The sequence below is a fragment of the Streptomyces sp. 8N706 genome (assembly GCF_052245415.1).
Lineage (GTDB): Bacteria > Actinomycetota > Actinomycetes > Streptomycetales > Streptomycetaceae > Streptomyces.
Genome location: NZ_JBQQBW010000022.1, coordinates 1 through 56,634 on the forward strand (window position 1 = coordinate 1; position 56,634 = coordinate 56,634).

50 protein-coding genes (1 of these 50 only partly in view) are annotated in these 56,634 nt (G+C 70.7%); 22 read left to right on the forward strand and 28 right to left on the reverse strand.

The window, feature by feature from the left end; translation table 11 throughout:
- Positions 1-388 precede the first annotated feature (388 nt).
- On the reverse strand, positions 389-1,657 hold the full coding sequence (locus ACTWQE_RS11150) for a hypothetical protein (RefSeq protein WP_443328713.1): 1,269 nt from the start codon (positions 1,655-1,657) through the stop codon (positions 389-391).
- A 135-nt stretch (positions 1,658-1,792) separates the two neighbouring features.
- Here ACTWQE_RS11150 and ACTWQE_RS11155 point away from each other — a divergent pair, with 135 nt between their 5' ends.
- Positions 1,793-4,243: a SpoIIE family protein phosphatase gene (locus tag ACTWQE_RS11155; protein ID WP_443328714.1), complete on the forward strand. Its 2,451-nt coding sequence runs from the start codon at positions 1,793-1,795 to the stop codon at positions 4,241-4,243.
- Between the two features lie 197 nt (positions 4,244-4,440).
- Here the strand turns inward: ACTWQE_RS11155 and ACTWQE_RS11160 are convergent, their stop codons facing one another.
- From ACTWQE_RS11160 to ACTWQE_RS11235, 16 genes are all read right to left on the reverse strand, one after another.
- Positions 4,441-5,181 (reverse strand): hypothetical protein, encoded by a 741-nt coding sequence (locus ACTWQE_RS11160; protein ID WP_443328715.1) that lies wholly within the window; start codon positions 5,179-5,181, stop codon positions 4,441-4,443.
- A gap of 55 nt (positions 5,182-5,236) precedes the next feature.
- Positions 5,237-5,812: a hypothetical protein gene (locus tag ACTWQE_RS11165; RefSeq protein ID WP_443328716.1), complete on the reverse strand. Its 576-nt coding sequence runs from the start codon at positions 5,810-5,812 to the stop codon at positions 5,237-5,239.
- Positions 5,785-7,059: an MCE family protein gene (locus tag ACTWQE_RS11170; protein ID WP_443328717.1), complete on the reverse strand. Its 1,275-nt coding sequence runs from the start codon at positions 7,057-7,059 to the stop codon at positions 5,785-5,787. Before ACTWQE_RS11170 ends, ACTWQE_RS11165 begins: the two co-directional genes overlap by 28 nt.
- Positions 7,056-8,336: an MCE family protein gene (locus ACTWQE_RS11175; RefSeq protein WP_443328718.1), complete on the reverse strand. Its 1,281-nt coding sequence runs from the start codon at positions 8,334-8,336 to the stop codon at positions 7,056-7,058. Before ACTWQE_RS11175 ends, ACTWQE_RS11170 begins: the two co-directional genes overlap by 4 nt.
- Positions 8,333-9,475, reverse strand: coding sequence for an MCE family protein (locus ACTWQE_RS11180; protein ID WP_443328719.1), 1,143 nt, complete (start codon positions 9,473-9,475; stop codon positions 8,333-8,335). Before ACTWQE_RS11180 ends, ACTWQE_RS11175 begins: the two co-directional genes overlap by 4 nt.
- Positions 9,472-10,476 (reverse strand): MCE family protein, encoded by a 1,005-nt coding sequence (locus ACTWQE_RS11185; RefSeq protein WP_443328720.1) that lies wholly within the window; start codon positions 10,474-10,476, stop codon positions 9,472-9,474. The genes ACTWQE_RS11180 and ACTWQE_RS11185 overlap by 4 nt, the downstream gene beginning before the upstream one ends.
- On the reverse strand, positions 10,473-11,501 hold the full coding sequence (locus ACTWQE_RS11190) for an MCE family protein (RefSeq protein WP_443328721.1): 1,029 nt from the start codon (positions 11,499-11,501) through the stop codon (positions 10,473-10,475). Before ACTWQE_RS11190 ends, ACTWQE_RS11185 begins: the two co-directional genes overlap by 4 nt.
- On the reverse strand, positions 11,498-12,766 hold the full coding sequence (locus ACTWQE_RS11195; RefSeq protein WP_443328722.1) for an MCE family protein: 1,269 nt from the start codon (positions 12,764-12,766) through the stop codon (positions 11,498-11,500). The genes ACTWQE_RS11190 and ACTWQE_RS11195 overlap by 4 nt, the downstream gene beginning before the upstream one ends.
- 2 nt (positions 12,767-12,768) lie before the next feature.
- Positions 12,769-13,596: an MlaE family ABC transporter permease gene (locus ACTWQE_RS11200; protein WP_443328723.1), complete on the reverse strand. Its 828-nt coding sequence runs from the start codon at positions 13,594-13,596 to the stop codon at positions 12,769-12,771.
- A gap of 2 nt (positions 13,597-13,598) precedes the next feature.
- Positions 13,599-14,369, reverse strand: coding sequence for an MlaE family ABC transporter permease (locus tag ACTWQE_RS11205; protein ID WP_443328724.1), 771 nt, complete (start codon positions 14,367-14,369; stop codon positions 13,599-13,601).
- Positions 14,366-15,325 (reverse strand): ABC transporter ATP-binding protein, encoded by a 960-nt coding sequence (locus ACTWQE_RS11210; protein ID WP_443328725.1) that lies wholly within the window; start codon positions 15,323-15,325, stop codon positions 14,366-14,368. Before ACTWQE_RS11210 ends, ACTWQE_RS11205 begins: the two co-directional genes overlap by 4 nt.
- 682 nt (positions 15,326-16,007) lie before the next feature.
- The gene (locus ACTWQE_RS11215; RefSeq protein WP_443328726.1) at positions 16,008-17,114 is read right to left on the reverse strand and encodes an RNA polymerase sigma factor; all 1,107 of its coding nucleotides are present in this window, start codon (positions 17,112-17,114) and stop codon (positions 16,008-16,010) included.
- A gap of 547 nt (positions 17,115-17,661) precedes the next feature.
- A complete protein-coding gene (locus ACTWQE_RS11220) occupies positions 17,662-18,429 on the reverse strand; it encodes a DUF427 domain-containing protein (protein ID WP_443328727.1) in 768 nt (255 codons plus the stop codon).
- The gene (locus ACTWQE_RS11225; RefSeq protein WP_443328728.1) at positions 18,426-18,677 is read right to left on the reverse strand and encodes a hypothetical protein; all 252 of its coding nucleotides are present in this window, start codon (positions 18,675-18,677) and stop codon (positions 18,426-18,428) included. The genes ACTWQE_RS11220 and ACTWQE_RS11225 overlap by 4 nt, the downstream gene beginning before the upstream one ends.
- A gap of 120 nt (positions 18,678-18,797) precedes the next feature.
- A complete protein-coding gene (locus ACTWQE_RS11230) occupies positions 18,798-20,021 on the reverse strand; it encodes a threonine synthase (protein ID WP_443328729.1) in 1,224 nt (407 codons plus the stop codon).
- Between the two features lie 546 nt (positions 20,022-20,567).
- On the reverse strand, positions 20,568-22,217 hold the full coding sequence (locus tag ACTWQE_RS11235; protein ID WP_443328730.1) for an FAD-dependent oxidoreductase: 1,650 nt from the start codon (positions 22,215-22,217) through the stop codon (positions 20,568-20,570).
- 150 nt (positions 22,218-22,367) lie between these two features.
- On the opposite strand from ACTWQE_RS11235, the gene ACTWQE_RS11240 reads away from it, so the two are divergent.
- From ACTWQE_RS11240 to ACTWQE_RS11290, 11 genes are all read left to right on the forward strand, one after another.
- Positions 22,368-22,493 (forward strand): hypothetical protein, encoded by a 126-nt coding sequence (locus ACTWQE_RS11240; RefSeq protein WP_443328731.1) that lies wholly within the window; start codon positions 22,368-22,370, stop codon positions 22,491-22,493.
- Between the two features lie 38 nt (positions 22,494-22,531).
- Positions 22,532-23,647, forward strand: a complete 1,116-nt coding sequence (locus tag ACTWQE_RS11245; protein ID WP_443328732.1) for a SchA/CurD-like domain-containing protein — start codon at positions 22,532-22,534, stop codon at positions 23,645-23,647.
- 72 nt (positions 23,648-23,719) lie between these two features.
- Positions 23,720-24,154 (forward strand): cupin domain-containing protein, encoded by a 435-nt coding sequence (locus ACTWQE_RS11250; protein WP_443328733.1) that lies wholly within the window; start codon positions 23,720-23,722, stop codon positions 24,152-24,154.
- Positions 24,151-25,419, forward strand: coding sequence for a beta-ketoacyl-[acyl-carrier-protein] synthase family protein (locus ACTWQE_RS11255; RefSeq protein WP_443328734.1), 1,269 nt, complete (start codon positions 24,151-24,153; stop codon positions 25,417-25,419). The genes ACTWQE_RS11250 and ACTWQE_RS11255 overlap by 4 nt, the downstream gene beginning before the upstream one ends.
- Positions 25,416-26,663: a ketosynthase chain-length factor gene (locus ACTWQE_RS11260; RefSeq protein WP_443328735.1), complete on the forward strand. Its 1,248-nt coding sequence runs from the start codon at positions 25,416-25,418 to the stop codon at positions 26,661-26,663. The genes ACTWQE_RS11255 and ACTWQE_RS11260 overlap by 4 nt, the downstream gene beginning before the upstream one ends.
- A gap of 25 nt (positions 26,664-26,688) precedes the next feature.
- Positions 26,689-26,949, forward strand: coding sequence for an acyl carrier protein (locus tag ACTWQE_RS11265; protein WP_443328736.1), 261 nt, complete (start codon positions 26,689-26,691; stop codon positions 26,947-26,949).
- 1 nt (position 26,950) lies between these two features.
- Positions 26,951-27,436 (forward strand): SRPBCC family protein, encoded by a 486-nt coding sequence (locus tag ACTWQE_RS11270; RefSeq protein ID WP_443328737.1) that lies wholly within the window; start codon positions 26,951-26,953, stop codon positions 27,434-27,436.
- 83 nt (positions 27,437-27,519) lie between these two features.
- A complete protein-coding gene (locus ACTWQE_RS11275) occupies positions 27,520-27,852 on the forward strand; it encodes a TcmI family type II polyketide cyclase (protein ID WP_443328738.1) in 333 nt (110 codons plus the stop codon).
- Between the two features lie 34 nt (positions 27,853-27,886).
- On the forward strand, positions 27,887-29,599 hold the full coding sequence (gene accD / locus ACTWQE_RS11280) for an acetyl-CoA carboxylase, carboxyltransferase subunit beta (RefSeq protein ID WP_443328739.1): 1,713 nt from the start codon (positions 27,887-27,889) through the stop codon (positions 29,597-29,599).
- A complete protein-coding gene (locus ACTWQE_RS11285; protein WP_443328740.1) occupies positions 29,596-30,159 on the forward strand; it encodes an acetyl-CoA carboxylase biotin carboxyl carrier protein in 564 nt (187 codons plus the stop codon). The genes accD and ACTWQE_RS11285 overlap by 4 nt, the downstream gene beginning before the upstream one ends.
- A 5-nt stretch (positions 30,160-30,164) precedes the next feature.
- Entirely contained in the window at positions 30,165-31,547 is a 1,383-nt protein-coding gene (locus ACTWQE_RS11290) for an acetyl-CoA carboxylase biotin carboxylase subunit (protein WP_443328741.1), read from the forward strand.
- A 13-nt stretch (positions 31,548-31,560) separates the two neighbouring features.
- On the opposite strand, the gene ACTWQE_RS11295 is transcribed toward ACTWQE_RS11290, so the two are convergent.
- The 6 genes from ACTWQE_RS11295 to ACTWQE_RS11320 form a co-directional block, all read right to left on the reverse strand.
- The gene (locus ACTWQE_RS11295) at positions 31,561-32,592 is read right to left on the reverse strand and encodes a methyltransferase (protein WP_443328742.1); all 1,032 of its coding nucleotides are present in this window, start codon (positions 32,590-32,592) and stop codon (positions 31,561-31,563) included.
- Positions 32,593-32,629: 37 nt separating this feature from the next.
- Positions 32,630-33,865 (reverse strand): right-handed parallel beta-helix repeat-containing protein, encoded by a 1,236-nt coding sequence (locus ACTWQE_RS11300; RefSeq protein ID WP_443328743.1) that lies wholly within the window; start codon positions 33,863-33,865, stop codon positions 32,630-32,632.
- Positions 33,866-33,933: 68 nt separating this feature from the next.
- Positions 33,934-34,143, reverse strand: a complete 210-nt coding sequence (locus tag ACTWQE_RS11305) for a hypothetical protein (protein ID WP_443328744.1) — start codon at positions 34,141-34,143, stop codon at positions 33,934-33,936.
- Between the two features lie 205 nt (positions 34,144-34,348).
- The gene (locus tag ACTWQE_RS11310) at positions 34,349-34,906 is read right to left on the reverse strand and encodes a DM13 domain-containing protein (RefSeq protein ID WP_443328745.1); all 558 of its coding nucleotides are present in this window, start codon (positions 34,904-34,906) and stop codon (positions 34,349-34,351) included.
- 183 nt (positions 34,907-35,089) lie between these two features.
- On the reverse strand, positions 35,090-36,094 hold the full coding sequence (locus tag ACTWQE_RS11315; protein WP_443328746.1) for an ATP-dependent DNA ligase: 1,005 nt from the start codon (positions 36,092-36,094) through the stop codon (positions 35,090-35,092).
- 130 nt (positions 36,095-36,224) lie between these two features.
- Positions 36,225-37,250 carry an ABC transporter substrate-binding protein gene (locus ACTWQE_RS11320; RefSeq protein WP_443328747.1) on the reverse strand — a complete coding sequence of 342 codons (1,026 nt, stop codon included), beginning with the start codon at positions 37,248-37,250 and terminating at the stop codon, positions 36,225-36,227.
- Positions 37,251-37,373: 123 nt separating this feature from the next.
- Between ACTWQE_RS11320 and ACTWQE_RS11325 the strand changes: the two genes are divergently transcribed.
- The 3 genes from ACTWQE_RS11325 to ACTWQE_RS11335 are packed head-to-tail and all read left to right on the forward strand — an operon-like array spanning position 37,374 to position 40,347.
- Complete coding sequence (locus ACTWQE_RS11325) at positions 37,374-38,438, forward strand: FecCD family ABC transporter permease (protein ID WP_443328748.1); 1,065 nt, start codon at positions 37,374-37,376, stop codon at positions 38,436-38,438.
- Positions 38,435-39,466, forward strand: coding sequence for a FecCD family ABC transporter permease (locus tag ACTWQE_RS11330; protein ID WP_443328749.1), 1,032 nt, complete (start codon positions 38,435-38,437; stop codon positions 39,464-39,466). Before ACTWQE_RS11325 ends, ACTWQE_RS11330 begins: the two co-directional genes overlap by 4 nt.
- Positions 39,463-40,347: an ABC transporter ATP-binding protein gene (locus ACTWQE_RS11335; RefSeq protein ID WP_443328750.1), complete on the forward strand. Its 885-nt coding sequence runs from the start codon at positions 39,463-39,465 to the stop codon at positions 40,345-40,347. The genes ACTWQE_RS11330 and ACTWQE_RS11335 overlap by 4 nt, the downstream gene beginning before the upstream one ends.
- Positions 40,348-40,387: 40 nt before the next feature.
- Here the strand turns inward: ACTWQE_RS11335 and ACTWQE_RS11340 are convergent, their stop codons facing one another.
- Positions 40,388-41,134 (reverse strand): response regulator, encoded by a 747-nt coding sequence (locus ACTWQE_RS11340; protein ID WP_443328751.1) that lies wholly within the window; start codon positions 41,132-41,134, stop codon positions 40,388-40,390.
- A gap of 390 nt (positions 41,135-41,524) precedes the next feature.
- Here ACTWQE_RS11340 and ppk2 point away from each other — a divergent pair, with 390 nt between their 5' ends.
- From ppk2 to ACTWQE_RS11355, 3 genes are all read left to right on the forward strand, one after another.
- Positions 41,525-42,328, forward strand: coding sequence for a polyphosphate kinase 2 (gene ppk2, locus ACTWQE_RS11345; RefSeq protein WP_443328781.1), 804 nt, complete (start codon positions 41,525-41,527; stop codon positions 42,326-42,328).
- Between the two features lie 138 nt (positions 42,329-42,466).
- Entirely contained in the window at positions 42,467-44,185 is a 1,719-nt protein-coding gene (locus ACTWQE_RS11350; protein ID WP_443328752.1) for a GAF domain-containing protein, read from the forward strand.
- 499 nt (positions 44,186-44,684) lie between these two features.
- Positions 44,685-47,453 (forward strand): bifunctional acetate--CoA ligase family protein/GNAT family N-acetyltransferase, encoded by a 2,769-nt coding sequence (locus tag ACTWQE_RS11355; RefSeq protein ID WP_443328753.1) that lies wholly within the window; start codon positions 44,685-44,687, stop codon positions 47,451-47,453.
- Between the two features lie 462 nt (positions 47,454-47,915).
- Here ACTWQE_RS11355 and ACTWQE_RS11360 read toward each other — a convergent pair whose 3' ends face one another.
- Positions 47,916-48,341 (reverse strand): hypothetical protein, encoded by a 426-nt coding sequence (locus ACTWQE_RS11360; RefSeq protein ID WP_443328754.1) that lies wholly within the window; start codon positions 48,339-48,341, stop codon positions 47,916-47,918.
- A 350-nt stretch (positions 48,342-48,691) separates the two neighbouring features.
- Here ACTWQE_RS11360 and ACTWQE_RS11365 point away from each other — a divergent pair, with 350 nt between their 5' ends.
- Both ACTWQE_RS11365 and ACTWQE_RS11370 read left to right on the forward strand, forming a co-directional pair.
- Positions 48,692-50,788: a transglycosylase domain-containing protein gene (locus tag ACTWQE_RS11365; RefSeq protein ID WP_443328755.1), complete on the forward strand. Its 2,097-nt coding sequence runs from the start codon at positions 48,692-48,694 to the stop codon at positions 50,786-50,788.
- Positions 50,789-50,975: 187 nt separating this feature from the next.
- Entirely contained in the window at positions 50,976-52,064 is a 1,089-nt protein-coding gene (locus tag ACTWQE_RS11370; protein ID WP_443328756.1) for an NAD-dependent epimerase/dehydratase family protein, read from the forward strand.
- Positions 52,065-52,133: 69 nt separating this feature from the next.
- On the opposite strand, the gene ACTWQE_RS11375 is transcribed toward ACTWQE_RS11370, so the two are convergent.
- Both ACTWQE_RS11375 and ACTWQE_RS11380 read right to left on the reverse strand, forming a co-directional pair.
- The gene (locus ACTWQE_RS11375) at positions 52,134-52,805 is read right to left on the reverse strand and encodes a hypothetical protein (RefSeq protein WP_443328757.1); all 672 of its coding nucleotides are present in this window, start codon (positions 52,803-52,805) and stop codon (positions 52,134-52,136) included.
- Positions 52,806-53,084: 279 nt separating this feature from the next.
- Positions 53,085-53,687 carry a TetR/AcrR family transcriptional regulator gene (locus ACTWQE_RS11380; protein ID WP_443328758.1) on the reverse strand — a complete coding sequence of 201 codons (603 nt, stop codon included), beginning with the start codon at positions 53,685-53,687 and terminating at the stop codon, positions 53,085-53,087.
- An 834-nt stretch (positions 53,688-54,521) separates the two neighbouring features.
- Between ACTWQE_RS11380 and ACTWQE_RS11385 the strand changes: the two genes are divergently transcribed.
- Together ACTWQE_RS11385 and ACTWQE_RS11390 are read left to right on the forward strand one after the other, a co-directional pair.
- Positions 54,522-55,004 carry a hypothetical protein gene (locus tag ACTWQE_RS11385; RefSeq protein ID WP_443328759.1) on the forward strand — a complete coding sequence of 161 codons (483 nt, stop codon included), beginning with the start codon at positions 54,522-54,524 and terminating at the stop codon, positions 55,002-55,004.
- A 185-nt stretch (positions 55,005-55,189) separates the two neighbouring features.
- The gene (locus tag ACTWQE_RS11390; RefSeq protein ID WP_443328760.1) at positions 55,190-55,957 is read left to right on the forward strand and encodes a class F sortase; all 768 of its coding nucleotides are present in this window, start codon (positions 55,190-55,192) and stop codon (positions 55,955-55,957) included.
- A gap of 222 nt (positions 55,958-56,179) precedes the next feature.
- Here the strand turns inward: ACTWQE_RS11390 and ACTWQE_RS11395 are convergent, their stop codons facing one another.
- Positions 56,180-56,634, reverse strand: the 3' portion of a protein-coding gene (locus ACTWQE_RS11395) for a hypothetical protein (RefSeq protein ID WP_443328761.1). It continues 40 nt past the right edge of the window; the window shows 455 of its 495 coding nt (coding positions 41-495); the start codon falls outside the window, past its right edge — the gene reads right to left on this strand; it ends in the stop codon at positions 56,180-56,182.

Genomic DNA, 56,634 nt, shown 5'->3' on the forward strand with positions numbered 1-56,634 from the left:
CGGGATCTGGACCTACTACATTAATGCGACCGAGCGGTAGTCCGGCACCGTCCTGCCCGGCGCCGCGGGCGGGCCGTCCCGGTGGGCCGTACGCCCTCCGCGGAAGCAACCCGGGCACCGGGGCTGCCGTAACGGCCGCTGCCCCTCGGCGTCCGCACCGGCGCAGTGGAGCCGCCACGTCCGCACCGGTGCCGTGGAGCCGCCACGTCCACAGTTGCCGTGGGGGCGGTGCCGTGGGGGCGCCGTGTGCGCACCGGTGCCGTGCCACGTGCGGCCGCGCACGCACGGTGGCTTACGGCGCATACGGCGGCGCGCACCCGGCAACGCCCGGCCCGCCGATGGCTTACGGCATGCGTCGTCCCCCGTCGGCTTCCGGGCCCCCTGCGGGCTACTTGGCGAATCGCGTCCAGTCCGGGGCCTGCGCCGGGTCGAGCGAGCGCAACTGGTCCAGGATCCGGGGGTCCTGGGCGTCCAGCCAGTCGGCGAGCTGACGGAACGACACACACCGCACACCGTCACGACGGCAGACGTCCTTCATCACCTCCTCGACAGCGCGCATGTATATGCCGCCGTTCCAGTTCTCGAAGTGATTTCCGATGAACATCGGTGCCCGGCTGCCGTGGTAAACCCGCTCGAAGCCATGGAGATAGGCCTCCCGGGTCTCCCGTTCCCAGACGTCGTACCGGGCGGGGTCGCCCTCGGTGCTGTCGCCGGACTGGTTGTAGAGGAAGTTGAAGTCCATGGACAGCACCTGGACCTCCTTGCCCGGATACGGGAGCAACTGCAGCGGGAAATTCCAGATTCCGTCGATCTTGGACGGCCAGATCTGGAAGTCGCCCGACGAGCTCGCGTCGTACCGCCAGCCGAACGAATCAGCCGCCGGCAGGAGGTTCTTCTGCCCCTCCAGGCACGGGGCGCGTCCTCCGACCAGTTCTTCCTCGACGTCGAAGGGCAGCGGCGGCAGATCCTTGAAACCGGTGTTCGTCTTCCAGTTCTTCACGAACGCATACGACTGCTCGATCTCGCTCTTCCACTCGGCGGCGCTCCACTCCCCGCCCCCGTCGGGTCCGCAGAAATGGCCGTTGAAGTGCGTGCCGATCTCGTTTCCGTCCCGCCATGCCCGGCCGACCTCCTCGAGGGTCGTCCTGATGTGATCGTCGGTCGCGAAGGAGATGGCGGCCTCCCCGGCGTCGTGCCGGGGCGGACGGTACAGCGTCCGCTGGGACTTCGGCAGGAGATACATACTGGTGAGGAAGAACGTCATCCGGGCGTTGCTCTCCTTCGCCACCCGGCGGAAGTGGGAGAACAGATGGTCCTCGCCCTCCAGAGCGCCGTCCCAGGAGAAGACCACGAACTGCGGCGGTTTCTGGCCGGGTTTCAGCTTCTCCACCGTGGGCTGCCCGGGCTGCGGGCCGGTGTACGAGGTCGAACCGTCACCGAGGACCTTCACCTTCCCGTCCCACGCCCTGGCCCTCTTCTCCTTCGCGCCGGCGCTCCGCCGGGTGTCCGCTCCACCGCGCCCCGCGTCGGAAGCCGTCCCGCCTGTCCGCTCGGAACCTTCCGACGGTGTGTCAGCTCCCACGCTCGCCAACACCAGCGCCAGCACGACGACGACCCCCGCCGCGGCCACGGCCGCCGGGCCGCGCGCGATCCTCACTATCACTCTTGATCCCCCCAGGGACACATGAAGACGTAACGCCAGTAAGTATCACAGTCGGATATTCGGCAGCGGTTGTGTCCATCTCCGTCCGGATCGATTCTGTTAGTAACGAACCCGGGCCGAGCTGGTGCCATGAGTGCGCGGAACGCCGCCGACAGCATCGACTACCGAGACCCGCTCGATGTCACACGGGCGGCCACGGCGGTACTGGACGCCCGCGACGTGGTGATCGGATGGAGCCCGGCCGCGGAGGAACTGCTCGGCTACCCGCCCCATGAGATCCTCGGGCGGCCGCTCGGCACGCTCCTGGTGGGCCGTCTCACCCCGGAGCCGGGGGTGAGCGAGGAGCGGGTCGGCCCCATGTGCCGCAGCGAGGCGCGCGTCGCACGTCACCACGACGGTCATGTGCTCCCGCTGTCGACCACGATCTGCGCCCTGGCCGACGACGGCGCGGGTCCGGCACAGATCCTCGTCGCCGCCGAGCTGGAGACACTGGCGCTGTGGGAGACCCACCAGGCGATGCTGAAGGGACTGGCCACCCAGTCCCCCATCGGCCTGGCCATCTACGACACCGACCTCCGCCTGCAGTGGGCCAACGCCGCGTCGGGACGAGAACTCGGCGTGCCGCTGTCCGAATACGTGGGCAGCTACGCGCACGAGCTGTATCCGGGGGGCGAGGTCCTGTCCAAGCAGCACCCGCCCACCCTGGAGCTGGTGATACGACATGTGCTCGCCACCGGCGAACCCGTACTCGACCTGCTCTTCAAGGGCCGCCCGGCCGTCGACCCGGACCACGACCACATCTGGTCCTGCTCCTACTACCGGCTACAGGACGCCCACGGCCGGCCACTGGGCGTATGCGAGGACGGCTTCGACATCACCGACCGCTACCTGGCCCAGGAGAGACTGGGCCTGATGGTGCGGGCGAGTGGCCGCATCGGCACCACGCTGGACATGACCACCACGGCCCGGGAGATCACCGAGGTCGCCGTCCCCCAGTTCGCCGACACCGCCACGGTCGACCTGGTGGAAGGCGTCCTGGAGGGTGAGGAGCCCAGCCCCGGACGGGAGCCCGAACACAGACTCGTACGGGTCGCGGAGCGCTCCGCCCCGCCCGACGCCGGAGAGCACCCCGACGCCGGAGAGGACAGCGCGGAGAGCGGGAGGCCGCAGCCCGCGGTGGCCCACAGCGTCGGCTACCCCCCGGGCTCGCCCCAGGCCCGCAGCCTCTCCTCGGGCCGCACCATCCTGGAGCCCGCCACCGGGCCCGCGTGCGACACGGACCGGCACGGCGGTCATTCCTGCCTCGTCGTGCCGATGCGTGCCCGCGGCGCCACCCTGGGCCTGGTCGCGTTCCTGCGCGGCGGGAACAAGACCCCGTACGACGACGGTGAGCTGGCGCTCGCCGACGAGCTGGTGGCCCGCACGGCGGTCTGCGTCGACAACGCCCGCCGCTACACCCGGGAGCACACAGCGGCTCTCACGCTGCAGCGCAATCTGCTGCCCGAGCGCCTGCCGTCGCAATCGGCCGTCGAGGCGGCGTACCGCTACCTGCCCAGTGACGATGTGATGGGCGTCGGCGGCGACTGGTACGACGTCATCCCCCTGTCCGGGACACGGGTCGGGCTGGTCGTCGGGGATGTCGTCGGCCAGGGCCTGCACGCCGCGGCCACGATGGGGAGCCTGCGCACGACCGCGCGTGCCCTGGCCCGGCTGGACCTCGCCCCCGACGAACTGCTCGCACGCCTGGACGACCTCTTCACCCAGTCCACCGAGGAACCGGCCGGTTCCCAGCCCTTCTCCCCCGAAGCCGGAGTGACCTGTCTCTATGCCGTCTACGACCCGGTGTCGCGGCGGTGCACCATGGCCCGCGCAGGTCATCTGCCGCCGGTGATCCTGGCCCCCGAGGGAGGGTCCTTCCTCCCCGACATACCGCCGGGCCCGCCGCTCGGGCTGGGCGGCCTGCCCTTCGAATCCCTGGAGACGGAACTGCCCGAGGGCAGCCTCATCGCTCTCTTCACCAACGGTCTGGTCCATACGCGTGGCCGGGACCTCGACATCGGGTTGGACACGCTGAGTGGCGTCCTCGCCGACCACGACGGATCACTGGACGTGCTGTGCGACCGGGCGCTCGAGGAGCTGCTGCCGAGCGGCCCGGCTGCCGACGACGCGGCCCTGCTGCTGGTACGCACCCGCGCACTGGGCGAGGACCAGGTGGCCGTCTGGGAGCTGCCGCCCGACCCGGCGGCCGTGGGACAGACGCGGGCCATGGCCACGGCGAAGCTCGGGGAGTGGGATCTGGAGGAGCTGTCCTTCACCACGGAACTGGTCGTGAGCGAGCTGGTGACCAATGCCATCCGTCATGCGAGTCCACCGGTCCACCTCCGGCTGATCCGGGACCGGACCCTGATCTGCGAGGTATCGGACGGCGGGCACACCTCGCCCAACCTCCGCCGCAGCGCCGGCGACGACGAGGGCGGCCGGGGGCTGTTCATCGTCGCGCAGATGGTCCACCGGTGGGGCACGCGCTACACCCCCTCCGGCAAGGCCATCTGGGCGGAACAGCTCCTTCCGCGCGGCTGAGAACGCCCACCGGACCCGCGGGCGGCCTCCCCGGAGGCGGGCCCAGGACAGTGACGCTCAACGGGTCGGACCACGCCGAGCGGCTGGTCGACAAGGGGCAGGCGGTCCTGGACGACGCTCGGCGTGTTGCTGCCGCGGCCGGTGCACGGATGCCGGGGCGCTGCTGTGCCGGACGGTCCGTGAACCGACTGCGGGCCCTACAGCGCGTCGAGAGCACTCACCTTCCAGCCCTTGGACGTGTCGACGAGGGTCATGCGTACCCGGTTGAGGTCGAGGCGCGGTCCCGACGTCTGGGTGCTGTTGGTGACCTGGTTCACGAACAGCAGGACGACGACCTTGTCCGGCGCGGCCGACACCACCGACGCCGCCGACTCACCCCCGCCGGGAGGCTTCGCCACCGTGGCCTTGACGACCCCGTGGTACTTCTTGGCGGTGGGCGCCACGACGGTCGCGGTCGTCTTCCGGTACTTGCCGAGGAAGGAACCGGTGAGGTGGCCGCGGGCGGCCGCGAAGTCACGGTCGAGACGTCGGTAGTCGTACGACAGGATCTCCGGCGCCGCCTTGCGGGCCCCGGCCAGCGCCTGCGTACGCGCCTGGCCGGTACGTTCGGCCTCCCGGTACTCCCAACCGAGCATCGCGGTGGCGACCAGTCCCGCCACGACGAGGACGGCCAGCACGGCGCTGAGCGGAACGGACCACTGACGTGACCGCTTCTCCCCGCCCGCCGCGGACTCGCCACGGGCGCCGTCCCCCGCGCGCCGGGACGCCTGGGTCGCGGGCTCGTCGGCGGTTCCCGTCCGCCCCGCCGGCGCCTCTCCCGGCTCGGTCGAACCGCGCGCCTTCTGGGCTCGCTTGGCCGCGGCACGGGCGGCCGCCGCTACAGTACGCTGTCGGGTCGTGCCGCTGTCGGCACGTCCTCGGAGGGACGTTTTCGCCACGGTGTTTCTCCTTACTGGCCGGGCAGCTCTGGGGTGTGCGGATCAGCCGGACACGTCATCCGACGAACTCGACATTGGACGTCAGCCACCGGTCGTCCTCAAGGACAAGGTCGAGCTGCAGGCGGTAGTTACGGGCCTGGCCCTTCGGCGCCGCGACGTTCGTCACCTTGCTGTCGGCCACGACCAGGACGCGGGCGGACTGGTCGTCGGCCCGGGCGATCCCCGCTTCGAGTACCTGGCCCTCCGAGACCGACTTGTTCTCCCCGACCAGCTTCGTGAGCTCCTTGGTCTGCGCCGCGAACTGCTTCTTGAACTCGCCCGTGGCGCCCTTCAGGACGTTGTCGCTGTCCTGGTCGTAGCGGCGGTAGTCGAGCGAGGTGAAGTTCAGCGCCGACTGCCGGGCCGCCGCGAGGATGTCCTCGTTGCGCTGCTCCTCCTGGTTGTCCTGATACGTCTGCACGCCGAGGTAGCCGGCCAGCGCCGCGAGCACCGCCGCCGAGACGGCGAGTACCACCGGCACCGCCTTGCTACGGCGGGACGAGCGCACCACCCTCATGAGCAGGCGGAGCGGCGGTCCGCCCGCCCGGGCCATGAGACGGCCGATCATGCCATCGGTCCCACGAGCAGCCATTGCCACGATTCCTTTCCGAACACACTCTGTTCTCCCCCCGTGGATCCGATCTGGATCGGCTTACCGTCCGGGCCGCCGACGACGCCGGATTGTGGATCGTACGGTGCGACGTACGACGCCTGGTCCGCTCCGCTTCCCGAACCGGCCCGCGGGACGTTCTGCGCTCCGCGAACCGAGGTCTTGCTGCCGCGGGGGGCCGTGCAGCGGGCGGAGTAGTTCGCCTGCCGCTCCCGGGTGTCCTTCGGGTCGCGCTTCTGCGTGCTGCCGTACCCCTGCCGGCACGGCGGCGGCTCGTCGGCGTTGAGCATCATCCCGAAGTGGCTGGTGCCGTCGCCCGGCAGCACCGTGAAACTGCCGGCGACGACCACGGGGAAGGTCACCAGGCTCTGCTCCACGCCCGGAAGCCGTGCCAGGGTGATCTGGCCACCGCTGATGAGGTTGCCGAGCAGGACGGGCAGCGCCTTCCGGTTGGCCTTCAGCAGCGAGTCCAGCTCGTGTGCCGCGGAGGTGCCGCCGTCCATGAGCCGGCGGATGTCGCCGTCGCTGTCCTTGATCTGCCCGCTGAGGTCGGCCAGGTCGCGGGAGAAGGACTTGATGGCCGAACCCTTGTCCGCCTGCGTCTTCAGCACCGTCCTCGAGTCCTCGATCAGCCGGATCGTCTCCGGCAGCGCCTCGGTCGCGGACTCGGTCAGCGCATTGCCCGAGTCGACCAGCCGGGACAGGTGCGGACCGGTGCCGGAGAAGGCCTTGCCCAGCTCGTCGACCGTGACGCGCAGGTCCCGCTTGTCCACGGATTTCACCAGGCGGTCGACGCTGAGGATCATCGAGGTCGTCGGCAGCGGCGTACGGGTGTGCCGACGGGCGATCGTGCTGCCGTCCTCCAGGTACGGGGCGCTCCTGGCGCGGGGCTGGAGGTCGACGTACTGCTCGCCGACCGCCGAGCGGTTCGCCACGACGGCCAGGGTGTCCGAGGGAATGCGCGGACCGTCCTCGAGCCGCAGTTCCACGGAGACGCCGCCGGTCTTGCCCAGGCTCAGGTCGCCCACCCGGCCTACGGGAACACCGCGGTAGGTGACCTCGGCGCCCGAGAAGATGCCTCCGGAGTCCGCGAAGTCGGCCCGCACCCTGTATCCGCGGTCCACGACGCGGTCGGCAAGCCCGGCGTACTCGGCACCGACGTAGGAGACACCGACAGCCGTCATGGTGGCGAAGGCGAGCAACTGTGCCTTGACCGAACGCGTGATCACGCTTGCATCCCCTTCGTCATGAGCTGGGCGAGAGCCGGATCGGCGCCGTACGGGAGACCGGAGTGTCCGCCACCGTAAGCGGCATAGCTGCTGGTGCACACCGGCGGGCACAGCCCGTTTCCGCCGGTGGGCGGCGAGGGCTCCGGCTCCTGGGGGCCCGGGCTCGGCACGTCCGGGCCGGGGAGATCCGGCACGTCGGGGGCATCCGGGGCCTTGGGAAGGTCGGGCTCGCCGGGAAGGCCGGGCAGGTTCGGTGACGGCTTGCCCGGCTTCTTGGGGTCGTCCGTCACGTTGCCGTAGATGCTGTTCAGGTCAAGATCGGTGGTGATGTGCAGGTTGGTGTAGTCGCCCTTGATGGCGTCCACGGAATTGCGGGGGAACGGGTAGGTGGTCAGCAGTTCCAGAGCGTTGGGGAGATCGTTCCGCGCCTCGTTCAACCGCCCCAGGATGGGCTGCAGCGCCCGCAGGTTGGCGACCGCGTCCTTCCCGGACTCGTCGATCACCCTGGTGCCGACCTTGCTCAGCTTGGACAGGGACTGCAGCATCCGCGTGAGGTTGCGTCGCTGGTCGGCCAGGATCTTCAGCGCCGACGGCATGGTGTCGACGGCCTGGCCGATCGTGGTCTTCTCCTGCCTCAGCGTCTTGGACAGCCTTTCGATGCCCTTCATGGCGCGGATGATCTCCGAGCGCTGGGAGTCGAGGCCGCCGATGAAGGTGTCCAGCTCGGAGAGGACGCTCTTGATCTTGTCCTCGCGGCCCTCCATGGTGTTGTTCAGCTCCTTGGTGATGGTGTGGAGCTGAGCCACTCCACCACCGTTGAGCAGCGCGGAGAGGGCGGAGAGCACCTCTTCGATCTCCGGGGTCCTGTTGCTCCGGGACACCGGAATCCGCGCGCCGTCGGTGAGCCTGCCGCTCGGCCGGACATCCGTCGGCTTGGCCAGCGAGACGTATTTCTCCCCGAGCATGCTGGTCTGACGGAGTTCGGCGATCGCGTTCCCCGGCAGTTTCACGGAGTCCTCGATGCGCAGACGTACCCGGGCGCGCCAGCCGTTCAGCTCCACCTTCTCCACGGCGCCCACCGTGACGTTGTTGACCTTGACCGCGGACTGCGGCACCAGATCGAGGACGTCCCGGAACTCGGCGGTGACGTGGTAGGCGTTCCCGTCGGAGGCTGCGCCGCCCGGCAGATCGACGTCGTACAGACCGTTGATCTCGCAGCCGGTCAGCACCGTCGACCCGGCCGCCATCCACAGCGCCGTGGTGCGCGCGGCCCTCATGCCTCGGCTCCCAGGATCCCGCCGAGCGTCTTGTCCACCGACGCCGTCCCGCTCGCGCCCTTGGACGCCCCGCCGAGGGGCCCGTCCTTCGGGAGCTCGGGCAGGTCGTCGAACAGCTTCTTCAGCTCGCGGCAATCGGTCTTCTCGTCCGACGACTTGAGCATGGAGCACAGGAGGCTTGCCGGATCCTGCGGATGCTCCCCGTTGTTCCTGGTGCCCAGCGAGCCGGACGCCGGGTCGTACGCGTTGGCGAGGTTTCCGAGCCCCGCCGGTGCGACGTCCATGAATTCCTCCAGTGCGGCACGCTGCTTGACAAGCACCCGCGTCACCTCGCTGAGGCCCTTGACATTGCTGGTGAGCGCCTTCTTGTTGCCGCGAACGAAGACGGCCACGTCCTTCAGCGCTATGGACAACTGCTTGAACGCCTCGGCGAGGTCCTTGCGTTCGCCGGAGAGCTGCCGCGACACCGTGGCCAGGCTGTCGTTGAACGAACGGACGCTGTCGTCGTTGGACGCGAGGGCGGTCGTGAACACCTGCAGGTTCCGTACGGTGCCGAACAGGTCCTTCCGGCCGTCCGAGAGGGTGGTGACCGCCGTGGAGAGGTCCTTGACCGTCTGGTGCAGCTTCCCGCCCTGTCCCTCGAGGTTGTCCGCCTGTACTCCGAGCAGCCTGGACAACGCGCCGTCCTTGTTGGCGCCGCGCGGCCCGAGCGCCTGCGACGTGGTGTGCAGACTGTCGTAGATCCGGTCCAGTTCGACCGGTGAGGCAGTGCGGCTCTCGGGGATGACGGTGCCGCTCTCCATCGTCGGGCCGCCGCGGTAGACCGGGAGCAACTGCAGGTAACGGTCGCTGACCACCGAGGAGTTGATGATCGCCGCCTTGGCCCCCGCGGGCACCTTGCGCTCGGCGTCGTACTCGAAGTCGACCCGGACCTTGCGGCCCTGCGGCGTGATCCGCTTGACCTCACCGATCGGGATGCCGAGGACACGGACCTCGGAACCGGGGTAGATGCCGACGGTGCGCGGGAAGTAGGCCGTGACCTTCACCGGGGTGGATCCCGGCCAGAACACGAAAGCCAGGCCGGCGATGAGCGCCAGCACCGGGACGATCGCCAGGCGGCGAACGAGACGCCGGCTCATCGTGACCCCCCTGGGGATGTCTGCACGGACGGCCCGCCCTTGGGAACCACGGGGGCGGCGACCATGTTCTGGATGTAGCTGTCGAACCAGCGGCCGTTGCTGAGGGTGTTGGTGAACACCCGGGCGTACGGCGCCAGCAGCTTGATACTGCGGTCGAGGCTCTTCTCATTGCGCTGCAGCATCGCGACCACGGCGCCCAGCCGGCTCAGCGCGGGGCCGATCTGCTTGCGGTTGTCCTCGACCAGGCCGGAGAGCTGTACTCCGAGCGCGGCGGCGTTGGTCAGCAGTGCGTGGATGGCCTTGCGCCGGTTGCTGATCTCCTTGAACAGTGCGTCGCCGTCGTCCATCAGTTTGATCAGCTCCTCCGACCGGTCGGAGAGGACCCCGGTGACGCCGTTGGCGTGGCCGAGCAGGTCACGCAGCGCCTGATCGCGCGACGCGACCGTGCGGGACAGCCGGGACAGCCCCTCGATGGACGCCTTGACCTCGGCGGGCGAGTCCTTGAACGTCGTGGCGATCGTGTTCATGGCGGTCGCCAGCTGCTTGGTGTCGATCCTCTCGTTGGTTTTGGTGAGGTCACTGAAGGCCTGCACCACGTCGTACGCCGAGACGGTGCGGTTCAGCGGGATCTCACTTCCGGGCTCGAGCTGGCCGGGGCCCTTCGGCTCCAGCGACAGGTATTTCGCCCCGAGGATCGTCTTGACCCGGATGGCCGCGCCGGTCCTCGTCCCGAACTCGGGTTCGCCCTTGAGCCGGAAGGTGACCTTGACGTGATCGCCGTCCAGGTCGACCTCGTCGACCTTGCCGACCTTGACCCCGGCGATACGGACCTCGTCGCCGGACTTGAGGCCGCTCGCCTCGGAGAAGGCGGCGCTGTACTGCTCACCGTTCCCGATCAACGGCAGGTCCTGGATGTTGAACGCGGCGGCGATCGTCAGCGCGATGGTCGTGACGCCGATGGCCCCGATCGTCACCGGGTTGCGCTCGCGGAAGGGAATCACCGGCCGCACCTCGCCTGCTCGACATGGAGACGGGGGGTGAGGACTTTCGCGGTCTTCGGCAGGACGACCCGACCGTCGAAGTCGCACAGGTAGAAGTTGAACCAGGATCCGTACGAGCCCGTGCCGATCAGCTTGTTGAGCTTGCCCGGCAGTCGCCTCACGACGCCCTCCACGGTCTTGTTGTTGCGCTGCAGCGTCCCGGAGAGCTCGGAGAGTTCCGCGATGTCGGTCTTCAGCGCCGGGCGGGCGTCCTCAAGCAGGCCCGAGGTGGCACCCGCCAGGTCTCCGATGCCCGTCAGCGAGTCGCCGATCGCCTTGCGGTCGGTGGACAGGCCCGAGATCACCCGCTGCAACTGCTTGAGGAGGTCGGCGAAGCGGGCGCTGCGTTTGTCCAGGGTCCCCAGCACATCGTTGAGGTTGTCGATCACCGAGCCGATCAGCTTGTCGCGGTCGGCGAGCGTGCTGGTGAGCGAGGCCGTGTGGGCCAGCAGGCTCTTGATCGTGCCGCCCTCGCCCTGGAAGGTCTTGATGATTTCGAAGGCGAGCCGGTTGACGTCCTTGGGGCTCAGCGCGGCGAACAGCGGCTTGAATCCGCCGAGCAGTGCGTTGAGATCGAGGGCGGGCTGCGTACGGGAGAGCGGGATCCGGCTGCCGGGACGCAGCCGCGTGCTGTCCCCGGCGCCCTCGGTCAGCGCGATGTAGCGCTGTCCGACCAGACTCCGGTAGCGGATGACGGCGCCGGTGCTGGAGAGCAGCGGCCGGTTGCGGTCGACGCTGAAGGTGACCTCCGCCAGCGTTCGGTCCTTGATGCTGATGTCCTCGACCTCGCCGACGCGGACACCGGCGACCCTGATGTCGTCACCGGTCTCCAGGCTCGTGACGTCACTGAACACCGCCTTGTAGGTGTCCGTGGGGGTGAACCGGATATTGACGATGGTGGCCGCGAGCAGCGTGGTCGCGATCACGGTCACCACCGCGAAGAGGGAGAACTTGACCAGTGGTGCGGCCGTGTCCATGGCCTTCATGCGAAGCTCACCGCCGTCCCGCGAGCCATCGGACCGAAGAGCAGGGTCGCCACCGAGGGCACCTCGTCGGCCGGGATGTTCATGGCAGGGGCGACGAGCGCACCCACGAGCCGCTGCTCGGACGCCGTGCCGGACACCTGGCGGCTGTGCCCGCCGGGTGCGGCCGTGCTGCCGGTGCCCTTCGTACCGTCCTTGAGCCTGTGACCCGGGTCGGGCACGGGAGGATCGGGCAGGCCGCGGCAGTTGGGTCCGGAGCGGTCGGCGTAACGCGGCTCCTCGCCGGGCTGGTAAGCGGACCTGGGCAGGGTGGCCTCCAAGGTGATGTGCATCTTCCCGCCCTCGAAGATCCCCTCGGCCCGCGGCTCCGACTTGACCAGGCCGCGCAGCAGACAGGGATATACGGGCGAGTAGCGCGCGAAGAGCGCCAGGTTCGGGCGAGAGACGTGGGCCAGGGTGATGAGCCGGTCGGCGTTGTCGCCGAAGACGTCCTCAGCGGTGTCCGCGGACCTGGTCGTCCCGGTCAGGACGGACTCCAGGGCCTGCCTCTTCTCGATCATGGTCCGGCTATTGGTGATGGAGTTGCGCAGAACCCTCACCATGTCGGGGGCGGCATCGCCGTAGACCTCGACCACATCGGCGAACCGGGAGAGATTCGCTTTGAAGGACGGCATGTGCGGATTGAAACGGCGGAGGTAGCGCTCCAGCCGGGCGAGGTTGTCGCCCATCCTGTCGCCGCGCCCTTCGAGAGCGGTCGCGAAGGCCGTCAGCGTGGCGTTGAGCTTGGCCGGCTGGACCGCGCGCAGCAGCGGGAGCAGGTCGCTGTTCAGCTTCTGGAGCTCGATGGCCGCTTTGGTGCGATCCTGGGTGATCACGTCACCGGCGCGTATGGGCCGTGACGAGGGCTGCTTGGGGGCGACCAGGTCGACGTACTTCTCGCCGAACAGTGTCTTGGGCAGCAGCATCGCGTGGACGTTGGAGGGGATACGGCTCACGTACTCGGGTGTCAGCGCGATGTCGAGGGTGGCCTTGTCCCCGTCGGCCCGCATGGCGCGGACCTCGCCCACGATGAGGCCGCGCAGCTTGACGTCGGCGGGGGGCTCCAGCTGCGTACCGATCGTGTCCGCCTGCAGCGTGACGCGGACGACGGAGGTGAACGCCTTCTGGAAGATCGCTACGGAGAGCGACAGCAGCAGGGCGATGACGGCAATGAAGACGATGCCGTACAGCCGCAGCTTGGCGGTCGGTGTCGGTGTCGGTATCGGCATCGCTACCCCGCGATTCTGACGGTGGTGTTGGCTCCCCAGATCGCCAGGCTGAGGAAGAAGTCAAGGATGTTGATGGCGACGATGGAGGTGCGCACCCCCCGGCCGACCGCCACGCCGACCCCCGCGGGGCCGCCCTTGGCGCAGTAGCCGTAATAGCAGTGGACGAGAATGATGACGACGGCGAAGACGATCACTTTGCCGAAGGACCACAGCACGTCGACCGGGGCCAGATACTGCTGGAAGTAGTGGTCGTATGTGCCGGCCGACTGCCCGTAGTAGAGGGTGGTGATCGTCCGGGACGCGAAGTAGGAGGAGAGCAGCCCGATCACATAGAGCGGGATCACCGCGATAAATCCGGCGATCATCCGGGTCGTGACCAGGAACGGCAACGAGGGAACGCCCATCACTTCGAGCGCGTCGACCTCCTCGCTGATCCGCATGGCACCGAGCTGGGCGGTGAATCCGGCGCCGACCGTCGCGGATAGAGCGAGTCCGGACACCAGCGGCGCGATCTCACGCGTGTTGAAGTAGGCGGAGATGAAAGCCACGAAGTTGGACGTGCCCAGCTGGTTGAGCGCCGCGTATCCCTGCAGGCCGACTTCGGTGCCGGTGAAGAAGGTCAGGAAGGCGATGACCCCGACGGTGCCGCCGACGACCGCCAGCGCACCGCGGCCGAAACTCACCTCGGCCAGCAGCCGAAGGACCTCCTTTTTGTACCGGCGCAGCGTGCGACCGGTCCAGGCCAGCGAGCGGCCGTAGAAGGTCAGCTGGCCGCCGAGCTCCTCGAGGGAGCGGAGGGGGCCTACGAGAAATCGTTCCGACAGCGACATCACTAACCCCTCTGCGGAATGATTTGGAAGTAGACCGCCGTCAACACGAAATTGGTGACGAACAGCAACATGAAGGTGATGACGACCGAGTGGTTCACCGCGTCACCGACGCCTTTTGGACCGCCCTTGGCCGTCAGGCCCTTGTAGGAGGCGACGATCGCCGCGATGGCGCCGAAGACCAACGCCTTCAATTCGGCCCAGTACAGGTCGGGCAGCTGGGCGAGCGTGGTGAACGAGGCCAGATACGCGCCCGGGGTCCCGTTCTGCAGGACCACGTTGAAGAAGTAGCCCCCGGCCACGCCGACCACCGAGACCAGCCCGTTGAGCAGGACCGCGACCACCATCGAGGCCAGCACACGGGGCACGACCAGCCGGTGGATCGGGTCGATGCCGAGCACTTCCATGGCATCGATCTCCTCGCGGATCTTGCGCGCACCGAGGTCCGCGCAGATGGCCGAGCCGCCCGCGCCCGCGATGAGCAGCGCGGTCACGATCGGCGACGCCTCGCGCAGGACGGCCAGGACCGAGGCGGCTCCGGAGAACGACTGGGCACCCAGCTGCCGGGTGAGGCTGCCGATCTGCAGCGCGATGACGGCGCCGAAAGGGATGGAGACGAGCGCGGTGGGCAGGATCGTGACGCTCGCGATGAACCAGGACTGCTGGATGAACTCCCGCACCTGGACCGGCCGCCGCGGCAGGGTGCGCAGGACGTCCAGGGCCATCGCGAACAGACTGCCGGAGTGTTTGAGCCCGCCGGTGGGTGAGAGACTCATGTTCCCGCCGCCTCCCGCTTCTGTCGGGCCGCCTCACGTGCGGCGATCAGCTTCCACCGCAGGGGCCTGCTGATACCGGGGCTGGGCAGCAGACGGGGGGTCACGCCCGCGCCGGATGCGCCCTTGCCGCCCATCGGGCCGCGGTGGTTACCGGCGTCGAGCTCGGCCAGCTCCTGTTCGACCTGTGCCGCGTCCTTCTCCTCGGCCATGCCGATCGGGCCCTGCATGCGCCCGTTGAGGAACTGCCCGACCACCGGCTCATCGCTGTCGAGCAGCTCTTCCCGGGGGCCGAACATGACCAGTTCGCGCCGGAACAGCAGCCCGATGTTGTCGGGCACCTGCCGCGCCGAGGCGATGTCGTGGGTGACGATGAGGAACGTGGCGTCGATCTGGGCGTTCAGATCCACGATGAGCTGGTTCAGATACGCCACCCGCACCGGGTCCAGACCCGAGTCGGGTTCATCGAACAGGATGATCTCCGGATCGAGTACGAGCGCCCTCGCCAGACCGGCCCGTTTGCGCATACCGCCGGATATCTCACCGGGAAGTTTGCCCTCGGCTCCGATCAGCCCGACCATGTCCATCTTCTCGAGCACGATCCGTTTGATCTCGCTCTCGGACTTGCGGGTGTGCTCGCGCAGCGGGAAGGCGATGTTGTCGTAGAGATCCATCGACCCGAAGAGCGCGCCGTCCTGGAACAGCACGCCGAACAGCTTCCGCACCTCGTAAAGATCGTGCTCACGAAGTCGTGTGATGTCCCGTCCCGCGATGTGGATCGAGCCCCTGTCCGGCTTCAGGAGACCGACGAGCGTCTTCAGGAATACCGACTTGCCCGTGCCCGACGGGCCGAGCATGACCGACACTTCCCCTGCGGGCAGCGTCAAGGAGACGTCCTGCCAGATGACCTGGTGGCCGAAGGATTTGGTCAACCCTTCCACGCAGATCTCGACACCCATCTGGGACACCCTTCAGATATGGACACAAGTTTTGACAACGCGGCGCGGTCGATGACCGGCGCCGGCCGCACCAGGGGCGGGGGGACGGAGCCGGGTACGCGGGCGAGAAGGAGGAGGAGCCCGCGCACCCGGCTTCCGGGGTCACCGGGGCCCGGGGGTGCGCCGGGGGGTACAGCACACCCTGGCCACGGTGGCCGGTGGGGCGACGGGCACCGGTACGGCTGCCCAAGCCGTACGGAGGCCGTCGGCAGAATGCGGTTCGCGCTTATCCCGAGTCACGGGGCGACTCTCCTTCCCATCACGCACTGCTCCGCGGAGGAGCAGGTCTCATCTGCTCTACGGCGACAGGCACCGCGTCCGTCGCGGAAAAGGAGAATTTTTTTATCGCCCTTCCGACCAGACGGTTTGTGGTGCTCGATGGCGCCCCGGGGGGCGGCGGGACACCACACGGCCGGGTGGAACGGCCTCTGCGGGGGAAACCCCGGCCGCCTCGAGGGGGCAGGCCGGGCGGGCCGTTCGACCGGGCCCGCCGGGCGCCCGGCGGGATTGCCGGGGTGGAGACCTGGCACCGGCTCCGGACCGACGCGGAATTCCGTCTCACCGACCCCGGGCCCGACGGTCCTCCCCCGGCCTCGGACCGATGTCCGGTGGGCAGAGGGCCCGCGTGGCGTGCCGGTGGGGCCTATGGCAGCCCGACCTCGCCGGGCAGCGTACGGCCGGGCACGGGGCTGCCGGGCGTGGTGCGGCTGTCCCCTCCTGACGTGGTGCTGTCGTCCGGCGGGCTCGTGGGTTCCGGCGTACCGGCCTCGGGCGTACCGGCTTCGGCGGTGCCGGCCTCGGGCGTACCGGCTTCCGCGGTACCGGCCATGGTGCGGCCGGACGGATCCGTATGGGCGCCCTGCAGGTCCGTCGGCACAACGTCCCCGGGGACGGAGACCGAGGGGACGGGCGGGACGGAGGGAACGGAAGGGGCCGAGGGCACCGACGGCGCGGTGGGCCCGGCCAGCGGCGGCAGCGCGACCTCCGGCAGTACGGATGCCACCGCCCCGGGCAGCCTTACCGGGCTCGACAGAGGAGACGTACCGGCGTGCGGGCCGCCCGGCGCGCGGGGCGGGGCAGCCGTTTCCTGCCGGTCGTAGCCCGACCCCGACTCATCCGCGTCTCCCCCCGTGGAGGCCTGGGGCGAGCGAGGCCCGCTCTCCTCCTGAGCGAAGGGGAGCCCTATTCCCAGCACGGCCAGCGTCGCCGCCGTGGACACCAGTGCCGCCCCCTGTCCGCCCGCGCCGCCCGTCCGTGGCCGGCCGCGCCCGCAGAGCCATACGGTGACGGCCAACGTCCCGGCGAGCGAGTTGCGCATCGCCCGCCGCGCCCTCGCGAGCAGCGACTCCACTGCCTCGTAGCTGAGGCCCATCTCCGTGGCGACCTGTCCGACGTCCAGATCCTCCGACTTGAGCCGGAGCGCCTCGGCCTGCCGGGCGGGCAGCTCCCTGCTCCGCCCCGCCAGCCACTTCGCCTCCGCGCGGTCGCACACCACTTCCTCGACCGGAACCGGCCCCGGGCCGGTGAGCGTCGAGTGGCTGCGCACCTCGGCCTCCCGGTTCACCTGCCGGTACCGGTCCACACACAGGCGCATGGTCACCGTCGTCAGCCAGGCGCCCAGCCGCTCGTCGTCGATGTGCGGGTTCTCCACGGCCCGGAGCATCGCCTCGTGCACGGCGTCCTCGGCGTCCTCCAGGCTCATCGACCGCCGGCGCGCCACCTTCAGCAACTGCTCACGGTGGCTCCACATGCGCTGCCACCGCTGGTGGGATCCGTCACCCGGTCCCGTCGGGTACACGGAATGCGGGTCCGTTGCCATGAGCGCCCTTTCACGACGACGTCGAGGTCTGAACCGAGGCCCCGACCCGGCCGTTCCGTGGCACGGCGCGTCCAGCCCGGCCATGGCTCCGGATCACCACGGACACTGCCCGTGGGTCCGCGAGGCCCATGGCCTACGGGGCCTGTGGCGGCTCGGCGTACGCCGAGCGCACGCCGCCGGACTCCTCAGGCAGGGATCCCGGCAGGGGCAGACATTACCTGCCGGTACCCGCTGGTGGGAGGGGGTAGGAAGCTCTGATTCCGGTGGGCACACCATGTATCCGGGCTCTCGGACAGCCGGCCGCTGCCAGCCGTGACGGCCCACGGCCTTGATGCCCCGGCGCGGCACCGGCGACGTGATCAGAGGTGGTTCAGAGTGGTGCCATTACCGGGCGCGAACCCTTCGTCGCGCAAGAAGCGAAGACCGCCGGCGCCGTTGCGGGCGTTCCGGCGGTCTTGACCGTCACCGGCTCGTGAACTCAGATCGGCTTGCTGAAGACGGTGACCGGGCGTTCCAGCCGCTCGCCGTCGACGGTGATGTCCACCGTCTCGTTGTAGAAACACACCAGGTCTTCGATCTGGCCCGCGGCTCTGATGGGAGCGGGATAACTCCAGGCCACATTCGGCAGAGCGCGGCCGCCCCCCGTCCAGGACCAGTAGTCGGCGATCCCCTTGTACGGGCACCGTGAGTGATGGTCCGTGGGCGTCAGATGGTCGAAGCGCACATCAGCGCGGGGGATGTAGTAGCGGACCGGCAGACCGGTCTCGAAGAGCAGCACCGGTGAGCGGGTGTCGGCCACGACCGCTCCCTCGATCTCCACCCGGACATGGCGGCTGCTGGGAATCGGGTCGACGCGCTTGTGCGGGTCCCGCGGGTGTACGAAGATCTCCTCCTCCTCTTCGTACCAGTGGTCCAGTACGGACCGGCCGAACCATGCGAAGGCAATGTGATCCGCCAGTTCCTTCCCGGGGAAGGTCCACGCCGCGTTCTCGATCACCTCGCCCTCCACATGGAGGTCGTAGAAGACCGTCGATCCGGCATGAGCTCCGGTGTCGGGCTTCTCCGCTCCCCGCAGCAGGTCGGTGCGGACCTCGTCCTCCGGGAAGGCGTAGAGCGGTACCGGGCTCCCGGGCTCCCAGACCAGGACGGGGTGGTGGCTGTCGACGACGGTGGTGCCGCCCTTGGTGCCGCGCACCCAGCGCTCGCTGGGCTCCCAGGTGATCGTTTCGGTTCCGTCGGTGCTCATACGTTCACCTCCGCCGGCTCGGCGATGTAGGGGCGGCCCTCGCGCCAGGCCTCCAGCTGCTCGGGGCGCCCGAATACCTGAAGATAGTCCTCGACACGGCGGTCCGCCTCCCCCCATACCGGCACCGGCTCGTAGTCGGACTCCTCGTCCCCCAGGAACGGGGCGAGGGGCTCGACGACCGTCGGCAGGCCGGGGGACCCCGGGCAGGCTGCGCGCGGACAGACCGACCGCGCCCTGCTGGTGGACATGGGCCATGAGGGAACCCGGCGGCTGTCCGGCAAAGTCCCCGGCTCCCGGCTGCTGGAACGCTCAGGCCGTCAGTGGCCCGGAATCGCCAGAGCCGACAGGAGCTTCCACGCAGGTGTCCCTCACACGGGAACGCCGGCTGCGCGCAGTCGGCGCTCCACCTCCTCCCAGCTCGGATCGACGGCCTCGGAGGCCCCCGTGCCGACCCGGGAATCCTTGAATCCGCTGGAGGTGGAGACGCAGACCACGGGACCGGCGACATCGCCGTGGCGGCGGAGCCCCGCGAGTCCGGCCGCCGCGGACAGCTCCGCCCACAGCCCCGCCCGGGCCAGTTCGGCCCGGGCTGCCGTCAGCTGCTCGTCAGTGACGATCAGCGCGTCGCCGCCGCTCTCGCGGACGGCGACCACCGCGCGGTAGCCGCCGACGGAGCTGTCGATCGCGTACGCCTCGGTCGGTCCGACGGAGACTCTGACCGCCGGGCGGCCCTGACGGAGAGCGGCGTGGAGGGGGCCACCGGCGGCGGGTTCGCAGCCGTACATCCGCGGGGTGCGCGGCGCCAGACCGAGCCGCACCAGTTCGGCGAAGCCCTTCCAGACGCCGAAGAGCAGCTCTCCATAACCGGTCGGCAGGAAGACCGCCTCCGGAACGCCGAGTTGGGTGAAGATCTCGTAAGCGATGGTCTTGTAGCCCTCGGGGCCGAAGGCGTGGCCGGTGTGGGTGGGAGTGAGGTTGCTGACCGGGTGGTAGCCGACGCGGTCGACGATCTCCCGCATGAGCGGCCACCGCGCTTCCTTTGGTACGGGCAGCACCACCGCCCCGTAGGCGTGCAGGAAGGAGTCGACCGCCGGGGGCGCGCCCGCCGAAGCGAGCAGGACGCAGCGCAGCCCGGCGCGTGCCGCGTACGCCGCTGCGGAGGCGCCGTGGTTGCCGGACGAGGCCACGACGATGCCCTCCGCACCCACGCCGAGGGCAGCGCTCACGGTGCAGCGGTTGAGCCGGTCCTTGTGGCTCCATGTGGGGTTGCGGGACTCGTCCTTGACGAAGACTCCGTCGCCGATCTCCACGAGGGGTGTGCCGCCCTCGCCGAGACCGGGGGCGACGAGGGGCGGCAGCAGCGATGACCACCGGTCCAGGCCGGTGCTCGTACCCGTGGCTCTTGTCGCTCCTGCCCGGTCGAAGAGGTCGTGCGGCACGCGGTCGTAGGCATAGTCGACCTCGACCGGATAGGCGGTTTCGTCCGTGCTGGTCCGGGGGCAGCCGGTCGTGAGCGGAGGCCACAGCGGGTAGCGGACAGCCGGATCCGCCAAGGAGCACTGACCTGTTGCGAGCGAGTCCCCTATTTCCATGATCCGGAAGTGTAGTTCCCGTAAGCGCCCGGCCCGGACGGACAGGACATCGGCACGGGCGCACCGCGCCGCCGCGGGCTCGGAGCGGGCGGACCAGCCGCCCGGAGGTGCGCAGGCACGTACCCGGCCACCCGCTTGCCCAGCGTGACCCCGGCCTCGTCCGCGGACCTGGTGTGGATGCCCGAGAGGATCCGCGCTTCGACGTCCTCCTCCGTCCGCTGACGTCAGGCGGTGTATGCCCTCGTGACACCCGGCGCGCTCGGGCTGGTCAGCGTGAAACGGAGCGGTACGCGCTCCGGCCGGCGCGGACAGCACTGCCTCGGCGGCGCCCGAGTACGTGTTGTGGCCGCTGGGATGGTCCGGGTGCGCCGGAGTGGGGTGCAGCGGGGTCCACGCGGGGTCCGGGCCGAGGCTCCGGTCCGGATGGCCGTGACCGGGCGCCACCGCTGATGGGCGTTCTTGCTGTCGGTAGTGGCGATCTGCGTGTCCACCAGCGCGACATGCTTCTGTCCGGGGCACGGCCGGGGTGAGCTACCCGAGGGCTCGTCAGGTCCGGCGGAGCACCGACCGCATGACGTCGTTGAGCTGCCGTTCGGGATCCGGCAGTGGAGCCGTCGCGCGCCAGGCCACGAAGCCGTCCGGGCGTACCAGAACCGCGCCGCCGGCCGTCGTGCCGTGCAGCTCCGCCCAGTCCGCGCCGTTCTCGGGGGCCAGGTCGCCCTGCTGTCCGTTGCCGATGCGGTAGGACTCCAGCGGCACGGACAGCTCGTCGGCGACGCGCTTCGCCGCCGAGTGCCACTGAGTGCCGTCGGTTCCGCCGTCGACTCCACTGAGCAGCACGAAGGACCGCTCGTAGAGATCGAGCGTGGAGAGCCGTACGCCGAAGTGGTACAGCCACATGTGCGGGGCGCGGGTGCCCGGCTCCCCCGTCAGCTGCATGCGTTCGGGTACGACCGGCAGTCCGGGGTCCGTGCCGACGACGGCCCCTCGGGGATAGCGGTAGCCCAGGGCGACGGTGAGGACGCCGCTCTGCCTGCCCCCGGCGGCGCCGGGAGCAGCGGCGTAGCCCGGGTGGCTGTGCTCCGCGGAGCGTGCCGAGGCCCGGGCGCTCGTCGCGCGGGCCACGGGCTGACGCTCCTCGCCGTAGGTGTCCAGCAGCCCCGGATCCGCCCAGCCGTTCAGCACGGCGGCGAGCTTCCATGCCAGGTTGTGGGCGTCCTGGATTCCCGTGTTGGAGCCGAAGGCGCCGGTGGGGGACATCTCATGGGCGGAGTCCCCGGCGAGGAAGACCCGTCCGGCCGAGTACCGCTCCGCGACCCGTTCGGCGGCATGCCAGGGCGCTTTGCCGGTGATCCGGACATCCAGGTCGAGAACGCCGGTCGCTCTGCGGATGTGTGCGATGCACCGCTCGTCGGTGAAGTCCTCCAGGGTCTCCCCCTCGTCCGGGTGCCAGGGGGCGTGGAACACCCACTCCTCCTGGTTGTCGACCGGGAGCAGCGCCCCGTCCGCTTCGGGGTTGGTCAGGTAGCAGGCGATGAAATGCCGGTCGCCGACGACCTCCGCGAGCCCGCGGGCGCGGAAGGTGATGCTCACATTGTGGAACAGGTCGCCATGGCCGGTCTGGCCGATTCCGAGCCGTTCGCGTACGGGGCTGCGCGGGCCGTCGGCGGCGATGAGGTAGTCCGCGCGCACGGTGCGCTCTTCTCCGGTCTCCCGGACCCTGAGGACGGCGGTCACGCCCTCCGCGTCCTGTTCGAAGGAGAGGAGTTCCACGCCGAACCTCAGATCGCCGCCGCGCTCACGGGCACAGCGCACCAGCACCGGTTCCAGGTCGTTCTGGCTGCACAGGCACCAGCCGGTCGGGCTGAAGCGGGCCAGCGCACCGCCCGGGTCGATCTCCTTGAACAGCCACTCCTGTTCGTCGCCGGTGAGCGACACCGCCTGGAGGATGCCGTGGTTGTCCGCCAGGACGGAGGCCGCCTCGTGGATCAGCGGCTCCGCGCCGGCGGTCCGGAACAGCTCCATCGTGCGGACGTTGTTCCCGCGTCCGCGGGGGTGGTGGGAGGTGCCCGCGTGCTTCTCCACCAGCATGTGGGCGACGCCGAGGCGTCCCAGGAACAGTGAGGCGGACAGGCCCACCAGGGAGCCGCCCACGATGAGAACGGGCACGCGGTCGTCGACTTCGGGATTCTTCACTTGCACCAGCTCCAGCCGCCTGGACGGGGTGTGCTTCTGTCCATCCCCGGCTTCGGATGTTCCGTTCGGCGATTCACCCGTACGGCTCACACATCTCGCGCCATCAGTGGGGGCGGCCGACGATCGAGTGCGGGCACCGTCACCGGCGCGATGGACGCCGGTGTGCCCGGGACCAGCAATGTTCCCGGGATACGCCCGGCCGTGGAGGCGGTGATCGACCGGTCCATCACCTGGTCGTTCGCCTGGGTCGCACCGACGGCACACGACACCGCATGACCGCAGGGGCCGAACCCCGTTCGAAGGAGATGTGGAAGATGACAACGCTGTCAGAAAGAGTGTCGCAGTCGGCCTTCGACGGCTCCAGGCTTCGAGTGATCCTGCTGCTGGACATCCAGGACGGTGCCCAGCAGCGCTTTCTGGACGCCTACGAGCTCCTCCGCAACCGGGTGGCCTCCGTGCCCGGGCACATCAGCGACCAGCTGTGCCAGTCGATCGAGAACCCCTCGCAGTGGCTCATCACCAGCGAATGGGAGAGCGCACCGCCTTTCCTGGCGTGGGTGAACAGCGAGGCGCACGTCGAGATGGTGCAGCCGCTGCACGGCTGTGTGCGCGATACCCGGTCCCTCCGCTTCAGCGTTCTGCGGGAGACCTCCGGAATGGCCTCGATCTCCCGCGAGTCCAAGGGACGGTTCCAGACCGCCCCCCGGATCGGCGACGGTGTGGTCCGGCACGCCCTCACCTTCACCGTCAAGCCCGGCAGCGAGAGCAAGGTCGCCGAGATCCTGGCCGGGTACGCCTCCCCGGCGGCGCAGGTCGACGAGACCACCCGGCTGCGCCGCACCTCGCTGTTCATGCACGGCAACCGCGTCGTGCGCACCGTCGAGGTGCAGGGAGACCTGGTGGCCGCGCTGCGCCATGTGGCCCGGCAGCCCGAGGTCAGAGCCGTCGAGGAGGCGATCAACCCGTATCTGGAGCAGCACCGCGACCTCGGCGATCCGGAGTCCGCGCGCGTGTTCTTCACCCGGGCCGCCCTCCCCGCGGTGCACCGGGTGGCATCGGACGGCGTGGAAGCGGCCGACGTAGCGCGGCACGCGCTGATCTACCCCGCCAAGGAAGGCTGCGGGATGGCCGTGGCCCGGCTCCTGGCCCGCCACGACGAGCAGACCGCCGACACCCCGCGGAGCCCCGTCGTGGGGAGCACCATCTTCCAGCGCGACGACATCGTGGTCCGCATGATCGATGTGCGGGCACCGATCGAGAAGGAGCCGGTGCTGGCCCTGGGCATCAGCGGCCGCCGCACGCCCGCGGTGCTGAGCAGGCTGCTCGATCTCCCGGCGGACCACGACCTGACGCGCAAGCAGGGCGTGCTGCGCTTCCTCTCCCACTGCGGCATGGACCCGATCACCGACCGCCGCGCCTCGGATTCCTGACGTGCCGCAACGCCCGTCGTGCCCGCCCCCCGCACACCGCGGCCGGCACAACGCCACCTGGAGGTAACCATCATGTCCCCGCACGCACTTCGCATCGTGGATCTCTCCGAGACCCAGCCCAACCGCCGGCGCGGAGGAGACCTGCGCGCCATGCTCACCCCCAGCGCGGTAGGCGCCACCAGCGGCTTCATGGGTCTGGCCATCGTGCAGCCCGGCGAGCGCATCGGCGAGCACTACCACCCGTACTCCGAGGAGTTCGTGTACGTGGTGAGCGGCGCGCTGGAGGTGGACCTGGACGGTGAGCCGCACCCGCTGCGGCCCGACCAGGGCCTGCTGATCCCCCCTCATGTGCGGCACCGGTTCCGCAACGTCGGGGACGACGAGGCCCGCATGGTCTTCCACCTCGGCCCGCTGGCGCCCCGCCCCGAGCTCGGGCACGTCGACACCGAGGGGACGGAGGGCACCGCACAGGCGGACCCCCCTGAAAGGGCGGAGTCGGTCTCATGACGCGACACGTGGCAGTCACCGGAGTCGGCATCGTCGCCCCGGGCGGAATCGGGGTACCGGCGTTCTGGGACCTCCTCTCCAGCGGACGTACGGCCACCCGGGGCATCACGCTCTTCGACCCCACGGGGTTCCGCTCGCGCATCGCCGCCGAGTGCGACTTCGACCCCGCCGCTCACGGCCTGGACGAGGAGGAGGTCGAACGCGCCGACCGGTACGTCCAGTTCGCGATGGTGGCCGCCGAGGAGGCCGTACGCGACTCCGGCCTCGATCTGGAGAAGGAGGACCCCTGGCGCATCGGGGTCTCCCTGGGCACCGCCGTCGGCGGGACCACGCGCCTGGAGCACGACTACGTCAAGGTCAGCGGTGCCGGCGAACGCTGGGACGTGGATCACCGGCCGGCCGGCCCCCATCTGCACCGGGCCTTCTCGCCGAGTGCGCTCGCGTCGGAGGTGGCCGAACAGATCAGCGCCTTCGGCCAGGTGCAGACGGTCTCCACCGGATGCACCTCCGGCCTCGACGCGATCGGCTACGCCTTCCACGCCATCGAGGAGGGCAGGATCGACGTCTGTGTCGCCGGCGCCTCGGACTCGCCGATCTCCCCCATCACCGTGGCCTGCTTCGACGCGATCAAGGCGACCTCTCCCAACAACGACGACCCGGCCCACGCCTCCCGGCCGTTCGACGCCCACCGCGACGGGTTCGTCATGGGCGAGGGCGGTGCCGTACTGGTGCTCGAGGAGCTGGAGCACGCCCGCGCCCGCGGAGCGCGCGTCTACTGCGAGATCCGGGGCTACGCCACGTTCGGCAACGCCCACCACATGACCGGTCTGACCCGGGAGGGCCTGGAGATGGCCGAGGCCATCAACCGCGCCCTGCACCACGCCCGGCTCGACAGCTCGGAGATCGACTATGTCAACGCGCACGGTTCCGGGACCCAGCAGAACGACCGGCATGAGACGGCCGCGGTGAAGCGGTCGCTGGGCGCGCACGCCTACGAGGTGCCGATGAGCTCCATCAAGTCCATGGTCGGCCACTCGCTCGGGGCGATCGGGGCCATAGAACTCGTGGCGTGCACCCTCGCCATGGCCCACGGAGTGGTCCCGCCGACCGCCAACTACGAGACCCCGGACCCGGAGTGCGACCTCGACTACGTGCCCCGGACCGCACGCTCCATGCCGCTGCGGACCGTGCTCTCGGTCGGCAGCGGTTTCGGCGGCTTCCAGTCCGCCGTGGTCCTGAGCACAGCACGCGGGAGGACGCGATGAGCGCCCGGCAAGACCGGAATCCGGTCGTGACCGGCCTCGGTGTCGTCGCCCCCAACGGGGTGAGCACCGACGCCTTCTGGAAGGCGACGAAGGAGGGGGTCAGCGTCCTGGACCTGGTCTCCCGCGAGGGGTGCGAGCAGCTGCCGCTCCGGGTGGCCGGAGAGGTCCGCGGATTCGACCCCGGGGCGGTCATCGAGGAGCGCTATCTGGTCCAGACGGACCGGTTCACCCACTTCGCGATGGCGGCGGCGAGTCTGGCCCTGGAGGATGCCCGGCTCCGCTGCGACGACGACGGGTCGCCCTACCGCGTCGGCGTCGTGACCGCCGCCGGCTCCGGCGGCGGCGAGTTCGGCCAGCGGGAGCTTCAGCGGCTGTGGGGACAGGGGTCGCGCTACGTCGGCCCGTACCAGTCCATCGCCTGGTTCTACGCGGCCAGCACCGGGCAGATCTCGATCCGCGGCGGCTTCAAGGGGCCCTGCGGAGTCGTGGCCAGCGACGAGGCGGGCGGTCTGGACGCCCTCGCGCACGCGGCCCGCAACATCCGGCGCGGCACCGACGCGGTCGTCGTCGGTGCCGCGGAGGCGCCGCTCGCGCCGTACTCGATCGTCTGCCAGCTCGGGTACGCGGATCTCAGCAGGTCCGCCGACCCGCTCGCCGCCTATCTGCCCTTCACCACCGGCGCCTGCGGATTCGTACCTGCCGAGGGCGGCGCCATGCTGGTCGTCGAGGAGGAGGCGGCGGCCCAGCGCCGGGGAGCCCGGGTCCGGGCCCATGTGGCCGGTCACGCCGCGACCTTCACCGGGGCGTCCCGCTGGGAGAAGTCCCGGGAGGGTCTGGCCCGCGCGATCCGGGGCGCTCTGGCGGACGCCCGGTGCGCACCGGAGGAGATCGACGTGGTCTTCGCGGACGCGCTCGGCGTACCGGCGGCGGACCGTGCCGAGGCGCAGGCGATCTGCGACGTCCTCGGCAGGCGCGCGCCACGGGTGCCCGTCACCGCCCCCAAGACCGGGACCGGCCGGGCGTACTGCGGCGCTCCCGTGCTCGACGCGGCGGCCGCGGTGCTGGCCATGGAACACGGCGTCGTCCCGCCCACGCCCAATGTCGTCGACGTATGCCATGACCTCGATCTGGTCACCGGTGGTGCCCGCCCCGCGGAACTGCGGACGGCGCTGGTGCTGAGCCGTGGACTCATGGGCTCGAACGCGGCGCTCGTGCTGCGGCAGGGCACCGCCATCCCCTCGTGACCGTGTGAGAAGGAGGACTTCCCCCATGACCGCTCAGCAGCTGACCTTCGCCGAGCTGGCGTCGTTGATGAAGAACGGCGCCGGCATCTCGGTCGACCCCCAGGAGATGGAGAGCCGGCCCGACTCCACCTTCGCCGAGTACGGCCTGGACTCGCTCGGCCTCCTCGGCATCGTGGGCGAGCTGGAGAACCGCAACGGCCGGCCGATGCCCCCCGACGCGGAGCTGTGCAAGACGCCGCACGACTTCATCGGCCTCGTCAACACCGCCCTCACGGCAGGAGCGTGACATGTCCGCACACACGGAGAACGAGATCACCATCGCCGCCCCCCTGGACCTCGTCTGGGACATGACCAACGATCTCGAGAACTGGCCGCAGCTGTTCAGCGAATACGCGGCGGTCGAGGTGCTCACCCGGGACGGCAACCGGACCACCTTCCGCCTGACCATGCACCCCGACGAGAACGGCAAGGTCTGGAGCTGGGTCTCCGAGCGGGTGACCGACCGCCCCGGGCTCACCGTCCGCGCCCGCCGCATCGAACCCGGGCCCTTCCACCACATGGACATCCGGTGGGAGTACGCCGAGACCCCGGACGGCACCCACATGCGGTGGTTCCAGGACTTCGCGATGAAACCGGAAGCCCCGGTCGACGACGACGGGATGGCCGACATCATCAACCGCAACTCCCGGATCCAGATGCAGCTCATCCGCGACAAGGTCGAGCAGCGCGCCCGCGAGGGCGGGCTGCGTACCGCCCCCGTCATGCCCAACTGACACCCGGTGCCCCGGCGGGGGCCGTCGACCGGACCCCGCCGGGGCACCGCTCCGTATCCAGCCCGACGAAGGGACTGACTCTCATGCACCGAGCACTGATCGTCGCCCGTATGGCACCGGGCTCGGCCCCGGACATCGCCGATGTCTTCGCCGACTCCGACCGGGGCGAGCTGCCGAGACTGATCGGCGTCACCGGACGGAGCCTGTTCCAGTTCGGCGATGTGTATCTGCATCTGATCGAGGCCGAGAGGCCGCCCGGCCCCGAAGTCGCCCGGCTGGCGGACCACCCGGAGTTCCGGGACATCAGCGAACGGCTCTCGGTCCACGTCGCGGCGTACGACCCGGCGACCTGGAGGAGCCCGAAAGACGCGATGGCACACGAGTTCTACCGCTGGGAACGCGACACCACCGTGTGACGCGAAGCGCGGACACAGCGAAGGAAGAGCCGACATGGTCCAGTGCGATGAGAGACCGGCCGACCGGGCGCCGTCGTGGGTGCGCTGCGAACGCTGTGCCGAGCTGGTCTACGGCAAGCGGTTCGGCCGGACGCTGAGCGTATGCCCGGGCTGCGGCTGGCACGCGCACCTGACGGCCCCCCAACGGTTGGACCAGCTGCTCGATCGGGGCTCGACGTCGCCGGTCGGCCAGGTGGAACCCGTCCACGATCCGCTGGAGTTCACCGACACCCGGCCCTACCCGGACCGGCTGGCGGACGCCCGGGCGGCGACCGGTCTGCGGGAAGCGGTCGTCTGCGTCCGGGGGAGCATCGAGGGGCGGCCCCTCGTGGTGGCGGCGATGGACTTCCGTTTCCTCGGCGGCAGCCTGGGGTGCGGCGTCGGTGCTCTCATCACCGAGGCCGCCCGGACGAGCCTGCGGCAGCGGATCCCTCTGCTGCTCGTCACCGCGTCCGGCGGCGCCCGTATGCAGGAGGGCGTGATGGCCCTCATGCAGATGGCGAAGACGGCGCAGGCGCTCACGGAACTCGACGAGGCGGGCGTCCTCACGCTGTCCCTGATCACCGACCCGACCTACGGAGGGGTGGCCGCGTCCTTCGCCACACTCCCGGACGTGATCATCGCCGAGCCGGGCGCGCGGCTGGGCTTCGCCGGACCGCGGGTCATCGAGCAGACGACGGGCCAACGGCTGCCCGAGGGCTTCCAGACCGCGGAGTTCCTGCTCGAGCACGGCATGGTGGACAACGTCGTACCGCGGTCCGCCCTGCGGGCCACGCTGGGCCGGCTGCTGGCCCTGGGGTCGCCGTCGAGGCGACCGCCTCGGGATGTGGCCCCCGCGTCCTCCGGCCGGATCCTGCGCCGCCCGGAGGAGGTGGCGCAGCGGGACTCCTGGGAGGCCGTACGGCTCGCCCGGCATCCCGAACGCCCCACCACCCTCCACTACGCCGACCATCTGCTCGAGGACTTCCATGAGCTGCACGGCGACCGGCTCGGGGCGGACTGCCCCGCGATCGTCGGCGGACCCGGCCGGCTGAACGGCCTGCCCGTGATGCTGATCGGCCATCACAAGGGCGGCCCGGGCCTCGCCGAACGGCAGCACCGCTCGTTCGGTATGGCCACCCCCGCCGGCTACCGCAAGTCCGCCCGGCTGATGCGGATGGCCGAGAAGCTCGGCCTGCCGGTGATCACCCTCATCGACACGCCCGGTGCCGCCCCCGGCGCCGAGTCGGAGAAAGGCGGCCAGGCCGTCGCCATCGCGGAGAACCTCCGGCTGATGTCCCGGCTGAAGGTGCCCGTCGTCGCCGTCCTCACGGGTGAGGGCGGCAGCGGCGGCGCGCTGGCACTGGCCGTCGCGGACCGGGTGCTCATCAGCGAGAACGGTCTGTACTCGGTCATCTCCCCGGAAGGCTGCGCCGCGATCCTGTGGAAGCAGCCGGAGGCCGCGCCCGCCGCGGCGGCGGCCCTGCGGCTCGACGCACGCGAACTCCTCCGCCTGGGGATCGTCGACGGTGTGGTCCCCGAACCGCCGGGCGGAGCCCATGGCGACCACGCGGCGGCCGCGGCCCTGCTCCGGGACGCGCTGGGCGCGGCCCTCGACGACCTTGTCCCCTACGAGCCCGAGCGGCTGCTCCTCGAACGCAGAAGTCGCTTCCAGCGCTTCGGCGTCGAGACCCGCATCCCCTCCGGAACCGGAAGAGGTACCCCGTGACCCCGCACCCCAACACGACGGAACATCGCGAGAACGGCCGGCGCCCCGCCCTCGGCGGAAACGGATTCACCGCCACCGACCTCACCCCCCTCGGGCACGCGGACCTGGACTCGGTCTGCCGGAGCGTGATGGAACTGGCGAGGACCGCGCCGAGACCGCCCCTGAGGATCAGGCTCCAGCACGGCCAGATGACGGTCGAGATGGAGTGGCCGGACTCCGTCGCCGGCTCCGGAACGCGCACCGAACAGCCGGTCCATCAGCCACGGACTCCATCCGCCGGCCCTCCCCCGGCGGCGCAGGACGAGGTGCGGTATCTCCTCGCTCCGACGGTCGGCACCTTCTACCACGCCCCCGAGCCCGGAGCGCCGCCCTTCGTCTCCGTCGGCGACGTGGTCCGCCCCGGGCAGCCCGTCGGGATTCTCGAGGTGATGAAGATGATGAGCACCGTCGAGGCGGACGCCGCGGGCCGGGTCGTGGAGTTCCTCGCGCCCGACGCCCAACCCGTCCAGTTCCAGCAGCGCCTGCTCGCCCTGGAACCGCTCCACGACGCGGAGGCGTGAGCCCGATGTTCAGCACCGTTCTCATAGCGAACCGGGGGGAGATCGCGCTGCGCATCGCCCGCGCCTGCCGCGAACTGGGCATGCGTACGGTGGCGGTGTACTCCACCGCGGACCGTGACTCCGCCGTGGTGCGCTTCGCCGACGAGGCCGTACACATCGGTCCCGCACCGCCGAAGGCCAGCTATCTCCATGTGCCGGCGATCATCGAGGCGGCCCTGCTCTCGGGGGCGCAGGCGATCCACCCGGGGTACGGCTTCCTCTCGGAGGACCCCGACTTCGCCGAGATCTGCGAGGCGAACGGCATCTTCTTCATCGGCCCGTCGCCGCAGGTGATGCAGCAGCTCGGTGACAAGGCGGCGGCCCGCTCACTGATGGCCGGGGCGGGGCTGCCCGTACTCCCCGGCAGCACCACGGCCCTGGCGACTCCGGCGGAGGCGAAGGAGATCGCCCAGCAGACCGGTTTCCCCGTCATCCTCAAGGCCGCCGCCGGTGGCGGGGGCCGGGGCATGGCCATCGTGCGCGACCCCGACGACCTCCTCACCGCCTACAAGGAGACGCGTGCGCACGCCTACGCGGTCTTCGGCGACGACCGGCTGTATCTGGAGCGGTTCATCGAGGACGCCCGCCACGTCGAGGTGCAGGTGCTGTGCGACCGGCACGGGTCGGCGGTCCACCTCGGCGAGCGCGACTGCTCGGTGCAGCGACGCCACCAGAAACTGGTCGAGGAGGCACCGGCGCCGAATCTGCCCGCCGAACTGCGTACGGCGATGTGCGAGTCGGCGGTGCGCGGCGCCCGGTCGGTCGGCTACGTCGGGGCGGGTACGTTCGAGTTCGTCCTGACGCCGTCCCACGAGTTCTATCTGATGGAGATCAACTGCCGGCTCCAGGTCGAGCACCCGGTCACCGAGATGGTCACCGGGGTCGACATCGTCCGCGAGCAGATCCTCGTCGCGGCGGGACTGCCGTTGAGTGTGAGCCAGGCCGATGTCGCACCCCGCGGTGTGGCCCTGGAGTGCCGGGTCAACGCCGAGGACCCGGCCCGGGACTTCGCCCCGGCCCCCGGCCTCCTCACCGAGTTCGTCCCGCCGTCAGGTCCGTTCGTACGGGTCGACACCCACGCCGGCCCGGGCTGGCGGATCGGTCCGGACTACGACTCCCTGCTGGCGAAGACGGTCGTCTGGGCCCCGGACCGCGATCAGGCGCTGGCCCGTATGGACCGCGCGCTGGGCGAGTTCCGGGTCGTCGGCGAGGGGGTCCGCACCACGGTCGGCTTTCTGCGAGAGACGCTCGCACGGCCGGAGTTCCGGGCCGCGGAGCACACCACGGCGCTGGTCGCCCGGATACTGGGAGCCCGGGGGACGTCGTCCGAACGTCCTCCGGGCTCCTGAACAGCGCGCGCGCTCAGCCCTTCACGGTGCTGTCGAACGCGTGCAGATAGGCGTTGACGGGGCGGACCTCCCCCACCCGCAGACCCGCCTCCGTCATCCGGCTGACCAGGCTCTCCTTGGAGTGCTTGGCCCCTCCGACGTTGAGCAGCAGCAGCAGGTCCATGGCGGTGGTGAACCGCATCGAGGGAGTGTCGTCGACGAGGTTCTCGATGACGATCACCCTGGCGCCCGGGCGTGCGGCCCGGACGACGTTGCGCAGGGTCCTGCGGGTGCTGTCGTCGTCCCATTCGAGGATGTTCTTGATGATGTACACATCCGCCTGGACCGGGACCTCCTCGCGGCAGTCCCCGGGAACGATACGCATCCGCTCGGCGAGCGGTCCGCCGTCCCGCAGCCTCGGGTCCGCGTTGGCCACCACGCTGGGCAGATCGAGCAAGGTGCCCTGGATGCCGGGGTGTTTCTCCAGCAGACCGGCGATCACATGCCCCTGGCCGCCCCCGATGTCGGCGACCGTGGTCACTCCGCGGAGGTCGAGCAGGCCGGCGATGTCCTGAGCCGACTGCCTGCTGGAGGTGGTCATGGCCCGGTCGAACACCTGGGCCGAATCAGGTGCGTCATGGTGCAGATACTGGAAGAAGTCCTTGCCGTACAGGTCGTGGAAGACGTTGCGGCCGGAGCGCACCGCTGCGTCGAGCCGCGGCCAGGCATCCCAGGTCCACGGCTCGGTGCACCACAGGGAGATGTACCGAAGGCTGTTCGGTGCGTCCTCCCGTAGCAGCCGCGACATCTCGGTGTGGGTGTACCGGCCGTCCTCGGTCTCGGCGAAGACGCCGTAGCAGGCCAGGGCCCGCAGGAGCCGTTGCAGTGGCTGCGGCTCGGTCTTCACCTCGACGGCCAGTTCCTCGGCGGTGGCGGGCTTCTCTCCCAGCGCGTCCGCGACGCCCAGTCGGGCAGCGGCGCGCAGGGCCGCGGCGCACGCCGCCCCGAAGATGAGTTCCCGAAGGTGCATGGCCGGCTGGGTGGTCGTGGGACTTCCCGTGGTCATACCGCCTCCTTTCTCCCGGCGCGTGGAATGGCACCGGTCAGCACGGGCCGGCCTTCTTCGAGACGCCACACACGTTGCGGTTGAAGGTGTTCGTTCCGGTGTCGGCATCGACCAGGTCCGCAGGCTTGTTTCCCAGCGAGACGTTGTAGCTGATGACGTTCCGCTCGTTCTTGGCGCCCACGAAGCTGGGGAAGAGAACGATTCCGCCGGACAGCGGGGACTCGCCCACATGGCCCCGGACCATGTTTCCCTTCACCAGGGTTTCCTCGGCACCGGTGAGGACGATGCCGGAGCCCTGGATGTAGGGGAGGCGGCTGTTTCCCTTGCAGTACTTGTTGTTCTCCGCCACGTAGTTGCCACGGATCGTCAGAGCTCCGGCCCGTGGCTTCGACTCGTCTCCCACGACGAACACTCCACCGCAGTTTCCGGTGAGGGTGTTGCCGCGGACCACCAGGTTTCTGACCCGCCGGATGGTGACGCCGATACGGTTGCCCGTCAGGGTGTTCCCTCTGATCACGGCACCGTGGGTGTCGATGGAACCGCCCTCCCGTTCCACCGTGTTGGCCACGAAGATGCCCGACTCGGCATTGTCCCTGGCGGTGTTGAGCCGGAAGACGCCCCGGGTGGACTTCTGCTGGGCGATGCCCCACTGCCCGTTGTTGCTGGCAGTCACCCTGCGGACATCCAGCCCGTCGGTGTCCGTGGCCCAGATGCCGTTCTTCTTGAATCCGGTGACCGTCAGCGAGCGGATCCGGACGTTGTCGACCGGGTTCTTGGCCGTACCGCTGACGCAGATGCCGTTCCCGGCCGTCGCACAGGCATTCACGGCCCGCTTGGTGGTGGACTTGTTGGCCTTGGCCGTGGCCTTGGCCGTCTTAACCTTGCTTGCCGTGGCCTTGGCGGTCTTGGCCTTGCTTGCCGTGGCCTTGGCCTTGCTGGTCTTGGTCTTACTTGTCTTGGCCTTGGTGGCCTTGCTGGTCTTGGGCTTGGGCTTGCTGCTCTTGGTCTTGGCCTTCGTCACCGCCGGTTTGAGGATCGTCCCCGTGCCGGATCCGCGGAGGGTCACGTTCGATGTGGTGATCTCGACGCTCTCCCGGTAGGTTCCGGGTGCGATGGTGATGGTGTCCCCCGGTTGCGCGGCGTCCACCGCCTTTTGAATGGACTCGCCCGGGCGGACGTGGAGTCGGCTGTCGGCACTGGCCGCCGGAGCGGTACCCAGTCCGGTGACGACAACGGCAGTTACAACGCCGAGGCGCTTCATATGATTTTTCATGCCACGAAGCTATGGCCGATCTCCACGGTCCGCCACATGGAGTGACCCAAGGGTCACAGCGAGCCACATCAGGGGCTCTCCCCCGCGGGGCTCTCCGGCCGCACCACCGGCGGACCGGCATGCTCTCCGGCCGTGGAGGCCGCCGCCCCGGGAGAGTCCACCGGCTCCGGAGCACCGCCGGAGGACGCCTCGGCGTCCTCCTCGTCCGGTGTCTGCGCCACCAACAGGGCCGCCAGACTGGCCGGCAGAAACCACAGTCGAACAGGCGAGGGAGTCATACGAAAGCCAACGGCTCGACACTCCCCGGCGACACCCCCCGCGGGCCGCGAACGCGTATGACCACCCGAACGGCCGTCGTGCGGCGGTCCGTCGGGCGCCGTCGGACACGGGCGAAGCGCTCCACCAGGCGTGTCGGGTGCGCGCTCCGCCGGCCGTGTCAGGTGCGGGCGAGCTCCGCCGGGGCACGTCGGGCAGCCGGGGGCGTCACGTACGGGTGAGGCGAGCCGCCCCGAAGGAGACGTCGAAGCGGTCGCACCAGATCGTCACGCTGGTGTACCGGCTGAGATCGACGTCCGGCGGCAGCCGGTAGTTCTGGCTGCCCTTGTTGCCCTTGAGTTCCCCCAGGCTCCTGTGGGCCCCGTCATCGAAGACGTGCCACTTCTCCTCACCGGGCTCGACCGGGGCGTCGGTGATCCATACGTGCAGGTCCGGACCGTTGCTGGTGTCCAGGTCCTCCAGCCGCAGCACCTTCGCCCCATTGGTCTCCTGAAGGATCAGCACCCTTCCGCTGGTGGAGTGCTCCTGGCTGATCAGCCGGCCGGTGGCGAGCACCTCGGGCCCGGCCGGGTCGGGCGATCCCGTCGGCGCCTGCGGCCGCCCGGTGGCGTCCGCCACGCCGGGCGGCAGATCCTCCCGCACCGTCTGATCCACCCACAGCTTCCACGGCTGGAACCAGAACAGACCGAACGCGGCCGCCGCGAGACCGATGACCAGCACCGCGATGACCACCGGCTTCCGCAGTACGCGCAGCAAACGGTTCATGATCGCCTCCCGGATCCGGACGCCTCCGCACCATTCAACGCGTCACGGGTCCGCCCCGGGGCGGACCGGGGATGACGGAAGTCTTACGGCCGACCTCTTACGGCCGTTCGGCAGACACCGCGGGCGACGGTCGGCCCGGCCTGTCCGGACGAGCCCCTGGCCACCCGTGGACGCCGGCGCGGTTCAGCCGGACGTGGGACGCAGGCCCTCACCGAAGGCAGGGACATCGCCGGGGTCGACGTCCGGGCGCAGCCGTACCACTCGTACGGGGTGGCGCCACCGACCGGCGTCCACGGCGACGTCGCCGTGGAATTCCACGACGTGCTCGGGCTCCACCGGGGCGAAGTCCAGCGGCTCCCGGCTCCCCCAGGAGGCGGAGATACGGGCGCCGGCCCACGGATGGCCGGCTCCGGCCGGGGTGAGCAGACGGCCCAGGTCGCGCCGGAGCGTACTGGCCAGCGGCGTGCTGCGCGCGGCCAGGCGCAGGATGCCCTCGGCGTCGTAGCGGCCGAGCAGGACGGTTTCCGGGGCGTGGACGGGGCCGGTGACAGCGCCGACGACCGCCTCGCTGGTCTCCCTGGCCCGGACCTTGAGCCAGCCGCGGCGTCCGGGCTGGTACGGCTGGTCCCAGCCCTTGGCGACGACTCCTTCCACGCCGACCGGGCCCCAGAGGGTCAGCCACTGCTCGGCCTCCTCGCGATCGCTCGTCACCGGGGACAGGGTCCACGGCGAGGTCAGGTCATGAGTGGCGAACAACTCCTCCAGTGCCGCGCGGCGGACCCGGTAGGGCTCGCGCAGCAGCTCCCTCCCGCCCCGCTGGAGGAGGTCGAAGGCGACATAGTGGGCCGGCTGGACGTGGGCCAGACGGCGGGTGGTGCGTGCCGCGCGGTTCAGGCGCTGTTGCAGCGCACCGAACTCCAGCCGGCCGCCGACCATGATGACCGCCTCTCCGTCGAGAACGACGTCCTCCGGAAGCGCCGCCGCGGCGTCGGCGATCTCGGGGAACGCGGCGCCGAGGTCATGGCCCGCCCGCGACTGCACCCGGACGGAGCCGGCGAGACGGAAGACCAGGAGGCGGAATCCGTCGTACTTCGGCTCCAGGGCGAGGCCGCCGGGGAGTGCGCCGGGCGCCGGGAGATTGTCGGTGGCCTTGGCGAGCATCGGTTCGATCGGTGGGGTCAGTGCCACGGGACCAGTGTGGAACGATCAGCCACGAAACACCCGTACAGGGCACGAGGGTGTCGTTGCGGTGGCGGTGGCCGTACGGGGGTGCGGGCGAGGCCGCCGCGGCCGCGGCCCGCCCCTCCGTGCCGGTGCGTCAGCTGACCTTCCGGGCTCCCCGGATGGCCCTGGCCAACGATTCCAGGAGCGGGGCGGCGCCCGCGTACGAGAATCGGGGAACGGCGTTCCAGGAGGCGACCTGGCCCGCCTTGACCGCCGGAAGCCTCGACCAAGCGGGCTTGGACATCAGGTCCTTGGGCTGCAGAGCCGTGGTGCGGTTGTCCAGCAGCACCAGGTCGGCCCGGTACTTGTCCGCGGTCTCCCAGCTGAGGCTCTCGAAGTAGCCGCCCTTGTCGAGCTTCTCCGGGACGACGAGGTCGACGCCGAGCTCCCGGAAGTACAGCAGATCGGTGTTGTTCTTCGGATTCGAGACATAGAACAGATCGGCGCTGCCGGAGGCGGCCATGACGGTGAGTCCCCCGCTTGCCTTGGCGGCCTTGCGCACCGTCTCGGCCGCGGCCTCGAAACGGTCCTTGGCCTCGGTGACCTTCTTGGCCTTCCGGTCGGCACCGAGGGACTCGGCGAGCTTCGCGTAGTGCCTGATCGGCTCCGGCAGGGGGACGCGCGCGGTGGTGACGGCGGCGCTGGGGGCGAGCTTCAGGATCTTCTTACTGCTCTCCGTCGGCACATACCAGAGGGCGTTCGGGTCGTACATGTGCGTGATGAGCAACTCGGGGCGCAGGGCCGCGTACTTCTCGATACTGAACTCGCCCCAGACGTTGCCGAGGATCTCCACCGCGTCGACGTCGAGGTCCCCCGCCTGCTGGTCCGGCTTGCCGTTCTTGAGCTTGGTCTCGCCGAAGACCCCGACGATCTCGTCCTCGAGCCCGAAGTCGTGCAGAGCGGCCGCCGCGCCGGTGAAGGCCACGATGCGCTTCGGGGTGCTCGGCGCGGTGACCTTCCTGCCGCGGCCGTCGGTGAACGACCAGGCGCCGCCCTTGCCGCCGCTCCGTGACCCGTCCGAGCTTCCTCCACAGGCGGTCACCAGGGCGCCGACGCCCAGGGCGCCGCCCGCGGCGAGCAGACCACGGCGGGAGAGTCGGTTCGGGCGGACTTGTGACATGGCAGTGTCTTCCTCTCGTGCGAGGGGGGCTCAGCGGACGAACGTTGGTTAGGTTAACCTAACCTAAGTTGTTGTCCGCAGGCCGGAGCGGCGTCCGCTGCCCGGCCCGTATCGGAGCGGTCCGTGTCCTTCACCAAGTCACCGCAGGTCGCCGGGGATTCAACGGCCGAGCCGCCGCCCCGTACACGGCCGCCCGGCGGTCGCCGGGCCCCGCACACCGTCGGTCTCGTCTGCGCGCTGCTGCTTCTGCTCGCCGTTCTCGCGCTCAGCATCGCGGTCGGCGCGAGGCCGCTCTCCCTCGGCGAGGTCTGGCACGCCCTCGTCGACAGCGACGCCTCCGCGTACACCGTGGTGCACGAGATGCGCCTGCCCCGCACCCTGTTGGGAGTGCTGGCCGGAGCGGCACTGGGTCTCGCCGGCGGTGTCCTGCAGGCGCTGACCCGCAATCCGCTGGCCGACCCCGGACTGCTGGGCATCAACGCGGGCGCCTCGGCGGCCGTGGCGTCGGCGATCTCCTTCCTCGGAGTGACGACCTTCGAGGGCTATGTCTGGTTCGCCTTCCTCGGCACGGCGGTCGTGTCGGTGCTGGTGTACGCGGTCGGCGGCGGCCGCGGAGCGACCCCCGCCCGTCTGGCCCTCGCCGGCGCCGCGCTCAACGCCGCCCTCACCTCGTATGTGAGCGCGGTGATGCTCCTGGACGCCAACTCCCTGGACCGTATGCGCTTCTGGACGGTGGGCTCGCTGGCCGGCGCCCAGGCCGGAACGGTGGTGAAGGTGGCGCCGTTCGTGGCGGCCGGGCTGCTGCTCACGCTGGCGCTGGCGCGGCCGCTCAACGCCCTGGCGCTGGGCGACGACGCCGCGCGGGCCCTCGGCGCCCGTCCCTCCCTCGTCCGTGGACTCTGCATCGTCGCGGTGACGCTGCTGAGCGGAGCGGCCACCGCGGCGTGCGGACCGGTCGTCTTCGTCGGGCTGATGGTGCCTCATCTGGTACGGGCCCTCACGGGCCCCGACCTTCGCCGGCTGCTCCCCTACTGTGCGGTGCTCGCGCCCGTCCTGCTGCTCGCCGCGGACGTGCTGGGCCGGGTGCTCGCCCGGCCGAGTGAGCTCCAGGTGGGGATGGTGACCGCGGTGCTGGGCGGCCCGGTCTTCCTCTTCTTCGTCACCCGGCGGAAGGTGGCACAGGCGTGAGCGTCATACGGATCGCGGGCGGCCTCTCACTGCGCTTCCGCCTCCGGGCGCTGGTGACGGGAGCGGGATGCGCGCTACTGGCCCTCGCCGTCGGCGTGTTCGCGATCGGGAGCGGCGACTATCCGCTGAGCCCGGCACAGGTGCTCCGCACGCTCATGGGTGACGGTGCCCCGGCGGATGCCTTCGTCATCCAGGAGCTGCGGCTGCCCAGAGTGGTCACCGCTCTCCTGGCCGGGGCCGCGCTGGCGCTCGCGGGGGCCGTCTTCCAGTCGCTGGTGCGCAACCCCCTGGGCAGCCCCGATGTGCTCGGATTCACCCAGGGCGCGGCGACCGGCGCGCTCACCGCGATCGTGGTCCTCGGGGGCGGCAGCCTGGCACTCGCGGGCGGAGCGGTGATCGGAGGCGTGGTCACCGGTGCGGTGATCTACGCGCTGGCCTGGCGGCGGGGGCTCCATGGATACCGTCTCGTCCTCACCGGCGTCGGCATGGCGGCCATCCTGACGGGGGTCAACGGCTATTTACTGACGAGGGCTCAGATCACCGATGCGGCACGGGCCGTGCTCTGGCTCACCGGGAGCCTGGACGGGCGCGACTGGGACGACGCCCTGCCCCTGCTGGTCACCATGGCCGTACTGGTGCCGCTGGTCGTCCTCGGCTGCGGAAGAGCGCTGCGGATGCTGGAGATGGGCGACGACGCGGCGTCGGCCCTGGGCGTACGGGTGGAGCGGATCCGTCTCGTCCTGCTGGCAGCGGCGGTCCTGCTGGCGTCCTTCGCGGCGGCCGCCACCGGCCCGGTCTCCTTCGTCGCCCTCACCGCACCGCAGTTGGCGCGGGGGCTCACCAGGGCACCGGGGCCGAATCTGCTCCCCTCCCTGTGCATGGGAGCGGCTCTGCTGGTCGGCGCCGACTGGATCGCACAGCGGCTCGTCCCCGGGCACCAGCTGCCGGTGGGCGTGGTCACGGGCGTGCTGGGCGGCGGCTATCTGGTGTGGCTGCTCGCCACGGAGCGCAGGGCTGGCCGGATATGAGGGACACGAACGAGAGCGAGAACGGAGTGCGGGCCATGGGCGACGACGGAGCGCGGCTGAGCGGGAGCGGGCTGACCCTCGCGTACGAGCGGCGGACGATCACCGAAGGGCTGACCGTCGCCGTACCGGACCGTTCCTTCACCGTCGTCGTGGGGCCGAACGCCTGCGGCAAGTCCACCCTGCTGCGGGCTCTCTCACGGACGCTGAAGCCGGCCGCCGGGACCGTACTCCTGGACGGCCGGGACATCGCCGGGATCCCCGCGAGGAAGGTGGCCCGGACGCTGGGTCTGCTGCCCCAGTCGTCCATCGCACCGGACGGGATCACGGTCGCCGATCTGGTCGCGCGGGGACGGTACCCGCACCAGGGGTTGCTGCGGCAGTGGTCGAAGGAGGACGAGCGGATCACGGGCGAGTCCATGGCGGCGACGGGCGTCGCGGATCTGGCGGACCGTCCGGTCGACGAACTGTCCGGCGGGCAGCGGCAGCGCGTGTGGATCGCGATGGCGCTCGCCCAGCAGACGCCACTGCTGCTGCTGGACGAGCCGACGACGTATCTCGACATCGCCCATCAGATCGAGGTGCTCGACCTGTGCGCACGGCTCCACCAGGAGGAGGGGCGCACCCTGGTGGCCGTGCTGCACGATCTGAACCACGCGGCCCGGTACGCCACCCATCTGATCGCGATGCGGGACGGACGGGTGGTGGCGGAAGGGGCGCCGAAGGAGATCGTGACCGCGGAGCTGGTGGAGGAGGTGTTCCGGCTGCCGTGTCAGGTGATCGACGACCCGGAGACGGGAACTCCCCTGGTGGTCCCCGCCGCTCGGCGCCGTACAGCCGCCCGCCGGCCGGACACCGCCGGACGCGTGGTCGCGCCGCGCTGAGCGCCGGCCGTCCGGGGGCGGCTGCGCGGCTGATGCCGCGTCAGCCAAGGTGTGCCCGGTAGGACCAGTGGTCCCTGTTCCGGTACGTGGCGGAGCCCGCCTCGGGCCGCCCCTGTCCGCCCTGCGCCTGGGTCGCGATGACGGCAGCCTGAATCCGCCGTTCCACTCCGAGTTTGGCCAGCATGCGGGAGATATGGTTCTTGACGGTCTTCTCGGCGAGATAGAGCCGCCGGCCGATCTGCCGGTTCGTCAGCCCCTCGCCGATCAGTTCCAGGATCTCCCGCTCCCGGGGGGTCAGACCCTGCAGAGCCTCCGGCCGCGGCTCCTCGGCTTCCGCTCCCCTCAGCCGTGCGATGAGCCGGGTCGTCGCGGCCGGGTCGAGCATCGACCGGCCCGAGGCGACGGTACGCACGGCCGAGAGCAGGTCCGACCCCTGGATCTGCTTGAGCACATAACCGGCGGCCCCGGCCATGAGCGAGTCCAGCAGCGCCTCCTCGTCGTCGAAGGAGGTGAGCATCAGACAGGCCAGACCGGGCAGGCGCGACCTCAGCTCCCGGCAAACGCTCACTCCGTCCCCGTCCGGCAGCCGCACATCCAGCACCGCGACGTCCGGGCGCAGCGCGGGCACGCGTACCAGCGCCTCCTCCGCGGTGGCCGCCTCGCCGACCACGGTGATGTCCGGCTCGTCGTCGACGAGGTCGTGCACCCCACGGCGTACGACCTCGTGGTCGTCGAGCAGGAAGACCGTGATCGGGCGGTCCGGACCGGTCTGCTCGCTCTCTGCCATCAACCGCTCCTGTCACGCGCGTCGGCCCCGTACCGGACGACGGGAACCACTCTCGGCCTGCCCCGGCCTCCTCGTAGGGAGCCTCCGGCATCCGTGGCCGGAGGAACAGGGCCGGTCGGCCCTGATTCTCAGGGTGCCACCGCCCCGGCCCGGCCATGACGACCGAGCGGCAGGACCGGCCACGACCGGCCCGCGAGGGCCTCCGCGGCCCGGCGGGCGCCCTGCCGCCGGACCGGCCATCCTGGACCCGTGGGCAGGTACGAGGAGGCGAGGACCGTGCCCGGCAAGCAGCCGACGAAGGACACCGCACCGACGAGGGACAGCGCCCGGACGAAGGGCGGTGCCCAGAAGAAGGACGGTGCACAGAAGAAGGACGGCCGGCCCGCCCGACTGCCCCGGAAGCAGTACGAGACGGAGCTGTACCGGCTCCAGACGGAGCTGGTGAAGCTCCAGGAATGGGTGCGCGCGGAGGGCGAACGGCTCGTGGTCGTCTTCGAGGGCCGGGACGCGGCCGGCAAGGGCGGCACGATCAAACGGGTCACCGAGCACCTCAACCCCCGTATCGCACGCATCGTCGCCCTGCCGGTGCCCACCGAGCGGGAGCGCAGCCAGTGGTACTTCCAGCGCTACGTCGAGCAGCTCCCGGCCGCGGGGGAGATCGTGCTGTTCGACCGCAGCTGGTACAACCGCGCGGGCGTGGAGCGCGTCATGGGCTTCTGCACCCAGGAGGAGTACCAGCGCTTCCTCCACCAGTGCCCCATCTTCGAACGGATGCTGGTCGAGGAGGGGCTGCTGTTGCGCAAGTACTGGTTCTCGGTGAGCGACGAGGTACAGGAGCAGCGCTTCCGCAAGCGTCTCAGCGATCCCACCCGGCGCTGGAAAATCTCCCGGATGGACCTGGAGTCCATCACACGCTGGGAGGCGTACTCGCGGGCCAAGGACGAGATGTTCGTGCACACCGATATCGCCGAGGCACCGTGGTACGTCGTGGAGAGCGACGACAAGCGGGCAGCCCGCATCAATATGATCGCCCATCTGCTGTCGACCGTGCCGTACGGGCACGTCCGGCAGCCGGACCTCCATCTGCCGCCGCGTCCGCCGTCCACCGGCTACGAACGGCCGCCCCGGCGCCTCCAGACGTACGTGCCGGACCACGCCGCCACGCTGCCGGACGCCACCCGGCCCGCGCCGTAGCGGGCCGACGTGCGTGCTTGCCCCCGTTCCCCGTGGCGGCGGGCCCTGTGCCGTCCGTTCCCGCGGGTGGGCGGATACTGAACGCAGAGCGACGAGAGGCCGGAGAACCGGCCGCCGGGTGCACCTGGAGGAGCGAGGTTGGGACGCGCCGAGGAGGGCCGGGTGCAGTTGCCCCAGCTCCGGCTGGATGAGCTGCTGGATGAGGTACAGGCCCGGCTGGACGCGGCACGCGGGACGCGGGACCGGGTGCACAGCCTGCTCGGCGCCGTGCTGTCCGTGGGGCGCGAGCTGGATCTGGAACACGTGCTGCGGCGCATTGTCGAGGCCGCGGTCCTCCTCGTCGACGCCGAGTACGGGGCGCTGGGCATCATCGGCCCCGACGGGCGGAAGCTGTCGCAGTTTCTGACGGCGGGGGTGACCGACGAGCAGATCGCCGAGATCGGGCCGTATCCCTCGGGGCACGGCATCCTGGGCGAGCTGATCCGCCACCCCGAGCCGCTGCGGCTGGCGAAGATCTCCGAGCACCCGGCCTCGTACGGTTTCCCGCCGCACCATCCGCCGATGCACAGCTTCCTCGGCGTACCGATCCGGGTACGCGACCAGGTGTTCGGCAATCTCTATCTGACCGAGAAGCGGGGCGGGGCCGAGTTCGACGCCGAGGACGAGTCGGTACTCTCCACCCTGGCGGTGGCGGCCGGGGTGGCGATCGACAACGCGCGGCTGTACGAGGAGTCCACGCGCCGTGAGCGCTGGCTGCGGGCCAATGCGGAGATCACTCACAGCCTGCTGTCGGGCAGTGCCCGCACCGCGGTGATCAGCCTGATCGCCGAGTCGGCGAGGGAGATCACCGACGCCGAGCTGGCCCTCGTGGCCCTGCCGATGACGGGTACCTCGACGCTGACGGTGGAGCTCGCCATCGGCCGGGAGCCGGACGCCCATCGCGGTCTGGTGGTGCCGCCCGAGGGTCCGATCGCCGCGGCCTTCACCGATGCTGCCCCGGTGACCAGCGCGGACGTGACCCAGGACCCCCGCATCCCCGCGGGCGCGGAGCGTTTCGCCGGGCTCGGGCCCGCCGTCGCCGTGCCCATCGGCACCGGAGCGGGCCATGGCGCCGGAGTGCGCGGCGTGCTGCTGCTCGTACGGAGCGCCGGTGGCCCGGCCTTCGCCGCGGAGGAGATCGGGCCGTTGATGGGGTTCGCCGGACAGGCGGCCGTGGCGATGGAGCTCGCGGAACGGCGGAGCGAGGCCGAACAGATCACCTTGCTCGAGGACCGTGACCGTATCGCTCGCGACCTTCATGACCTGGCCATTCAGCGGCTGTTCGCGACCGGGATGACCCTGCAGAGCGCGGAACGGCTCATCGACCATCCCAAGGCGTCCGAACGGGTCCTGCGTGCGGTCGGCGACCTGGACGAGACCATCAAGATCATTCGGTCGACCATCTTCGGACTGCGGTCGCGCGAGACCGGCAGCGGGCAGAACTTCCGGGCACGGATCGTCCAGGCTGTCGGCGAAGCCGCCACCGTGCTGGGTTTCGCACCGAGTCTGCGCATGGAGGGGCTGCTGGACACCCAAGTGCCCCGGAGCATCGCGGACCACGGAGCGGCGGTGCTCTCGGAGGCGCTGACGAACACGGCCCGGCATGCGCACGCCACCCGCACCGACGTGGTCCTCACGACGGACGGGGAGGAGCTGGTGCTCACCGTCGCCGACGACGGCGTGGGGATCCCGCCCGGGGGGCGCCGCAGTGGTCTGCGGAATCTCGCCGAGCGCGCCGAGCAGTTGGGCGGCTCCCTGGGGCTGTCCTCCCCGCCGGGTGGGGGGACCACGCTGACCTGGCGGGTGCCGGTCCGGTGAGGTGACGGCCGCCGGAGACCGGCGATTGACGGTGGGCGACGTGAACGGGCCGACTGATGACATCACAGCCACCCGATGACGTCACGGCGTTCGGCGATCCCACGGCGGTCGGGCCTTCGCGGCAGCCGGGTGGTTCGCGGCGGCCCGGGGAGTACCCGGTGGCCAGGTGCCTTCGCCGTGGTCAGCGACCCTCGCCGAGGTCAGCGGCCCTCAAAGTCGTCAGCGGTTCTCGCCGTCGTCAGCGGTACTCACCGAGATCAGCGGCCCTCGCGGTCGTCAGCGGTCCTTGCCGTGCTCAGCGGTCCTCGCCGTGGTGACGGCCGGACAGGTCCACCAGCCGTTCTCGGACCCACACGTTCGCCGAAGGAGGGCCGTCCGGCCCACCCGCGGGGCCTGGGGGCCCACGGTGACGAACCGTCGTCCGGCGGATCGTGGAATCGGGCCCGGAACGCGGGGTGCGGGCTCGTCCTCCGGCGCCACCCCGGCGAAGGGATCAGGGATGACGACCACCACGTACCGTCCGCGTTCGGCTCACGCGCTGCTCGCGGACGGCAGCACCGTGGAGATACGGGCCGCGCGCCCGCAGGACCGGGACGCGGTGCTGCGGATGCACGAGGAGATGTCTCCGGAGGACCTGCGGCTGCGGTACTTCGTCGCCAATCCCCGCTACGCGCGGGTGACGGCACTGCGGATGTGCGCCACCGAACGCGAGGGATACTGCCCGCTGGTCGCCGTGGCCCACGGGCGGGTGGTCGGTGCGGCCGAGTACACCGTCCTGCCGGCGGCCGCGGGCGAGCCGCGCTCGGCGGACATCGCCATCGCCGTCGCCGAGGGCCGGCACGGGCAGGGCATCGGCACCCTGTTGCTGGAGCACCTGGTGGACGCCGCCCGGGAGGCGGGGGTCCGCACCTTCACCGCCGACGCGCTCGCGGAGAACCGCGCCGTCCTGGAGGTCTTCGCGCGGCTCGGTCTGCGGACCTCACGGCATTTCGACGGCACCGAGGTCCGGTGCACCGTGCGTCTCGAGGCGGACGAGCACTATCTCTCGGCCGTCGACGAACGCGGCCGGGTGGCCGATGTGGCCAGCCTCGTCCCGTTGCTGCACCCTCGGTCGATCGTGGTCGTGGGCGCCGGGCGGGGCCGGGATTCGATGGGACGGATCGTCCTCAGGAATCTCCGCTCCGGCGGTTTCACGGGGCCTCTGCACGCGGTGAACCCGCACGCCCGTGCCATCGAGCGCACGCCGGCGTACCCGTCCGTCTCCGCCCTGCCCTTCGCGCCGGATCTGGCCGTCCTCACCGTGCCCCCGCAGGCCGTCCCCGAGACGGCCGAGCACTGCGGCGAGCTGGGCGTACGCGGTCTCGTCGTCCTGACGGCCGGGCTCGACGCGGAGCAGGCCGCGGCGCTGCTGCGCATCTGCAGGAACCACGGTATGCGCCTGGTCGGCCCCGGCTCCCTGGGGATCGCCCGGACCGACGCCGGGGCGCGCCTGGACGCCACCCTCACCGCCCGCCCCCCGCTTCCGGGCAGAGCGGGCGTCGCGGTGCAGTCGGGCGGTGTCGGGGTCGCACTGCTGGAGCAGCTCTCGCGGCTCGGCATCGGGGTCTCCAGTTTCGTCTCGCTCGGTGACAAGTACGACGTCAGCGGCAACGACATGCTGCAGTGGTGGGAGTCGGACGGGAGCACCGAGCTCGCTGTGCTGCACCTGGAGTCCTTCGGCAACCCGCGGGCGTTCTCCCGTACGGCGAGACGCGTCGCCCGCGGTATGCCCGTACTGACCGTGGACACGGGCCGTTCCGGCGCGGGACACCGGGCCACCGCACCGCCCATGGGTGCGACGGCAGCCCTCCCCATGACCCGTCAGGCGCTCTTCGCCCAGGCCGGAATCATCGCCGCGGAGAGCGTCGGCGAACTGGTCGCCACCGCGGCCCTGTTGCATGCCCAGCCCCTCCCCGCAGGGTTCAGGGTCGCGGTGGTCGGCAACACCGGAGGGGCGGGGGTGCTCGCCGCCGACGCCTGCGCCGACGCGGGGCTGACCGTCCCCGGACTCTCTCCCCGCCTGGCCGACGAACTGCTGGCTCTCCTGCCCGTCGGGTCCGCCGCCGCCAACCCCGTCAACACCACGGCAGCAGTGTCCGCCGAACAGCTGCACGCGTGCGTGGACCGGCTCGCCGACCACGGAGCCGTCGACGCCGTGCTGGTGGTGCTGGTCCCCACGGCACTCGCCGGGACCGGTGACGACCTGTTGGCCGCCGTTACCGAGGCACCGGGCCGGTATGGGCTCCCGGTGGCCGCCGTCCTGCTGGACCAGGAGGCACAGGTGCGGCTGATCGAGGGATCCGGCGAGGGCCCCGACGCCCTCCCGCGGCACGTCACCCCGCCGAACGCCGTTGCCCCGCACACCACCCCGTCGTACGCCGTTCCCTCGTACGCCGAGCCGCGGTTCGCCGCGCGCGCCCTGGCTCACGCCGCTCGCTACGCCCGTTGGCGCGCCGAACCGTCCGGCAGCGTCCCGTCCCTTGCGGGCATCGACCGGGCCGGGGCCACCGCGATCGTCGAGAAGTACCTCGCCGAACACCCTGGCGGCGGATGGCTCCACCCCCGTGACTGCGTCACGCTGCTCGACCGCTACGGCATCCCGCGGCTGCCGTGTGCCTGGGCCGAGGACGAGGACAGCGCGGCACGGGCGGCACGGCGGCTGGCCGGACCGGACGGGAGGGTGGCCCTCAAGGCCCACTGGCCGGGCATCGCGCACAAGAGCGACCAGGGCGCGCTCCGTCTCGACCTGGACGGCGAGGACGAGGTGCGGACGGCCTACCTCGACGTACGGCGCCGGTGCGGCGATCTCATGACGGGTGCACTCGTGCAGCCCATGGCACCGCGCGGCACCGAGCTGCTCGCCGGTGTCGTACAGGACGAGATATTCGGTCCTCTGGTGCTGTTCGGCCTCGGTGGCAGCGTCACCGAGCTGCTCGCCGACCGCTCGGCACGGCTCGCACCCCTGACCGACCGTGACGTCCACGCGCTCATCACCTCCCCGCGCTGTGCACCGCTCCTCTTCGGCTACCGCGGAGGCGGCGCCGTGGACCTGGAGGGACTCGAACAGCTGCTGCTGCGGCTGTCCCGCATGGCCTGCGATCTGCCCCAGCTGGTCGAGGCGGACCTCAACCCGGTGGTGGCCCGGTCCGACGGAGTCGTGGCGCTCGACGTCCGGATCCGCGTACTGCCCCGCCGGGCCCATGACCCGTACCTGCGCCGACTTCGATGAACGAGCACCCCGAGGAGGGTGACCACGATGCATGCACACCGTGTCCTCGTCGCCTGTGCGACGCAGTACGGCTCCACGGCCGGGATCGCCCAGTGGATCGGCGAGTCCCTGCGCGCTTCCGGACAGGAGGCGGACGTGCCGTCCGGCGGCCGGGGTCCCGGACCTCGGCGCGTACGACGGTTCGGCCGGACGGCACGCAAAGGGCGTAACGAGCCGTGCCCAGGGTGCGGGCAGGGCCCCGCACTCGCCGGGAGGAGGCGCCCGCACACAAGGGCGCCGAGGGCTGCCCGCTTCTCGCGGGCCCTGATTGCGCGGTGCGCGGTTTCGCATCCGCTTCTCCGCGTCTGTGTGGTGGCCCTCGGTGCCCCTTCAAGGAGACCACAGGGGCGGGCCTCCGGGAAAGGCCCGTCCGCTGTCGCCGTCGTAACCGCTCGGACGATCCGGGACAGCACCCCGGCCCGGTCACGACGCGACCACACCGCCGCCGGCGCGGGCTCGCTCCGTCCGCCGCCGTCGCCTGAGCGGGCTCTCAGCCGCGCATGAGCTGCTCCGCGTGCCCGGCCTCGTCCCGTCCGAGGGACCCGAGTCGGCACGACGGAGCCGCCACCGCGTGGTGACGCCGTCCGGACCGTCGAGGATGCCCGCGGACAGGGCTGCCTCGGTCCGGCCGCGGACCTCCGCCTCGGCCGAGGGTTCGGTGGCGAACAGCACCCGCAGCGACACCACGTCGCCGTCCCGCTCGGCGCCCGTATGGTGCGGCCCCTTGGGGCACGGCGGGTCGTGCTCACAGTGCCCGCACAGCGCGGCAGTGACGGCGGCGCCCGGTGCTCGCACATCGCCGCCCGGATCCAGGACGACCACCGCGTCATGGGCGAAGGCTCGGCGCATCGGCTCAGTATCGGCCCGGCCGGTTCCGCTGGTCGAGCCCGGCGCCGGACCGGCCCGTGCCGCGTGGTCTCGCTCACACCTCGGGCGGCCGACGCAACGTCGACGGGCCGCGTGACCGTCTGCGAGGACAGCGCCGCGCTGCGCCCGCGTCAGGTGTGCCAGGTCTGCCCTGCCGGGAGCGCGCCGCGGCTGGATCCGGCGTCGGGAGGAGGCAACACATCGTGCGGCTCGTGGAACAGGCGTTACCGCGGTGCGGACGCGGCTCAGTGCCGCGCCCCGCAGGCGTTCGTGACGTCGGTGTGAGCCCTCGCCTTCCGGCATGAGCGACCTGATCGAGGAGTAGTCGCAGCATGGGCGAGAAACGGCATCGGCCCCGCTCCCGGCGGGCGGGGCACACCGTGGTGCACCGCGGATCGGTCCTTCCCCGGCGGGCGGCGGCCAGACGGCTCCGCCGACCCGCGTCGGGAGGCAGCACCTCCGTCTCCCGCCGCAGACGCTTCATCGACTACCCCCGCGCGGACAGGCGCGGTGCGCGGCGCTGGCTCCCTTCGTGGCGGCTGCTGCTGGGTACGACCGTGGTCGGCTGCGCCGCGCTGACGGGCCTGTTCGCCCTCGTCTACGTCAATGTCGACATCCCGAGGGAGAACGCCGAGGCGCGTCAGCAAGCCAACGTCTACTACTGGGCCGACGGCAGCCAGATGGTGAGCGTGGGCGCGGTCAACCGGCAGAATCTTCCGCTCTCCAAGGTCCCCGCCTCGGTCCGGAACGCCGCGATAGCGGCCGAGAACGCGAGTTTCTACAGCGATCCCGGTGTCTCGATCGGCGGCCTGGCCCGGGCTCTCGCCAATATGGCCCGCGGTCAGGACACCCAGGGCGGGTCCACCATCACGCAGCAGTACGTGAAGAACACCTACCTCTCCCAGGACCAGACGGTCTCGCGCAAACTGCGGGAGTTCTGTATCGCGCTGAAGGTGGACAACCAGAAGTCCAAGGACGAGATCCTCCAGGGCTATCTCAACACCAGTTGGTTCGGCCGCGGCGCGTACGGCATCCAGGCCGCGTCCATGGCGTACTACGGCGTCCCGGCCCAGAAGCTCGACCCCGGCCGGGGAGCCGTGCTGGCCGCCCTGCTGAAGGGCGCGAACGCGTACGATCCGGCGCTCGGGAAGGACAACCACCGTCGTGCGGTCGAGCGTTGGCGGTGGATCCTGGACCGGCAGGTCGAGCTCGGCATGATGAGCGAAAAGCAACGCGCCAAGTACACGACGTTCCCCGAGCCGCGCAAGCAGTCCACCTCCACCGGTCTGGACGGGCAGACCGGCTATCTCGTCGACGTCGCCAAGCGGTACATCAAGAAGCACACGGATCTGACGGACGCCGACCTCGACCGCGGCGGCTACCAGATCCACACCACGTTCGACAAGGACGCGGTGCGGCAGCTCGAGGCATCGGTGACGGGTGTGCTCAAGCGTGACATCGATCCGCGGGCGCGCGAGGCCGACCGGCATGTCCAGGTCGGCGCGGCGTCGGTACGGCCGCGGGACGGAGCGATCGTCGCCCTCTACGGCGGCACCGACGCGACCGAACACTTCACCAACAACGCCGACACCTCCGGTGTCCCCGCCGCTTCCGTCTTCAAGCCATTCGTGCTCGCCGCCGCTCTGCAGCACGGAGCCACCGCGGACGACGGATCCGTACAGCCGGTGTCCACGGACAGCTTCTACGACGAGACCGGCACCCTACGGTCGGCGGGTCCGCTGTGGATGGCCGAGCGGGACGGAACCGTGGCCGGTCCCCAGCCGGCCGCGTTATCCCCGTTCCCCAGCCTGCGCGACGCCATCGTGACGTCCGCGGACACCCCCTTGCTGCTGCTGGGCTCGGACACGGGGCTGGAACAGGTCGAGGACATGGCCGTGGCGTCCGGAATGCTGAAGGACAGCATGGCGCCCCGGGACACGTCCTTCCCGCTCGGCACCTCGACCCCGAGCGCCATCCGCGTGGCCGACGCCTACGCGTCCATCGCCGAGAGCGGTGTGCAGCACGAGCCGTACTCGGTGACCAAGGTGCTCAGGAACGATGTGCCCGTCGAGGGCCTGCAGCGGCCGCAGCCGCGGAACGCCATGGATCCGCAGGTGGCGGCCGAGGTCACCTCGGTGCTCCAGGGCGTGCCCGAGATCACGGGGGCAGCGGCGGAGGCCGCTGGCCTCGGCCCGTTCGCCGCGGCGACGACAGGTGCGAACGACACCATGCGGTCGGCGTGGTTCGTCGGCTACACCGAGACGTTGTCCACGTCCGTGACCATGTTCCGTTCGACGCCCGGCAAGCCGCTGCTGCCCATGGAGGGCGTGGGCGGCGAGGACTCGCTGCGGGGCAGTGTGTTCCCCCGGCAGATCTGGACCGACTACATGACCGGCCTCGCGCCGGATCTCGCCGCCGACCGCGGATAGCGCCGGCGGCCGCCCCCGCGGTGACCGTGCTGCCCCTCTCCGACAAGGCCGGAGAGGGGCAGCGACAGCGGGACGAAGATCTCGGGAAGGCCGCCGAGGAGGGCAGGCGCAAGGAGAAGCCACGGAGCCGGGTTTCCGGCCGTCCCCGGCGGGTCACTCGGAGAACCCGCGGTGAGAGGAGTCGGCCATGAACAGCGACGGACGTCCCGGCCCGGTACCCGCCGGACTGCGCATCGTCGTGGTGGGCGCCACGGGAAACGTGGGCACCAGTGTGGTCCAGGCGCTCGGCGAGGACGAGCGCATCGAGGCGGTGCTCGGACTCGCCCGCCGGATTCCGCGGTGGTCACCGGCCAAGACACGGTGGGTGAGCGCCGACATCGGTGAGGACGTCGATCTGACCGAGCACTTCCTGGACGCGGACGTCGTCATCCATCTGGCCTGGCTCTTCCAGCCCACCCATGATCCGGTGACCACCTGGCGTACCAATGTGCTGGGAAGCCTCCGGGTCTTCGACGCCGTCCGGGCCGCCGGGGTGCCGGCGCTCGTGTACGCCTCGTCGGTCGGCGCCTACTCCCCCGGGCCGAAGGACTCGCCGGTCGACGAGTCCTGGCCCACGCACGGCTGGCCGGATGCGGCGTACTGCCGGGAGAAGGCCTATCTGGAGCGGGTCCTCGACACCTTCGAACGCGACAACCCCGGGGTCCGCGTGGTGCGGATGCGCCCGGGTTTCATCTTCAAGAGGGAGTCCGCCACCGAACAGCGCCGGCTGTTCGCCGGCCCGCTGCTGCCGACCAGCCTCGCGCACTCCAAGTTCGTACCCGGCATCCCCTCGGTCGACGGCCTGCGCTTCCAGGCCCTGCACACCGCGGATGCGGCCGAGGCGTACAGACTGGCGGCGGTGGGCACGTCGCACGGGGCCTTCAACCTCGCCGCCCACCCCGTCGTCGACGCCCGTCTCCTCGCCGACCTGGTGGGAGCCCGGCCCTTCCCGACTCCCGTACGACCGCTGCGCGCTGCGGCGGCCGCTGCCTGGCATCTGCATCTGGTCCCGGCCTCCCCCCACCTCCTGGACGCCGTACTGCGCCTTCCGATCATGGACACCACCCGCGCTCACCGGGATCTGCGCTGGTCGCCCCGGTACAGCGCCGAGGAAGCGCTCAGGGAATTTCTGGAAGGACTGGCGGAAGGAGCCGGCATGCCGACCGCCCCTCTGGCGTCGCGGTTGCCCCGGGGGCGTGCTCAGGAGGTCGCCACGGGCGTCGGCGCACGGCCGTGACGCACTGACCGCGCCGACCGCGCCCCCGCGCCGACGCGGTCGGCGAGTCCGGCCGGCCCGCGGGTCCCGTCACGCACCCGGGACCGGTGACCGGGGGCTCCCGTACCAGCGCCAGTCGGTGAGCCGGGGGTGATCCGGCAGTGCGACGCGTCCGGTCGCCCACAACACGGTGGGCCAGGGGTCCGCGGTGGCCGGGGCGTCCGGGAACAGCCGGGTGAGCACCCTCGAGCAGAGACCGGCGGGCGGGGTCCAGACGAGCCCGAGCCCCTCGGCCAGATCGTGCGTGTGCACCAGGGTCTCCACGATCCCCATCGCGGCGAAGCCTTCGGGGTCCGACACCCCGCAGATGTGGTGGGCACGGACCTGGGAGGGCGTCGTTCGCACCATGGCGACCAGCAACGCGCCGCTCGCCTCCAGCACCTGCAACAGCCCGGCGGGCCCGGCCGTGCGGTCGGCGTGTACGGCGTTCGCCGGGCCGCCCGGCCTCCGGCTCTCCCACAGGAAGGGCACCGCACCGTCCAAGGGCGGCTTCCTGGGGCCCAGTTGGACGGCGTACGCGAAGAGGTCGTCGCTGAGGTGCTCGACGGTCTCCCAGCAGTCCCACTCCAGCGAACCGGCCTTGTTGTCCCACGCCGCCGGGGGTGCCTCGCGCAGGACGGCCAGAGCGAGCTGTACGGCACGGTCGAGATCGTCCGCGGTGACGGAAGACGGCAACGGGCCGGTTTCGACTGATCGAGACATGGCAGGACCGTACCCCGAGGAGACCGGGGCCCCGGGAAACGGCGCAGACGACCCGGCGATCTTTTCCGGCCCCGTCGACGGAGGGCCGCCGCTCGGGCGATCTCGTCAGCTGCTCCGACTCCGGCCCCGCGCCAGTGGCCCGTACGTCGCTGCCCCGGGTCGGCCGGGCCCTGGACGCAGGGCCCTCTCCGTAGTAGAAGTCCGCCGCCCCGGGCTCGTCCTTGGCATCCTCCCGGGCCTCGCGCAGCCGGTGCGGGCTCCACGGCGACTGACGGGGAGTCAGTCCTGGTGGAGGAGGACGTGGAGCATGGTGTTGAGGTAGAGCCGCTGGTCGTCGGTGGTGGCGGGGAGCATCCGCGGCACCGCGTGGATCAGTTGGATATGGCCGAGGTGGGTGGTGTAGGCCAGCAGCCCGCGGCGCTGTGCCTCGTCCGGCGAAAAGCCGAGGTCGGTGAAGATCTGGGTGAGGAAGTCGACCCGACGCTCGGTCACCCGCTGGAGTACGGCCGCGACCTGGGGGTGGGAGGCGGAGGCCAGCAGCGTGACTTCTACGGGGTCTCCGGCGACGGCCGCGGGTACCGCCTTGAACAGGCTCCGGAGTCGCCGCCTGGGGTCGGATTCCGTCTCCACCTGCTCGATGACGTGCTCGGTGTTGATCTCTTCCCAGCGGGTGAGTGCGGCCTCCACCAGGGCTTCCCGGTTGGGGAAGTGCCAGTAGAAGCTGCCTTTGGTGGTTCCCAGGCGCTTGGCGAGCGGTTCGACGGCGACGGACGCCAAGCCGCCGTCGCCGATCGCCGCGAGTGCCGCGTCCGTCCAGTCCCGCGCGGTCAGTCGCTGACGCCCCCGGTCCTGGGGCGGCCGTTGTTCCCGGTGTTGCGCCATAAGGCCGTACGCTAGCGTATGGAAGCTGCCGGGCCGCGCCGTGTCCGGATCGCGCTTCGAGGCCGCGTGCGCCGCCTTGGTGTGCTCGGGCCCCGACGAGGACGCCGGTTGAGCCCGGCCCGTACGGCGGTCGGGCCCTGTTGGTGGGCCGGTCCGGTCCGGCCCGTACGGCGATCGAGCCCGGCCGGTCCCCGCCTCGCACGCCCGTGCGCCGGTCCGGTCCCGCCCGTACGGCGGTGGAACCGCGGGCCCTACGCCGGTCCGGTCCGGCCCGATCCGGATGGCCGGCCGCCACGTGTGAGAAGAGCGACTGCGCAGGCTCCGCCCGCGCCGACGGACAGGATGAACCGCCGCAAACGCCCATGCCGCAGCAGATCGCTATGGCGACGGGAGGTCAGCAGGGGAAGCGGCTGGACCGTACGGACCGCACGACCGGTGCCCAGCTCCGAACGCCCCATGGGTGCCTGACCGTTCACTCGAATCCCGCCCTTGAGTGTCGGACGGCAGCCGGAGCCCGGTGTGTGCGCCCCCGTCCGCCGCACCTCCGCATACCGGAGCCGGGTCGCCGGGTTGCGGTCGGCATCCACCGGTCCCCGGCGCTGCCGCCCCGCGCACGCCTCTACCCCATCGCGATGGCGTCACCGCGGCGCCGCGCCGTCCAATGGGTGATTATGTCGCCGTTCACCACCCGTTGAGCCTACGAGGTCCCTCGAATGCGGACTTCTCCGGTGGTGCGGGGTCGTGATCGGGCTGAGGGTGATGACGTCGCCACTGCGATCCGATGAGCCGACGACGTGTCAGCCGTCGCAGTCTGCGGCGAAAGGAATCGGTCTCATGCGCACTGCCCGCACCCTCTTCGCCTCAGCCGCCATCACCGCGGTCCTCGCCATCTCCGCCCCTGCCGCGAACGCCGTGGTCATGGCCGACGACTGGGGTCCCGATGGTGGCTCGTCCTCCAGCGGGGACAAGGAGAGCTCCCGCAAGGACAGCGACCACGAAAAGTCATGGGAAGGCCGCAGGCCCCACGGCGGCGTGCACACCGGCGGCGGCGCCCTCTCCCTGACCAGGGCCGACGACTGGGACCAGAACGGCAACTCTCCCTCCAGCGGGGACAAGGAGAACTCCCGCAAGGACAGCGACCACGAAAAGTCATGGGAAGGCCGCAGGCCCCACGGCGGCGTGCACACCGGCGGCGGCGGCCTGGCGCAGTCCGGTGGCGGCCTGGCTGCCGGCGCGGTGCTGGTGCTCGGTGGTGCCGGCGCCGGTGCGTACATCGTGCGCCGTCGCCGCAATGCTGCCGGTCCTGCAGCCGCCTGAGCAGGCGGTACCCCTGGTGGGTCGCGGTGCGGTCGCGGCCACCGTCCCCGTCGGCGGTGGCCGCGACGCCTGCGTTTCCGCCGCCGCGAAACCCTCGCTCCGCCGCCCGGCGCCCTGCCGCGCCCAGCCCGGTCGCCCAGTCAGCCGCGTCACCCGGTCCCCCCGCTCACGAAAGGCACCGTTCCATGCCGCCCCGCAGGCCACCCCAGTCAGTAGCGCCCCGGACGGCGCCCGCCTCCCGTTCCCTCGGCCGGGCCCTGCTGTGGCCCGCTGCGGCGGTGGGGCTGGGCATCCTCATGGTCCATCACTCCTTCGACGACTCCGCAGCCGATGCCAAGCCGCAGCCCCGTCCCGCGGCCGTCGCGACGGCCACCCCCGAATTCGACACCCCTGACTACGCCACCACCGAATTCGACACACCCGACTTCGACACACCCGGCCTCGGCCCCTCCGGAATCGGCACCCCGTCCGCCGCTCCCGCGCTGCGCCGCTCCACGCCGAAGCGGCTGTCCATTCCGGAGATCGCCGTCGACGCACCTTTCACCCCACTGTCCCTCGGAGCGTCCGGCCGGCTCAACGCACCGCCCGCCACGAACACCAATCTCGTCGGCTGGTTCCGGAGCGGTGCCACACCCGGCGAACGCGGCTCCGCGATCGTCGCCGGGCACCTCGACACCAAGACCGGTCCGGCGGTTTTCGCGCGGCTCGACCGGCTCGGACCCGGCAGTACGGTCGACATCACCCGGGAAGACGGCACCGTGGCGAGGTTCACCGTCGATTCCGTCGAAACCTTCAGCAAGGCGAGATTTCCCGATGACCGGGTCTACGGTGACACCGCCTCCGCGCAGCTGCGCCTGATCACCTGTGGTGGCGCATACGACAAGAAGGCCAAGGACTACGTCGACAACGTGGTGGTCTTCGCTCATCTCGCCTCGTCACGCCCCGCCGCCTGAACCGCGTGTACCGCAGACGCCGTGATGGTGCGCCAGAGGTACGGTGCGAGCGGCGGGACGCGACCGGTGGCCGTCGGAAACCGCCTGCGCGGGCCCCGGCGGCCGGGATGTCCGGCCGCGGGAACCGGAGGCGGTCCCGGCCGCTTCGGGGCGGCCCCGGGTTCGACGCGGCTCCTCGGACTCGAGACCGGACAAACGCCAGGACCGCGTTGACGCCATTGTTCAGCGCACCCGGACGGTGACGGGATAAGTCCAGCCCTGACGGCTGCTGCCGTTGTTGTCGTAGCCCTCGACGATGAAGAAGAAGCGGAACCCTTCACTGCTGCCGATATCGCTCGGCGGGGAGAGCGGGCCGTACCATCCGAACGTCCGTCGGCCGTCCACCTCGACGTCGTTCTGCGCCCACCGATCCGGCGGGTCGGGAATCGCGCTGGTCGTCAGGCACCAACGGACAATGAAGCGGTCGTAATGGAAGGGATCGGTCGGCCCCCAGGCGAACACGGCCTGCCGGTCCTGCTGGTACGCCGCGACGGTCATTTTCGGGCCCTGGTCCGGCGTCCACGCGATATTGCCGTGCTCGAACGCCTGATAGTGGCCGTTCGCTGCCGAGAAGCCGTGGCCTCCCCTCAAGGGTTCGGGGTGCGCGATGGGCTTACCGAGAACCCCACCCAGGGCGT

Excerpts from the sequence above, each read along its gene's own strand:
- ACTWQE_RS11225 (WP_443328728.1), bottom strand. The coding sequence starts at position 18,677 with ATGTCCACCAGCAGGGCGCGGTCGGTCTGTCCGCGCGCAGCCTGCCCG.
- ACTWQE_RS11335 (WP_443328750.1), top strand. The coding sequence starts at position 39,463 with ATGAGGGACACGAACGAGAGCGAGAACGGAGTGCGGGCCATGGGCGAC.
- ACTWQE_RS11295 (WP_443328742.1), bottom strand. The coding sequence starts at position 32,592 with ATGACCACGGGAAGTCCCACGACCACCCAGCCGGCCATGCACCTTCGG.
- ACTWQE_RS11305 (WP_443328744.1), bottom strand. The coding sequence starts at position 34,143 with ATGACTCCCTCGCCTGTTCGACTGTGGTTTCTGCCGGCCAGTCTGGCG.
- ACTWQE_RS11390 (WP_443328760.1), top strand. The coding sequence starts at position 55,190 with ATGCCGCCCCGCAGGCCACCCCAGTCAGTAGCGCCCCGGACGGCGCCC.
- ACTWQE_RS11270 (WP_443328737.1), top strand. The coding sequence starts at position 26,951 with ATGTCCGCACACACGGAGAACGAGATCACCATCGCCGCCCCCCTGGAC.
- ACTWQE_RS11375 (WP_443328757.1), bottom strand. The coding sequence starts at position 52,805 with ATGTCTCGATCAGTCGAAACCGGCCCGTTGCCGTCTTCCGTCACCGCG.
- ACTWQE_RS11360 (WP_443328754.1), bottom strand. The coding sequence starts at position 48,341 with ATGCGCCGAGCCTTCGCCCATGACGCGGTGGTCGTCCTGGATCCGGGC.
- ACTWQE_RS11240 (WP_443328731.1), top strand. The coding sequence starts at position 22,368 with ATGGACGCCGGTGTGCCCGGGACCAGCAATGTTCCCGGGATACGCCCG.
- ACTWQE_RS11385 (WP_443328759.1), top strand. The coding sequence starts at position 54,522 with ATGCGCACTGCCCGCACCCTCTTCGCCTCAGCCGCCATCACCGCGGTC.
- ACTWQE_RS11205 (WP_443328724.1), bottom strand. The coding sequence starts at position 14,369 with ATGAGTCTCTCACCCACCGGCGGGCTCAAACACTCCGGCAGTCTGTTC.
- ACTWQE_RS11190 (WP_443328721.1), bottom strand. The coding sequence starts at position 11,501 with ATGAAGGCCATGGACACGGCCGCACCACTGGTCAAGTTCTCCCTCTTC.
- ACTWQE_RS11265 (WP_443328736.1), top strand. The coding sequence starts at position 26,689 with ATGACCGCTCAGCAGCTGACCTTCGCCGAGCTGGCGTCGTTGATGAAG.
- ACTWQE_RS11245 (WP_443328732.1), top strand. The coding sequence starts at position 22,532 with ATGACAACGCTGTCAGAAAGAGTGTCGCAGTCGGCCTTCGACGGCTCC.
- accD (WP_443328739.1), top strand. The coding sequence starts at position 27,887 with ATGGTCCAGTGCGATGAGAGACCGGCCGACCGGGCGCCGTCGTGGGTG.
- ACTWQE_RS11255 (WP_443328734.1), top strand. The coding sequence starts at position 24,151 with ATGACGCGACACGTGGCAGTCACCGGAGTCGGCATCGTCGCCCCGGGC.
- ACTWQE_RS11310 (WP_443328745.1), bottom strand. The coding sequence starts at position 34,906 with ATGAACCGTTTGCTGCGCGTACTGCGGAAGCCGGTGGTCATCGCGGTG.
- ACTWQE_RS11175 (WP_443328718.1), bottom strand. The coding sequence starts at position 8,336 with ATGAGGGCCGCGCGCACCACGGCGCTGTGGATGGCGGCCGGGTCGACG.
- ACTWQE_RS11340 (WP_443328751.1), bottom strand. The coding sequence starts at position 41,134 with ATGGCAGAGAGCGAGCAGACCGGTCCGGACCGCCCGATCACGGTCTTC.
- ACTWQE_RS11250 (WP_443328733.1), top strand. The coding sequence starts at position 23,720 with ATGTCCCCGCACGCACTTCGCATCGTGGATCTCTCCGAGACCCAGCCC.
- ACTWQE_RS11320 (WP_443328747.1), bottom strand. The coding sequence starts at position 37,250 with ATGTCACAAGTCCGCCCGAACCGACTCTCCCGCCGTGGTCTGCTCGCC.
- ACTWQE_RS11165 (WP_443328716.1), bottom strand. The coding sequence starts at position 5,812 with ATGGCTGCTCGTGGGACCGATGGCATGATCGGCCGTCTCATGGCCCGG.
- ACTWQE_RS11220 (WP_443328727.1), bottom strand. The coding sequence starts at position 18,429 with ATGAGCACCGACGGAACCGAAACGATCACCTGGGAGCCCAGCGAGCGC.
- ACTWQE_RS11195 (WP_443328722.1), bottom strand. The coding sequence starts at position 12,766 with ATGCCGATACCGACACCGACACCGACCGCCAAGCTGCGGCTGTACGGC.
- ACTWQE_RS11200 (WP_443328723.1), bottom strand. The coding sequence starts at position 13,596 with ATGTCGCTGTCGGAACGATTTCTCGTAGGCCCCCTCCGCTCCCTCGAG.
- ACTWQE_RS11275 (WP_443328738.1), top strand. The coding sequence starts at position 27,520 with ATGCACCGAGCACTGATCGTCGCCCGTATGGCACCGGGCTCGGCCCCG.
- ACTWQE_RS11260 (WP_443328735.1), top strand. The coding sequence starts at position 25,416 with ATGAGCGCCCGGCAAGACCGGAATCCGGTCGTGACCGGCCTCGGTGTC.
- ACTWQE_RS11180 (WP_443328719.1), bottom strand. The coding sequence starts at position 9,475 with ATGAGCCGGCGTCTCGTTCGCCGCCTGGCGATCGTCCCGGTGCTGGCG.
- ACTWQE_RS11290 (WP_443328741.1), top strand. The coding sequence starts at position 30,165 with ATGTTCAGCACCGTTCTCATAGCGAACCGGGGGGAGATCGCGCTGCGC.
- ACTWQE_RS11365 (WP_443328755.1), top strand. The coding sequence starts at position 48,692 with ATGGGCGAGAAACGGCATCGGCCCCGCTCCCGGCGGGCGGGGCACACC.
- ACTWQE_RS11370 (WP_443328756.1), top strand. The coding sequence starts at position 50,976 with ATGAACAGCGACGGACGTCCCGGCCCGGTACCCGCCGGACTGCGCATC.
- ACTWQE_RS11380 (WP_443328758.1), bottom strand. The coding sequence starts at position 53,687 with ATGGCGCAACACCGGGAACAACGGCCGCCCCAGGACCGGGGGCGTCAG.
- ACTWQE_RS11210 (WP_443328725.1), bottom strand. The coding sequence starts at position 15,325 with ATGGGTGTCGAGATCTGCGTGGAAGGGTTGACCAAATCCTTCGGCCAC.
- ACTWQE_RS11215 (WP_443328726.1), bottom strand. The coding sequence starts at position 17,114 with ATGTGGAGCCACCGTGAGCAGTTGCTGAAGGTGGCGCGCCGGCGGTCG.
- ACTWQE_RS11300 (WP_443328743.1), bottom strand. The coding sequence starts at position 33,865 with ATGAAAAATCATATGAAGCGCCTCGGCGTTGTAACTGCCGTTGTCGTC.
- ACTWQE_RS11355 (WP_443328753.1), top strand. The coding sequence starts at position 44,685 with ATGACGACCACCACGTACCGTCCGCGTTCGGCTCACGCGCTGCTCGCG.
- ACTWQE_RS11155 (WP_443328714.1), top strand. The coding sequence starts at position 1,793 with ATGAGTGCGCGGAACGCCGCCGACAGCATCGACTACCGAGACCCGCTC.
- ACTWQE_RS11230 (WP_443328729.1), bottom strand. The coding sequence starts at position 20,021 with ATGGAAATAGGGGACTCGCTCGCAACAGGTCAGTGCTCCTTGGCGGAT.